General features: G+C 67.0%; 54 protein-coding genes and 1 pseudogene (2 of these 55 cut by a window edge). 22 read left to right on the top strand and 33 right to left on the bottom strand.

The annotated features are described in order from the left end of the window. From KR541_RS24680 to ypfJ, 8 genes are all read right to left on the bottom strand, one after another. Positions 1-619, bottom strand: the 5' portion of a protein-coding gene (locus KR541_RS24680; protein WP_216089859.1) for a porin. It extends 590 nt beyond the left edge of the window; 619 of the gene's 1,209 nt are visible here — the first part of the coding sequence; it begins with the start codon at positions 617-619; its stop codon lies beyond the left edge, outside the window. Between the two features lie 169 nt (positions 620-788). Then, positions 789-1,727, bottom strand: coding sequence for a helix-turn-helix domain-containing protein (locus KR541_RS24675; protein ID WP_050017444.1), 939 nt, complete (start codon positions 1,725-1,727; stop codon positions 789-791). Between the two features lie 70 nt (positions 1,728-1,797). After that, positions 1,798-2,397: a DUF3156 family protein gene (locus KR541_RS24670; protein ID WP_213346460.1), complete on the bottom strand. Its 600-nt coding sequence runs from the start codon at positions 2,395-2,397 to the stop codon at positions 1,798-1,800. After that, entirely contained in the window at positions 2,394-3,896 is a 1,503-nt protein-coding gene (locus KR541_RS24665; protein ID WP_089489526.1) for an APC family permease, read from the bottom strand. Before KR541_RS24665 ends, KR541_RS24670 begins: the two co-directional genes overlap by 4 nt. A gap of 238 nt (positions 3,897-4,134) precedes the next feature. Continuing rightward, positions 4,135-5,475, bottom strand: coding sequence for an aspartate aminotransferase family protein (locus KR541_RS24660; protein ID WP_050017441.1), 1,341 nt, complete (start codon positions 5,473-5,475; stop codon positions 4,135-4,137). A gap of 52 nt (positions 5,476-5,527) precedes the next feature. Next, complete coding sequence (locus KR541_RS24655) at positions 5,528-7,030, bottom strand: aldehyde dehydrogenase family protein (RefSeq protein ID WP_050017440.1); 1,503 nt, start codon at positions 7,028-7,030, stop codon at positions 5,528-5,530. Positions 7,031-7,180: 150 nt separating this feature from the next. Next, entirely contained in the window at positions 7,181-7,909 is a 729-nt protein-coding gene (locus KR541_RS24650; RefSeq protein ID WP_089489527.1) for a helix-turn-helix transcriptional regulator, read from the bottom strand. Between the two features lie 162 nt (positions 7,910-8,071). After that, positions 8,072-8,947, bottom strand: coding sequence for a KPN_02809 family neutral zinc metallopeptidase (ypfJ, locus tag KR541_RS24645; RefSeq protein WP_050017439.1), 876 nt, complete (start codon positions 8,945-8,947; stop codon positions 8,072-8,074). Positions 8,948-9,379: 432 nt separating this feature from the next. On the opposite strand from ypfJ, the gene KR541_RS24640 reads away from it, so the two are divergent. The 5 genes from KR541_RS24640 (at position 9,380) to KR541_RS24620 (ending at position 14,226) form a co-directional block, all read left to right on the top strand. Further along, a complete protein-coding gene (locus KR541_RS24640) occupies positions 9,380-10,171 on the top strand; it encodes an SDR family NAD(P)-dependent oxidoreductase (RefSeq protein WP_050017506.1) in 792 nt (263 codons plus the stop codon). A 100-nt stretch (positions 10,172-10,271) separates the two neighbouring features. Continuing rightward, the gene (locus KR541_RS24635; protein ID WP_050017438.1) at positions 10,272-11,315 is read left to right on the top strand and encodes a LysR family transcriptional regulator; all 1,044 of its coding nucleotides are present in this window, start codon (positions 10,272-10,274) and stop codon (positions 11,313-11,315) included. A 99-nt stretch (positions 11,316-11,414) separates the two neighbouring features. Further along, positions 11,415-12,098, top strand: a complete 684-nt coding sequence (locus KR541_RS24630) for a DUF4286 family protein (protein WP_050017437.1) — start codon at positions 11,415-11,417, stop codon at positions 12,096-12,098. Between the two features lie 57 nt (positions 12,099-12,155). Then, entirely contained in the window at positions 12,156-13,475 is a 1,320-nt protein-coding gene (locus KR541_RS24625; protein WP_124555970.1) for an MFS transporter, read from the top strand. 49 nt (positions 13,476-13,524) lie between these two features. Further along, positions 13,525-14,226 carry a DUF2848 domain-containing protein gene (locus KR541_RS24620; protein ID WP_216089858.1) on the top strand — a complete coding sequence of 234 codons (702 nt, stop codon included), beginning with the start codon at positions 13,525-13,527 and terminating at the stop codon, positions 14,224-14,226. 416 nt (positions 14,227-14,642) lie between these two features. Here the strand turns inward: KR541_RS24620 and KR541_RS24615 are convergent, their stop codons facing one another. Together KR541_RS24615 and KR541_RS24610 are read right to left on the bottom strand one after the other, a co-directional pair. Further along, a complete protein-coding gene (locus KR541_RS24615) occupies positions 14,643-16,034 on the bottom strand; it encodes an RtcB family protein (RefSeq protein WP_050017434.1) in 1,392 nt (463 codons plus the stop codon). Positions 16,035-16,165: 131 nt separating this feature from the next. Then, a complete protein-coding gene (locus KR541_RS24610; RefSeq protein ID WP_050017433.1) occupies positions 16,166-17,143 on the bottom strand; it encodes an NAD-dependent epimerase/dehydratase family protein in 978 nt (325 codons plus the stop codon). Positions 17,144-17,242: 99 nt separating this feature from the next. Here KR541_RS24610 and KR541_RS24605 point away from each other — a divergent pair, with 99 nt between their 5' ends. Continuing rightward, positions 17,243-18,145 (top strand): LysR family transcriptional regulator, encoded by a 903-nt coding sequence (locus KR541_RS24605; RefSeq protein ID WP_050017432.1) that lies wholly within the window; start codon positions 17,243-17,245, stop codon positions 18,143-18,145. A gap of 32 nt (positions 18,146-18,177) precedes the next feature. On the opposite strand, the gene KR541_RS24600 is transcribed toward KR541_RS24605, so the two are convergent. Together KR541_RS24600 and KR541_RS24595 are read right to left on the bottom strand one after the other, a co-directional pair. After that, the gene (locus tag KR541_RS24600) at positions 18,178-18,498 is read right to left on the bottom strand and encodes a DUF7660 family protein (protein WP_050017431.1); all 321 of its coding nucleotides are present in this window, start codon (positions 18,496-18,498) and stop codon (positions 18,178-18,180) included. Positions 18,499-18,558: 60 nt separating this feature from the next. Then, positions 18,559-19,431, bottom strand: a complete 873-nt coding sequence (locus tag KR541_RS24595; RefSeq protein ID WP_050017430.1) for a LysR family transcriptional regulator — start codon at positions 19,429-19,431, stop codon at positions 18,559-18,561. Between the two features lie 147 nt (positions 19,432-19,578). On the opposite strand from KR541_RS24595, the gene KR541_RS24590 reads away from it, so the two are divergent. Next, on the top strand, positions 19,579-21,039 hold the full coding sequence (locus tag KR541_RS24590) for an MFS transporter (protein ID WP_213346465.1): 1,461 nt from the start codon (positions 19,579-19,581) through the stop codon (positions 21,037-21,039). A 90-nt stretch (positions 21,040-21,129) separates the two neighbouring features. Here KR541_RS24590 and KR541_RS24585 read toward each other — a convergent pair whose 3' ends face one another. From KR541_RS24585 to KR541_RS24565, 5 genes are all read right to left on the bottom strand, one after another. Beyond that, positions 21,130-21,327, bottom strand: a complete 198-nt coding sequence (locus tag KR541_RS24585; RefSeq protein ID WP_080334376.1) for an oxidoreductase-like domain-containing protein — start codon at positions 21,325-21,327, stop codon at positions 21,130-21,132. A gap of 129 nt (positions 21,328-21,456) precedes the next feature. After that, positions 21,457-22,845, bottom strand: a complete 1,389-nt coding sequence (gene creD / locus KR541_RS24580) for a cell envelope integrity protein CreD (protein WP_050017428.1) — start codon at positions 22,843-22,845, stop codon at positions 21,457-21,459. 105 nt (positions 22,846-22,950) lie between these two features. Then, a complete protein-coding gene (creC, locus tag KR541_RS24575) occupies positions 22,951-24,411 on the bottom strand; it encodes a two-component system sensor histidine kinase CreC (RefSeq protein ID WP_216089857.1) in 1,461 nt (486 codons plus the stop codon). A 15-nt stretch (positions 24,412-24,426) separates the two neighbouring features. Next, positions 24,427-25,140 (bottom strand): two-component system response regulator CreB, encoded by a 714-nt coding sequence (creB, locus tag KR541_RS24570; RefSeq protein ID WP_216089856.1) that lies wholly within the window; start codon positions 25,138-25,140, stop codon positions 24,427-24,429. A gap of 89 nt (positions 25,141-25,229) precedes the next feature. Next, positions 25,230-25,943, bottom strand: a complete 714-nt coding sequence (locus KR541_RS24565) for an SDR family NAD(P)-dependent oxidoreductase (RefSeq protein WP_050017425.1) — start codon at positions 25,941-25,943, stop codon at positions 25,230-25,232. 379 nt (positions 25,944-26,322) lie between these two features. On the opposite strand from KR541_RS24565, the gene KR541_RS24560 reads away from it, so the two are divergent. After that, positions 26,323-27,015 (top strand): dihydrodipicolinate reductase C-terminal domain-containing protein, encoded by a 693-nt coding sequence (locus KR541_RS24560; RefSeq protein WP_050017424.1) that lies wholly within the window; start codon positions 26,323-26,325, stop codon positions 27,013-27,015. Between the two features lie 146 nt (positions 27,016-27,161). Here the strand turns inward: KR541_RS24560 and KR541_RS24555 are convergent, their stop codons facing one another. Together KR541_RS24555 and KR541_RS24550 are read right to left on the bottom strand one after the other, a co-directional pair. Further along, complete coding sequence (locus KR541_RS24555) at positions 27,162-27,971, bottom strand: SDR family oxidoreductase (protein WP_216089855.1); 810 nt, start codon at positions 27,969-27,971, stop codon at positions 27,162-27,164. Further along, positions 27,968-28,801 (bottom strand): molybdenum cofactor biosynthesis F family protein, encoded by an 834-nt coding sequence (locus tag KR541_RS24550; RefSeq protein ID WP_216090010.1) that lies wholly within the window; start codon positions 28,799-28,801, stop codon positions 27,968-27,970. Before KR541_RS24550 ends, KR541_RS24555 begins: the two co-directional genes overlap by 4 nt. Before the next feature lie 170 nt (positions 28,802-28,971). Here KR541_RS24550 and KR541_RS24545 point away from each other — a divergent pair, with 170 nt between their 5' ends. The 3 genes from KR541_RS24545 to KR541_RS24535 all read left to right on the top strand — a co-directional run bounded on the left by KR541_RS24545 (position 28,972) and on the right by KR541_RS24535 (position 31,631). Continuing rightward, positions 28,972-29,766, top strand: coding sequence for an AraC family transcriptional regulator (locus tag KR541_RS24545; RefSeq protein WP_216089854.1), 795 nt, complete (start codon positions 28,972-28,974; stop codon positions 29,764-29,766). Between the two features lie 182 nt (positions 29,767-29,948). After that, complete coding sequence (locus KR541_RS24540; protein WP_089489764.1) at positions 29,949-30,881, top strand: DMT family transporter; 933 nt, start codon at positions 29,949-29,951, stop codon at positions 30,879-30,881. Between the two features lie 201 nt (positions 30,882-31,082). Continuing rightward, complete coding sequence (locus KR541_RS24535; RefSeq protein ID WP_050017419.1) at positions 31,083-31,631, top strand: hypothetical protein; 549 nt, start codon at positions 31,083-31,085, stop codon at positions 31,629-31,631. A 94-nt stretch (positions 31,632-31,725) separates the two neighbouring features. On the opposite strand, the gene KR541_RS24530 is transcribed toward KR541_RS24535, so the two are convergent. Then, complete coding sequence (locus KR541_RS24530) at positions 31,726-31,860, bottom strand: entericidin A/B family lipoprotein (protein WP_050017418.1); 135 nt, start codon at positions 31,858-31,860, stop codon at positions 31,726-31,728. Positions 31,861-32,083: 223 nt separating this feature from the next. Between KR541_RS24530 and KR541_RS24525 the strand changes: the two genes are divergently transcribed. Further along, positions 32,084-33,379, top strand: coding sequence for an aspartate carbamoyltransferase (locus KR541_RS24525; protein ID WP_050017417.1), 1,296 nt, complete (start codon positions 32,084-32,086; stop codon positions 33,377-33,379). Between the two features lie 139 nt (positions 33,380-33,518). Here the strand turns inward: KR541_RS24525 and KR541_RS24520 are convergent, their stop codons facing one another. Then, positions 33,519-33,938, bottom strand: coding sequence for a type II toxin-antitoxin system VapC family toxin (locus KR541_RS24520; protein WP_050017416.1), 420 nt, complete (start codon positions 33,936-33,938; stop codon positions 33,519-33,521). After that, a complete protein-coding gene (locus tag KR541_RS24515) occupies positions 33,935-34,174 on the bottom strand; it encodes a FitA-like ribbon-helix-helix domain-containing protein (protein WP_060733370.1) in 240 nt (79 codons plus the stop codon). The genes KR541_RS24520 and KR541_RS24515 overlap by 4 nt, the downstream gene beginning before the upstream one ends. Positions 34,175-34,495: 321 nt before the next feature. Here KR541_RS24515 and KR541_RS24510 point away from each other — a divergent pair, with 321 nt between their 5' ends. Genes KR541_RS24510 through KR541_RS24500 form a run of 3 tightly spaced genes read left to right on the top strand, consistent with a single transcriptional unit; the run spans position 34,496 to position 38,169 of the window. Continuing rightward, positions 34,496-36,730, top strand: a complete 2,235-nt coding sequence (locus KR541_RS24510) for a TonB-dependent receptor (RefSeq protein WP_050017415.1) — start codon at positions 34,496-34,498, stop codon at positions 36,728-36,730. 3 nt (positions 36,731-36,733) lie between these two features. Continuing rightward, positions 36,734-37,489 carry a tetratricopeptide repeat protein gene (locus KR541_RS24505; protein ID WP_050017414.1) on the top strand — a complete coding sequence of 252 codons (756 nt, stop codon included), beginning with the start codon at positions 36,734-36,736 and terminating at the stop codon, positions 37,487-37,489. Beyond that, the gene (locus tag KR541_RS24500; protein WP_050017413.1) at positions 37,486-38,169 is read left to right on the top strand and encodes a Fe2+-dependent dioxygenase; all 684 of its coding nucleotides are present in this window, start codon (positions 37,486-37,488) and stop codon (positions 38,167-38,169) included. The genes KR541_RS24505 and KR541_RS24500 overlap by 4 nt, the downstream gene beginning before the upstream one ends. A 58-nt stretch (positions 38,170-38,227) precedes the next feature. Here KR541_RS24500 and KR541_RS24495 read toward each other — a convergent pair whose 3' ends face one another. After that, entirely contained in the window at positions 38,228-39,733 is a 1,506-nt protein-coding gene (locus KR541_RS24495; protein WP_176015819.1) for an alpha/beta hydrolase domain-containing protein, read from the bottom strand. Positions 39,734-39,759: 26 nt separating this feature from the next. Here KR541_RS24495 and KR541_RS24490 point away from each other — a divergent pair, with 26 nt between their 5' ends. Beyond that, entirely contained in the window at positions 39,760-41,547 is a 1,788-nt protein-coding gene (locus KR541_RS24490) for an alginate export family protein (RefSeq protein ID WP_235356303.1), read from the top strand. A 271-nt stretch (positions 41,548-41,818) separates the two neighbouring features. After that, positions 41,819-42,772 carry a helix-turn-helix domain-containing protein gene (locus tag KR541_RS24485; RefSeq protein ID WP_176015820.1) on the top strand — a complete coding sequence of 318 codons (954 nt, stop codon included), beginning with the start codon at positions 41,819-41,821 and terminating at the stop codon, positions 42,770-42,772. A 208-nt stretch (positions 42,773-42,980) separates the two neighbouring features. Here the strand turns inward: KR541_RS24485 and KR541_RS24480 are convergent, their stop codons facing one another. The 4 genes from KR541_RS24480 to KR541_RS24465 form a co-directional block, all read right to left on the bottom strand. Beyond that, the gene (locus KR541_RS24480) at positions 42,981-44,234 is read right to left on the bottom strand and encodes an NAD(P)/FAD-dependent oxidoreductase (protein WP_050017410.1); all 1,254 of its coding nucleotides are present in this window, start codon (positions 44,232-44,234) and stop codon (positions 42,981-42,983) included. Between the two features lie 309 nt (positions 44,235-44,543). Then, positions 44,544-44,897 (bottom strand): 2Fe-2S iron-sulfur cluster-binding protein, encoded by a 354-nt coding sequence (locus KR541_RS24475; RefSeq protein WP_235356302.1) that lies wholly within the window; start codon positions 44,895-44,897, stop codon positions 44,544-44,546. Positions 44,898-44,959: 62 nt separating this feature from the next. Further along, complete coding sequence (locus tag KR541_RS24470) at positions 44,960-45,961, bottom strand: sterol desaturase family protein (protein ID WP_050017408.1); 1,002 nt, start codon at positions 45,959-45,961, stop codon at positions 44,960-44,962. 400 nt (positions 45,962-46,361) lie between these two features. Next, positions 46,362-47,648, bottom strand: a complete 1,287-nt coding sequence (locus KR541_RS24465; RefSeq protein WP_150123368.1) for a helix-turn-helix domain-containing protein — start codon at positions 47,646-47,648, stop codon at positions 46,362-46,364. A gap of 376 nt (positions 47,649-48,024) precedes the next feature. Between KR541_RS24465 and KR541_RS24460 the strand changes: the two genes are divergently transcribed. From KR541_RS24460 to KR541_RS24440, 5 genes and pseudogenes are all read left to right on the top strand, one after another. After that, positions 48,025-48,264, top strand: coding sequence for a type II toxin-antitoxin system Phd/YefM family antitoxin (locus KR541_RS24460; protein ID WP_021158157.1), 240 nt, complete (start codon positions 48,025-48,027; stop codon positions 48,262-48,264). After that, complete coding sequence (locus KR541_RS24455; RefSeq protein WP_050015092.1) at positions 48,261-48,656, top strand: type II toxin-antitoxin system VapC family toxin; 396 nt, start codon at positions 48,261-48,263, stop codon at positions 48,654-48,656. The genes KR541_RS24460 and KR541_RS24455 overlap by 4 nt, the downstream gene beginning before the upstream one ends. A 518-nt stretch (positions 48,657-49,174) precedes the next feature. Next, positions 49,175-49,480 (top strand): annotated as a pseudogene (locus KR541_RS36800) (M15 family metallopeptidase); the annotation flags it as partial. A 102-nt stretch (positions 49,481-49,582) separates the two neighbouring features. Next, a complete protein-coding gene (locus tag KR541_RS24445; protein WP_176015821.1) occupies positions 49,583-50,167 on the top strand; it encodes a nucleotidyltransferase family protein in 585 nt (194 codons plus the stop codon). Between the two features lie 172 nt (positions 50,168-50,339). Further along, entirely contained in the window at positions 50,340-50,480 is a 141-nt protein-coding gene (locus KR541_RS24440) for a hypothetical protein (protein ID WP_012339712.1), read from the top strand. A gap of 50 nt (positions 50,481-50,530) precedes the next feature. Here the strand turns inward: KR541_RS24440 and KR541_RS24435 are convergent, their stop codons facing one another. The 6 genes in view from KR541_RS24435 to KR541_RS24410 are tightly spaced (at most 46 nt apart) and all read right to left on the bottom strand, a layout consistent with a single transcriptional unit that may run on beyond the window. Next, complete coding sequence (locus KR541_RS24435) at positions 50,531-51,289, bottom strand: SDR family oxidoreductase (RefSeq protein ID WP_204384372.1); 759 nt, start codon at positions 51,287-51,289, stop codon at positions 50,531-50,533. Beyond that, on the bottom strand, positions 51,286-52,833 hold the full coding sequence (locus tag KR541_RS24430) for an FGGY-family carbohydrate kinase (RefSeq protein WP_124555990.1): 1,548 nt from the start codon (positions 52,831-52,833) through the stop codon (positions 51,286-51,288). Before KR541_RS24430 ends, KR541_RS24435 begins: the two co-directional genes overlap by 4 nt. 29 nt (positions 52,834-52,862) lie before the next feature. Further along, positions 52,863-53,951, bottom strand: a complete 1,089-nt coding sequence (locus KR541_RS24425; RefSeq protein WP_050015079.1) for an alcohol dehydrogenase catalytic domain-containing protein — start codon at positions 53,949-53,951, stop codon at positions 52,863-52,865. Between the two features lie 46 nt (positions 53,952-53,997). Beyond that, positions 53,998-55,011 (bottom strand): ABC transporter permease, encoded by a 1,014-nt coding sequence (locus tag KR541_RS24420; RefSeq protein ID WP_034175227.1) that lies wholly within the window; start codon positions 55,009-55,011, stop codon positions 53,998-54,000. Continuing rightward, positions 54,998-56,662 (bottom strand): sugar ABC transporter ATP-binding protein, encoded by a 1,665-nt coding sequence (locus tag KR541_RS24415; protein WP_414590625.1) that lies wholly within the window; start codon positions 56,660-56,662, stop codon positions 54,998-55,000. The genes KR541_RS24420 and KR541_RS24415 overlap by 14 nt, the downstream gene beginning before the upstream one ends. Then, positions 56,581-56,747, bottom strand: the final stretch of a protein-coding gene (locus tag KR541_RS24410) for a substrate-binding domain-containing protein (protein ID WP_216089853.1). It continues 778 nt past the right edge of the window; only the last 167 of its 945 coding nucleotides appear in the window; its start codon lies beyond the right edge, outside the window — the gene reads right to left on this strand; it ends in the stop codon at positions 56,581-56,583. The genes KR541_RS24415 and KR541_RS24410 overlap by 82 nt, the downstream gene beginning before the upstream one ends.

The raw sequence follows: 56,747 nt of genomic DNA, 5'->3' as shown, positions 1-56,747 counted from the left end.
GCGTGTACGTCGCGGCCACCGCGTAGCCGCGCTTCGCGGAAAAATCGCCGGCCTGCCCGCCGAAGCTGAACGTGCCGCCGAACGTGAGCCCGTTGAAATCGGCGCTGGTGAACTTCACCGCGTTGTTGAAGTTGAATGCGGCATTCAGGTTGTCGACGTCGCCGAGATGCGAGCCGTACGGCGTCGCCCAGTTGTTGCTCGACACATACGCGCCGAGCATGTCGGTGTACGAGTCGTATTGCCGGCCGAGGCCGAGCGTGCCGATCGAATCCTGGCGCAGCCCGACCCATGCCTGCCGGCTGAACGCCGTGCCGCCTTGCAGCGCCTGCCCGTTCGCGGACAGAAACTGCTGCTCGAGCGAGAACACCGCGCTGAGCCCGCCGCCGAGCGGCTCGACGCCCTGGAAGCCGAAGCGGGACGGCACGAGGTTGCCGCCGCCCATCTGCCATGCATGGCCGCCGCCCGTGCTGCCGTCGGCGCGCGTGAACTGCTGGTTCGTCGAATAGATGATGCCGGTATCCACGGTGCCGTACAGCGTCACGCTGCCGGAGGTTTGCGCGTGTGCGTGCATGCAACCCAGCATGGCCGCGGCTGCGGTCAGTCGTCGTCCGTTCTTCATGTCCCGCCCCTCAATGGTCATCGATTCGCAGTGCCAACCGATGGTGTTGTCGATATGGGTGGCAGGACTTTATCCAGCGAAAATTCCGGACCTCTATCCCAAATCAGCAAATGGTGGAGGGTGCGGCTCGCGACGGCGCCCGGGGGGGTGCCGTCACAATGCGCGTACGTCATGCGGGACGCGTCGTCTGGGAAGGCAACTCGCCGAACAGGTCGCGATACTCGCGCGCGAAATAGCCGAGATGCGTGAAACCCCAGCTCGCGGCGGCTTCGCCGACGCCGAGCTGCTGCACCGGCGTCGTGCGCAGCAGGCGACGCACCGCGTTCAGCCGGATCGTGCGCAGGTAGCCGACCGGCGTGACGTCGGCCACGCGCTGGAAGCTCGTTTGCAGCGTGCGGCGGCTGCAGCGCAGCGCACGGCACAGTTCGAGCACGGTGACGGGTTCTTCGGGCCGCTCGCGCAGATGCTTCTCGCAGCGGCTCACGATATCGCTGTAGGTCGCATGCGTGATGTCGCGACGCTCGACGCCGATGCCCTGTTCGAGCGCGTCGAGGAACATGCCGAGCATCGCGTCGCGAAACATCTTGCGGGTCGCCGCATATTCGAGGCAGCCCGGGTTGCGCTGCGCATCGTCGATCAGCGCCGACAGCCGCACGCCGAGCGCGACGCCCTGCGCGTCGGACAGCCGCGTCACGTGCCGCAGCCTGCGCGCGGCGGCCGCGCCGAATTCGGCTTCGCACAGCTCGTCGATCATGTCGGACGCCGCACTGATCCCGACGAGCCCCATCCCTTCCGGCGTGTGGAACTCGAAATCCTCGCCGGCGCGCAGCGCGAGCAGCGCATAGCCGTCGACGGGCTGGCCCTGGAACGTACCCGCGAGCGGCACGGACAGCGGCACCGCGAGCGACGTGCGCCCGACCGGCGCGAGCCCGGTTTGCGCGACGCGGCGGTTGGTCGTCTCGCGGAAGAAGTGGAAATCGTCGTACAGCACCTGCGTGACGGTGCCCTTGAAGCGGCCCGGCGTCATCTGACGGTAGACCTGATGCCAGCCCGCGATCGCGAGCCCGTGATCGTGCACGTCTTCGTGTGAGCGGGACTGGAACAGCATCGGCGTCTCCGGTAAAACCCTGGGGTGCTGGATGCGGCCGCCGGGTTCGCACGGCACGTATCGCCACAGCTTACCCTCGCAAATTCCTGCGTAGTGCGGTTTCGAATGCAAGACAGGCCCCCAACAGCGCGGCGGCCTGCGCGTCGATCAGCCTGACATAGCGGCGAAACGACGGCATCCGGTTCACGACCTCGCTGCCGCCGAACGGCACGATCGCGAGCGTCCAGCGGCCGTCGCGCGCGTCGATCGCGCAGTCGGTGAAGTGCAGCGGCCGCAGCGCGTCGGCCAGCGACGGCTCGGCAAGCAGCGCGGCCAGCGTGTCGATGAATACGGGGTCGCATCCGGACATGGGCGCGGCATCGATGCCCGTGCAGCGCAGCCAGCCGGTCTGCCGCACGCGCGCGCTGCCGTGCGCGGCCGGGCCTCGGGCGGCCGCCGTCACCTTCACGCTGACCGTATGCATCAGGAACTGGCGCTCGACGCGCTCGTCGATGCTGACGCGCACGCCGTTCGGCAGCCGCGCCGTGACGCCGCCGACTCCACCCCCGGCACCACCGGCATCGCGCACGGCCCGCAGATCGGCGAGCACGCGCGCGGCGATCACGCCGGGCCGATGGCCAGGCGGCGGCGCATCGGGCACCGCGCGCCACCGGGCGAGCGCGGCCTTCACGATGCGACGTGCTCGTTGCGCAGCACGTCCTCGACCGGCACCGGCCTGAACGGATGCCGGCGCTGCACGACGAGCGTCCAGAACAGCGCGTACAGCGCGGTGAGCCCCAGCATCGCGCCGAACGGCACGTAGATGTCGCGCGCGTTCATGCCGGGCGGCGTGATGTACCAGATCGCGAGCACGATCCCGACGCTCGACACGATCTGCGGCAGCGGGAACAGCGGCGAACGGTACGGCCGCGGCAAGTCCGGCCGGCGGATGCGCAGCATCACGACCGACGCGGTGACGAGCAGGTACGCGGTGCCCCATGCGCAGGTCGCGGCGAGCACGAGATGCAGGATGCTGTCGAGATTGCCGTTGATCAGCCACGCATGGAAGATCGGCACGATCGCCGACGCGACGATACCGACCACCGGCGTCTTGAAACGCGGATGCAGGTACGCGAAGCAGCGCGGCAGCGCGCCGTCGATCGCCATCCCGTACAGGATGCGCGGCAGCCCGGCCATCAGCGTGTTGATCGTCGCGGCGCCCGCGCACAGGAACGCGATGCCGAACCAGATCCGCCCGAACGGCCCGAGCACCTGCAGCGCGAACGCGGGAATCGCGCCCGGCGTGTCGAGCAAATGCGTGAGGCCGTCGGGGCTCACCGGCACGTTCGGGACCTGGCGGCGGATCGCCGCGCCGTACAGGAACATGCAGATCGCGACGCCGACGAGGCCGAGCGCCATCGCGCGCGGGATCGTGCGGCCCGGCGCCTTCATTTCCGGCGCGAGCGGCGTGACGAACTCGCAGCCGACGAACATGAACATCGCCATCCCGACCAGCGACAGCACGGCCGGGATCGACGTGCCGACTTCCGACCCGCCGAACCAGCCGTCGAGATGCACGGCCGGCGCGGCCGCGAGCCCGAGGATCCCGAAGATCATCAGCGACAGCCACATGCCGGCCGTCAGCACGATCTCGAGCTTGCTGAACACCTTGATGCCGATGATGTTGGTGATCGCGAACGTGACCACGAGGCCGACGCCGACGAGCCACGAACTGTTGTGCTTCTCGAACGCGGCGTTCAGCGATTCGAAGTTCACGAGCGCCATGATCCCGCTCAGGATCGTCTCCGCGGTGCCGGCGAACACGTGCACGAGGAAATACGCGGAAATCGTGCCGGTGATCGCCCAGAAGCGGCCGAGCCCGCACGACAGGTAATCGTAAACCGAGCCGGCCGTCGGCAGCATCGCGGCGGCTTCGGAGAACGTGGTGGCCTGCGCCTGCATCATCACGAACGCGATGATCATCGCGACCGCGAACGCCCAGCCGCCCATCCCGAAGCCCGACGTCGCGGTGAGGATCACCGGGCTCGCCATGATGAGCCCGACCGCGCTCGCCAGCGCGGTCGGAAAACCGACCGCCCCGGCCTTCAATGCGGCGCCGCCGCCTGCTTCAGCCGGCGAGCCGGCGGACGTATCGCCCGCGGCGCCGGTCATTCCCGACCATCCCGACATCGTTGTCTCCTTCGTGGGTTGGCCCGAACCGGCGCTTCGTCGGCGGCCGGGGCCAGATGCTGTGCGGTCGGCCCCGGGCGGTGCTTCAGCGCGTCGATTCCCGGGGCCCCTCGTCGATCACGGCGTGATCCGATGTCGAAAAAATACGCAGGCAAAATAATCCGGTCATAGCGCAAATCGGCAAACCCGCGCTGGCGTTTACCCGCCGCCGCGGGCTGGCCGCCATGCGCTCACGCCGTCACGCGAACGGCACGGCCTCGAAGCCGGCCGCGAGCGCGTCGACGATCCGGTCGAGCTGTTCGCGCTGGATCACGAGCGGCGGCGACAGGATGATCTTCGTGCCGACCGGGCGCACCAGCACGCCGTTCTCGCGCGCGACTTCCGCGACCGCATTCGCATAGCCCGACAGCGGATCGATCGGCTCGCGCGTGTCCTTGTTCGCGACGAGATCGAGCGCGAGCATCAGCCCCTTGCCGCGCACCTCGCCGACCGCCGCGAAGCGTTCCGCGAACGACTGCAGCGCTTCGAGCAGATACGCGCCCTGCTTCGCCGCATTCGCCGGCAGGTCTTCCTTCACGACGATGTCGAGGCTCGCGATCGCGGCCGCGCATGCGACCGGGTGGCCGGCGTACGTGTAGCCGTGCATGATCGCGCCGCCGAAATCGGCATTCGCGGCAAACGCGTCCTCGATCCGCGCGTTCACGACCGTCGCGCCGAGCGGCACGTAGCCCGACGAAATCCCCTTCGCGAGACACATGATGTCCGGGCGCACGCCCCAGCCGCGACTGCCGAACAGACTGCCGCTGCGGCCGAAGCCCGTCACGACTTCGTCGGCGATCAGCAGCACGCCGTAGCGGTCGCACACCTCGCGCACCAGCGGCCAGTAATTGGCCGGCGGCACGATCACGCCGCCTGCGCCCTGGATCGGTTCCGCGATGAACGCGGCGACGGTGTCCGGGCTCTGGAACTGAATCTCGCGTTCGAGCATTTCCGCGCAGATCCGGCCGAGTTCCTCCGGGTCCTGCGTGAACGGGTTGCGGTACAGCCACGGCGTCTCGACGTGGAAGCAGCCGGGCAGGTTCGGCTCGTAGTTGCGGCGGAACACCGTATTGCCGTTCACCGACGCGCCGCCGAAATGCGTGCCGTGATACCCCTGCTTCAGCGAGATGAACTTCGTGCGATCGGCCTGGCCGCGCACCTTCCAGTACTGGCGCGCGATCTTCAGCGCGGTCTCGATCGAGTCCGACCCGCCCGAGCTGTACAGCACGCGGCGCATCCCTTCCGGTTCGAGCATGTCGATCAGCTTCTTCGACAGCTCCTCCGCACGCGGATGCGAAATGCCGTCGAACAGCTGGAAGTATTCGAGCTCGTCGAGCTGACGCACGATCGCGTCCTTCACTTCCTGGCGGTTGTGGCCGACGTTCACGTTCCACAGGCCCGCGACGCCGTCGACGAGCTTGCGCCCCTGTTCGTCGAACACGTAGCAGCCGTCGCCGCGCACGATGCGGATCGGCTTGCGCTGTTTCATTTCGTTCGGGTGCAGCATCGGATGCCAGAATTTCGCTTCGTTGTAGCTCATTGCAATCTCCACTGTCGGATCGGTTTTTGCGGTTTTTGGATGGGCCCGCGCGTCAATGCGCGATGCAGACGGATTTGGTTTCGGTGAAGCCTTCGATCGCGTACTGGCCGAATTCGCGGCCGATGCCCGATTGCTTGTAGCCGCCGAACGGCATCGACGGATCGAGCGGGATATGGCAGTTCACCCACACGGTGCCGGCCTCGATCCGCGGCACGAGGTTCATCACGCGTGTCAGGTCGTTGCTCCAGATGCTCGCGGCGAGGCCGTACGGCGACGCATTCGCGAGGCGTATCGCATCGGCCGCGTCGTCGAACGGCACGACGACGATCACCGGGCCGAACACCTCGTCGTGGACGATCGCGCTGTCCGGGTGCGGATCGGCGATCACGGCCGGCTTCACGTAGTAGCCGGGCAAATCGTCGGCCGGCGTGCCGCCCGCGAGGAACGTGAGGCCCGCCCGGCGCGCGCCCTCGATATGCTGGACGACCTTGTCGCGATGGTGCGCGGATACCAGCGGATTGATCTGCGCGGTCGTATCGAGGCCCGCACCGAGCTTCATCGACTGCGCGACGCCGGCGAGCCCGTCCGCGAGTTGCGCGAACTTGCTGCGATGCACATAGATGCGGGACGCGGCCGCGCACACCTGCCCCTGGTTGAAGAACGCGCCGGCGGCGACGCCATCGAGCGCCTGCGCGACGTCGACGTCGTCGAGCATCACGATCGGGTTCTTGCCGCCGAGTTCGAGCGAGAAGCGCGTCATGTTCTGCACGGCCGCCGCGCCAACCAGCTTGCCGGTCGCGGTCGACCCCGTGAACGAGATCTTCGCGATCGACGGGTGGCTCGCGAGCGCCGAACCGCAGACGCGCCCGCCCGTGACCACGTTGAACACGCCGGGCGGCACGCCGGCTTCGCGGGCCAGTTCGGCGAGCCGCAGCGCGGTGAGCGGCGTTTCCGGCGACGGCTTCAGCACGATCGTGCAGCCGGCCGCGAGCGCGGGAATCAGCTTCCACACCGCGATCATCAGCGGGAAATTCCACGGCACGATCGCGGCGACCACGCCGACGGGCTCCTTGCGCGTATAGGCCGTATAGCGCGCGCCGGGCGGGAACGGGATCGACACGTCGAGCGTCTGGCCGGTGATCTTGGTCGCCCAGCCGGCCATGTAGCGCACGTATTCGACGCTCGCGCCGACTTCGACCGCGCGCGACACGTGAATCGACTTGCCCTGGTTCAGTGTTTCGAGTTGCGCGAGCGTTTCGGCGTCGGCTTCGATCAGGTCCGCGAGTTTCAGCAGGATGCGTTCGCGGTCGGCCGGCCGCAGCCCGCTCCACACGCGCGCGTCGAACGCGTGTTTCGCGCTGGCGACCGCGCGGTCGACGTCGTGTTCATCTGCATCGGCGACGGTCGCGAGCCGCTCGCCCGTGGCGGGGTCGTACACGTCGAGCCGGGCAGCCGCGTGCGCGGGCTGCATGGCACCGTCGATGAAGAGGCCGAAGTCGCGCGCAACGAAGGTGCGCACGGTGTCGCTGACGGCGACGAAGTTCGTGTTGCTCATGGGCGTCTCGTTGATTGTCGTGGCTGGACCGCGGGCCGGTGAGGCACGCAGGTGTCGGACCACTGTATCGACGAGGATTCACGCCCGGTGAGCGCAAATTGGCAGCGCGTGATCGGCAAGACGATCGCGCAGCGTGCCGCGCGATCCCGATTACAGGAACAACGCCCCGACCAGCTCCGTGCGATTCGACACGCCGAGCTTGCGGTACATCCGCATCAGGTGCGTCTTGATCGTCGGCGGCCCGAGCGCGAGATCGCGCGCGATCTCCTTGTTCGAGCGGCCGTCGCGCACGAGCCGCGCGATTTGTTCCTCTCGGTAGGTAAGCCGCTCCTCGCAGGCGATCTGATGAATCCCGCGCCGTGCACGCAGCAGCGGGCTCAGCGCGGCTTCAGCGACCGGCTGCAGCCGCGCGAGCGCGTCGATCTCGCCGGGCGCGAACCGTCGTGCGGTGCCGTTGCCGTTCGCATCGCCGATGCCGAAGCGCAGCAGCGAGAACGCGCCGACCGTCCGGCCCGCGTCCCGCAGCCAGATCTCGACGACGTCGGCCACGTCGTGCCGCCGCAGAAAACGGGTCCAGTACGCGGACGCAGCGCGTCGTTCGTCGGGCAGTTGGGACGCGAGCGTGACGACCACGCATTCGCCCGCCGCGCAGCGCGACGGATGCAGCGGATCGAGCATCCGGTAGCGGGCAATATAGGTGCGGTGCATCGATTCCGGCATCCCGAACAGCTCGAAATCGGCCGGCTCGCCGCTCTGGTCGAGCCGGTAGAACACGATCGCCGACGGGCTCGCGAACGCGTCGAACGCGTCCACGCATGCGCGCAGCGCGCGTCGCCAATCGGCGGGAGCGTGGTCGGTGGGGGCGGACAAGGTAGGCATGGGAATCGGCTGGCGCGCGAATGCATCGAATCTCGACGTCCGGGCCAGCGTACCGACGCCGAAAAGCGCCGGTGAGCACAAATCGGCAATTCGTCCCGGGCCGGCCAGGGCGGCCGGTTCAACCGGGACGATACGGGCGCGCGAAGGGGCGCGCGCCTTGGTTCAGCGCGCGTTCGCGGCGAACGTGTCGCAGGCGCTCACCTCACCCGACTCCATCCCGCGCCGCAGCCAGTACACGCGCTGCTCGCTCGTGCCGTGCGTGAAGCTTTCGGGCACGACGTAGCCTTGCCCTTGCTGCTGCAGCCGGTCGTCGCCGATCGCGGCCGCCGCCTTCAGCCCCTGCTCGAAATCGCCGGGCTCCATCAGCCGCTGGTTCGCGCGCTGCGCGTTGTTCGCCCACACGCCGGCAAAGCAGTCGGCCTGGAGTTCCATCCGTACCGACAGCGCATTCGCACGCGACTGGCTCGACCGCCGGCGCGCGGCGTCGACCTTGTCGGCGATGCCGAGCAGGTTCTGCACGTGGTGGCCGACTTCGTGCGCGATCACGTAGGCCTGCGCGAAATCGCCGCCCGCGCCGAAACGCTTGCGCAGTTCGTCGTAGAAGCCGAGATCGATATACACGTTGCGGTCACCCGGGCAGTAGAACGGCCCCATCGCGGTCTGGCCGGTGCCGCACGCGGTCGGCGTCGAGTTCGTGAACATCACGAGCTTCGGCGGTTGGTACTGTGCGTGCAGTTGCGTGTTGAACACGCCCGTCCACGTGCGTTCGATATTGCCGAGCACCTTGCGCGTAAACACCGCGCCGGGATCGTTCGCCGGCGCGCCCTGATGCTGGGTCGGCGCGGGCTGCGCCTGCTGCTGCCTGCCCTGCAGCGCCGACGCGCCTTCGAGCACGACGCGCGGGTCGATCCCGAAGAAATACGATGCGGCCAGCGCGACCACGATCGTGCCGATGCCGATCGTCGCGCGCCCACCGCCGAACCCGCCGCCGCGTCGATCCTCGACGTTGGCGCTTTCTCTTTCGTCGTCCAGCCTCATTGCCGGCCCCTCCCTGTTCTTGTCGATGGTCCGGCCGCGCCAGCGCGCAACCGGGCGATACGCCGTGGCGACACGAGCCGTCGGCGGACGCGATACCTGCGCTTCGGGCGCCCGGCCGCACCGATCCGGCCTGCCGCGCCATTGCCGGCCGCACCCTTGCTGGCCGCGCCATTCGTACGACGGAATCGACCGCCGACGCGCCGCGCGTCGTTGCACGCGCCCGCTCACGCTATTTTGCCGGGCTTTCGCGGCTTATCGCAAAAATGTGGAGGATAGAGCGATTCGGCGGCGGACATCGTCAGCCTTTGCAAAATGGGCCTCGGCCGGCTGGGCTCGGCCGTCCGGACGGCCCCCGCGTTCATCCTTTCGGCGGATACCGGCGCGCGCCGGCGCCGCCTAAAGTGGCTGGAACGCATCCTCCCGGAGAACGACATGACGCACCCGCCACCCCGCACGATCGCGATTACCGGCGCAGGCACCGGCATCGGCGCCGCGTGCGCGCGCCGCTTTGCCCGCCGTGGCGACCGCGTCGTGCTGATCGGTCGCCGTCCGGCACCGCTCGACGCACTGGCTGCCGAAACGGGCGGGCTCGCGCTGGCCGGCGACGCCGCCAGCCCCGCCGACTGGGCCGGCTTCCTGCCGCGCATCGCCGAACGCTTCGGCCGCGTCGACGCGCTCGTCGCATGCGCGGGCGGCCATGGCATCGGCCGCGCGGGCGAAACCGACGACGCGCAGTGGCGCGACGCGATGCACGCGAACCTCGATACCGCATTCGTCAGCGCACGCGCATGCCTGCCCGACCTGATCGCGCAGCGCGGCAATATCGTGCTGGTCGCGTCGATCGCCGCGCTCGCGGCCGGGCCCGGCGTATGCGGCTACACGGTCGGCAAGCACGCGCTGCTCGGGCTGGCGCGATCGCTCGCACGCGACTACGGCCCGCACGGCGTGCGCGCGAACGCCGTCTGCCCGGGCTGGGTCCGCACGCCGATGGCCGATGCGGAAATGGAACCGCTGATGGCCGCGCACGGCGATTCGCTCGACGATGCGTACGCCCGCGTGAGCGCCGACGTGCCGCTGCGGCGCGCGGCCGATCCCGACGAGATCGCGGCCGTCTGCGCGTTCCTGGCGTCGCCGGACGCGTCGTTCGTGACCGGCGCGACGCTCGTCGCGGACGGCGGCGCGATGGTCGTCGACGTGCCGACGCTCGCGTTCGACCGGCTTTGACGCCACCCGAAGGCGTCACGCGTGCCTGCCCGCTTCCGAATCCATTAACATCGTCCCGATCCGCCGCCTGGCGCGGCACCGCCTCACCGTTCGGGATTCGATGAACATCCGGTTTCTGGAAACCTTCGTCTGGCTCGCGAAGCTCGAAAACTTCCGGCTCACGGCCGAGAAACTGCACACGACGCAGGCCGCCGTGTCGAGCCGCATCGCCTCGCTCGAGGAAGCATTCGACGTGCGCCTGTTCGACCGCAACACGCGCTCGGCCACGCTCACGCCCGCGGGCCGGCGCATGCTGGCCTACGCGGAGCGGATCGTGCGGCTCGACGGCGAAATGCGGCGCGACATCGATGCGGCGAGCGACGCCGGCCTGATCCGGATCGGCGTGATCGAATCGATCGTGCACAGCTGGTTCCCCGCGCTGATGGCGCAACTGCGCGAGCGCTATCCGCGCCTCGACGTCGAGATCACGAGCGACACGACGCTGCACCTGATCCGGCTGCTCAGCACCGACGGCGTCGACCTGATCCTGCAGACCGATCCGGTGCCGGGCCCGGACTTCACGAACCTGCCGCTGGGCGAATTCCCGGTGCGCTGGGCCGCGAGCCCGCGCCTCGGGCTCGGCGGCCAGCCGCTCGACGTCGCGCGCCTGGCCGGGTTTCCGATCATCAGCTTCTCGCGCCACTCGGCGCCGCACGCGACGATCGAGCGGCTGTTCGCGGCGGTCGAACGGCCGGCCAGCATCAACTGCATCACGTCGGTCGCCGCGATGATCCGCCTCGTCGCCGACGGGCTCGGCGTGGCTGCGCTGCCGCCTGCGATCATCGGGCGCGAACTGCACGAAGGCACGCTCGAACTGCTCGACGTCGAACCGGAATTCCCGGCGCTGCCGCTCGTCGCGACGTACCGCAGCCAGGGGCTGCCGGTCGCCGCGCGCATCGCGGAACTCGCGAGCGAAGTCGCGCGTGCGACGGCGGCTGCCGCGAACCTCGCGAAGCCGGCCGCCGCCGATCGCGTCGACGCAACGCCCGCGCGCAGCGCAACCGCGACAAAGACGACTACGCGTGCGAAAACGAAGCCGAAGCGCACGACGAAAGCCGCCTCGTCTGCCGCGCCCGCTGCAAAACGCCCTCCGCGCCGCTCATAAGAAAACCTGTTCACCGCGAATTTGTTTTCTTGTTGGACGGGCGCGGGCCCTCTTCGGGACACTGGGGTTCCTGACATCCCCGTCACGAGGAACCCCGCGATGACCCGCCTTTCCCTTCCGCACGGCCAACTCTGCGTCTGGACGGATATCGACCCCGCGCACGAAGCCGATTTCAACGCGTGGTACGACCGCGAGCACATGCAGGAGCGTGTCGCGATTCCCGGCTTCACGCATGCGCGGCGGTTTCGCGCGACCGACGGCGGTCCGCGCCGATACCTCGCGCTGTATGTGACGGACGCGCTCGACGTGTTCCACGGCGATGCGTACCGGCGCGCATTCACGCAGCAGACCGCGTGGTCGCTCGCGAACTTCGAACGCATGACGGGCACGCAGCGGCGCGTCGGCGAGCTGACGATCGAGGCCGGCGACGGCGAAGGCGCGCATCTCGCGCTGTTCGTGCTGCCGCCGGATCGCATCGACGTGCCGCAACTGCGCGAGCGTTTCGACGCTGCGCTGCAAGAACCGGGCATCCACGCCGCGCGGCTCTTCCGCACGTCACCGGACCTGTCCGCGCCGATCGGCGCCGCGGCAGCCGCCCGTCCGGCCGCCGATGCGCTGGTGCTGATCGAAGGCAGCGACGCAGCCGCCACGCGCCGCGTGGCCGCCACGCTCGCCGCACACGACGACGTGCGCACCTTCGACCTGCTGTGGCGCGCCGCCGCACCGCTGCCCGCCCGGCGACGCGAAACCGAACCGGCCGCCGCTGCCGCGCTGCCAGCCTGAACGCTCGACGCCGACACCCACGCCGGCCCCGCGCTTCACCCCGTCACCCGTCACGACCTGCCCGATACCATGAGCACTCTCGCCCAGCCCGCCGCCCACGCGCCCCGCCGTGTCCGCAACAGCCGACTCGCGACCGCGAGCATGATCGGCACGTCGCTCGAGTGGTACGACTTCACGATCTACAACACGCTCGCCGCGCTCGTTTTCAACCACCTGTTCTTCCCGTCGGTCGATCCGCTGGCCGGCACGATCCTCGCATTCTCGACCTATGCGGTCGGCTACGTGTCGCGCCCGCTCGGCGGCTTCGTGTTCGGCAACCTTGGCGACCGCATCGGCCGCCGCGCGGTGCTGATGCTCACGCTCGTGCTGATGGGCGTGACGACCGCGCTGATGGGCGCGCTACCGACCTATGCGCAGGCCGGCATCCTGAGCCCGATCCTGCTCGTCGCGCTGCGTTTCGTGCAGGGCGTCGCGCTCGGCGGCGAATGGGCCGGCGCGGTGCTGCTGTCGGTCGAGCACGGCGACCAGAAACGACGCGGGCTGTCCGCGTCGTGGACGCAGATCGGCCCGTCGTTCGGCACGCTGCTCGGCACCGGCTGCATCGCGCTCGTCACGCTGTCGACCACGTCCGACAATTTCCTGTCGTGGGGCTGGCGCGTGCCGTTCGCGGCCAGCGCGCTGCTCGTCGCGTTCGGCTTCTGGGTGCGTCGCGGCGTCGACGAAACGCCGCAGTTCGAGCAGCTCGCCGAATCGCACGCGACCGCCGAAGTGCCCGTCGCCGACGTGCTGAAGTACCACTGGAAGCGCCTGCTGATCGCGGGCGGCTCGCGAATCGGTTCGGATGTGCTGTATGCGCTGATCGTCGTGTTCACGCTGACCTACGTGACGACCGTGCTGCACCTGTCGCGCCCCGTCGCGCTGACGGCCGTGATGATCGGCACCGCGTGCAACGCGCTCGCGGTGCCGTTCTTCGGCGCGCTGTCGGATCGTTTCGGCCGCCGGCCCGTGTATCTCGTCGGCGCAATGGCCGGGATCGTGTGGGCGTTCGTGTTTTTCACGCTGCTCGATTCGGCGCGCCCGGCGGCGATCGTCGCGGCCGTCGCGATCGGCCTCGTGATCCATGCGGTGATGTACGGCCCGCAGGGCGCATTCGTGACCGAACAGTTCCCGACGCGCGTGCGCTATGCGGGTTCGTCGCTCGCGTACACGCTCGCCGGCATCGTCGGCGGCGGCTTCGCGCCGCTCATGATCGCCGCGCTGTTCCGGCAGACGGGCACGACGACCGCCGTGTCGCTGTACGTCACCGCCGCGCTCGTCGTCACGTCGATCGCGCTCGTCGCCGCGCGCGAGACCGCGCACCGGCCGCTCGAAGATTGAGCGTCGCCGCCGGCCAAATCGTTCCTTCGCACATCAAACGGATATCCGCATGCCCACCCTGTCGTTCAACGTGATTTCCCTGCAACGCGCGCCGGCCGTCGTCGACGTCGACGTCGAGCGCGTCGTGATCGCCGGCTGGGCCGGCCGCGACCCGGCCGCGGTCCGCGCGCACATCGACGAGCTCGCGGCGCTCGGCGTCGCGCCGCCATCGACCACGCCGTGCTTCTATCGCGTGTCGTCGGCGCTGCTCACGCAGGCGCCGTCGATCGGCGTGCTCGGCGCGCGCTCGGGCGGCGAGATCGAATGCGTGCTGGTCGACAGCCCGGCCGGCACGCTGGTCACGGTCGGCTCCGATCACACGGATCGCGAAGTCGAGGCGTACGGCGTCGCCGTGTCGAAGCAGGTGTGCGCGAAGCCGCTCGGCCGCGACGCGTGGCGCCATGCGGAGGTCGCCGATCACTGGGATGCGCTCGAGATGCGTTCGTGGCTGATTACGCGCGACGGCGAGCGGACGGCGTACCAGCACGGCGCGGTCAGCGGCCTGCTCGCCCCCGACGCGCTGTGGCAGCGGTTCGGCGATCGCCGCGCGATGCCCGCGCGCTGCGCGATGTTTGGCGGCACGGTCGCCGTGCACGGCACGATCGCGACGATGGGTGACGGCGATGCGTTCGAGATGGAGCTGCACGATCCGGTGCTCGGACGCAGTCTCGCGCATCGTTATGCGGTCGAGGCATTGCCGGTCGTGGCTTGACGGCGAGCGGAAAACCGCACGGGACGCGGGCACCACGGCTGTCGGTCGTGACGCCTGTTCCTACCTGTACGACTCAAAGCAGTGATAGTCCGGGAAGTTGAACTGCGAGTTGCCGCAGTACAGCACACCGGCCAGGTTGGTACACCCGCTCAATGTGAACATGATTGCTCCCGCAACCGACGCTTTCCAGCCAACGTGCAACATCTCGCCCCCGTTTCCCGTTGATCGACGTTGACGACATGATGCTCATCGGATGCATGCGGGTATGTGGAAAATTGTTGTCCCGCGGGTGCTTCGATTCTGTCTGACGCCCTCCGGTGTCGGGCATGGCCCGATGCACCGGAAAGCGGTCGAGGTGCATGGCTGCGCCTGGCGCAGAAAATGGCGGCGACGCAACGCGCACGCGCCGCCGCCCGTCACGCCTTGAACGTGATCCACGGTTTCAGCCGGACCGCACTGCGGATCAGCCCGGCCTGCTCCTGCGCGTCGATCACCGGCCCGATCGGCTTGTAGGCGTCCGGCGCCTCCTCGATCCGGCGTTCGTCGCGCAACGTCACGCATCGCCATGTACCGGGCGCCTGCTCGGCACGCATCCTTCGCAACGCCTGACGGCGCACGCTCCGGCCCGCGCCGTGGCTGCATGACCACAGCCAGTCGGGATGGCCGAGCCCGGTGGCCAGAAACGACGCGTCGCCCATCGAGCCGGGAATCAGCGCGAGATCGCCATCGCGCGCGGGTGTCGCGCCCTTGCGGTGGATGTTCATGCCGTTCTCGCGCAGCACGACATTGTGCGGCACATCGACCACGAGCGCCGAACCGGTCGCGCCGGTCAGTTCCGCCAGCTCCTTGCGCACCATTTCCGCGAGGACGACGCGGTTCAGCCATGCATAGCGCGCGGCCGTGCCCATCGCGACGAGGTATTCGCGCGCCAGTTCGCCGGACAGACCGTACAGGCCGCTCTCCGGATGCCTGACGCCGGCCGGCCATGCGGCACGCGCGCGATCCATCCAGCGCCGCCCGACGTAGAAGCCGACATCGCGCGAGCCGCTGTGAATCATCACGACGACATCGTCCTTCGCGATCCCGGCGCGGTACGCCACATGCCGGTCGAACACCGCGTCGACGATCTGGAGTTCGACGAAATGGTTGCCCGAGCCCGGCGTGCCCAGGCTCGGGTCGCGAAACATGTCGCGCGAGCCGACGTGCGCGTCCGGCGCATACTTCGCGCTGCCGTCGAACCCGGCGAGACCGATGCACGACGACAGTTCAGCGGCCAGCCGGTCGCGGTCGACCTGCTGCCACAGCCCCTGCCGCGCCACGCGGTCGATGAATGCCGCCGGGCCCGCGTCGAACAGCGCGCGAAATGCGTCGCCACCGACCGGCACGTCCCGGCGATCCGCGAGAATCGCACGGGTCAGCCGCTCGACGAGCGCCGCTTCGAATGGTGCGAGGGCCGAGCGCTTGAGACCCGTCGTGACGAGGCGCATCCCGCAGTTGATGTCGGTGCCGATCGCGGCCGGAATCACGAACGCGTCGTCGGTCGCGACGATCGAGCCGACCGGCGCGACGCCGCCCGGATGGAAATCGGGCGTCGCGCATGCCTTGCAGACGCCGTGGTGGCCATCAGGCGACCTGACCGCGGCGAACGCGAGCAGTTGCTGCACGGCCTTCTCCTCGAGCGGGAGCGAATCGGGCAGCAGCACGGAAGCCTGCGACTGTTCATTGCGCAAATGGTAGATGCCGGCCTGATGGTCGACATGGATGCCTTGCCGCTGCAAGGCTTTTTTCAGACGAGGGAAAGTAGACATCGCTGCTGGAAATGAAAAAGGTACGACGCGACCTCCGGCATTCCGGCGGTCGTGGGTACCTTCCTGCAGCAGCGTCGAGGAAGGAAGCGCGGATCATAGCAGAGCCGCGCGACATCCGCGACGACCGTTGCTCACCCGAGACACCCGAGCCCCGCCAGCGTCGCCTCCACCGCCGTCTCGAGCGGCGTCACCGGCTCGCGGCCGAGCACCGCGGTCACACGCGCGTTGTCCATCCGGATCGGTTCGCGCCACAGGTAACGCATCTCGAGCAATTCGCGCATCGTCGTGACGAACGGCGCGGCCACCCACACGAGCCACCACGGGAAATCGCGCAGCGCCGGCCGCATGCCGTGCCGTTGCGCGATGCGTTGCACGGCCTGCGCCATCTGCATGCCGTCTTCATCCCAATGCCCGCCCAGATGAAAACGCGCGAACGGCTCCAGCGTCTGGCGGCGCTCGATCAGCTCGAGCATCGTGCGGGCCACGTCCGGCACATACGACCATTGATGGCCGACGCCGCGGCTCGGCACGCTGATGGCCGAAACGGGCCGCCCCGGCTTGATCAGCCCCTGCGAGAACCAGCTGTTGCCTAGCTGCGGTCCGAAGAAATCACCGGCACGCACGACGATAGAACGCACGCCGTGCACGCTGGCGTCCTGCAGCCGGCGCTCCAGTTCGACGCGGATCGCGCCCTTGCGCGTCGCCGGATGCTGCGGCGCATCTTCCCGCAGCACCGGAAACGCATCGACGCCGAAGTTGTAGACCGTGCCCGGCAGCACGACGGTGGCCTGCACGGTCCGGGCCGCCGCGATCGTGTTGTCGATCATCGGCAGCACCTGCGTCGCCCAGTTCCGGTATCCGGGCGGGTTCACCGCATGCACGATCACGCTGCAGCCGCGCGCGGCGCGCACCACCGCAGCGCGATCCAGCGCGTCGCCGCGCACCCATGCGATGCCGTCGCGCTCCACGACCTCGGCATCGAGCCCGCGCTTGAGCGCGCGCACCTGCCAGCCCGCATCGCGCAACTGCCGCGCGACTTCCCCGCCGATCCCGCCGCTCGCGCCCAGCACGAGTGCCTGCCGTTGCGTCCCGCCTGCATTTGACAACATTGCCGCTCTCCTTGAATGGCGCCATCACGACACGCATTCTGGCGCGCCGGTCGCTATCAAGGAATTGCCGAACCTGTCGGATCAGCTATACATTTATGCATGACCACCGATCTGAACTGGGAACGCTACCGCACCTTCCTCGCGGTGCTGACGGAAGGCTCGCTGTCCGGCGCGGCGCGCGCGCTCGGCATTACGCAGCCGACGGCCGGCCGCCATGTCGCGGCGCTCGAAGCCGCGTTCGGCCAGACGCTGTTCACGCGTTCGCCGTCGGGCCTGCTGCCGACCGAGGCCGCGCTCGCGCTGCGCGGCCATGCGGAGGCACTGCGCAGCGCGGCGGCGGCGTTCGAGCGCGCGGCGGCCAGCCACGGCGCCGGCGTGCGCGGCATCGTGCGGATCTCGGCCAGCGACGTGATCGCCGTCGAGGTGCTGCCGCCGATGCTCGCGCAGCTCCGGCGCGACCATCCGGGGCTCGTGATCGAACTGGTGCCGACGGACCGCATCCAGGACGTGCTGAAACGCGAGGCCGACATCGCGGTCCGAATGGCGCCGCCCACGCAGGACGCACTCGTCGCGCGGCGCGTCGGCGACATCGAGGTCGGGCTGTATGCGCGCGACGATTACCTCGCGCACCACGGCGCGCCGGCGACGATCGACGCGCTCGCGCATCACGCGCTGATCGGCTTCGATACGGTCACGCCGTTCATCCGCTCGGCGGCGCGTGGCATGCCGCTCTGGAAGCGCGAAGCGTTCGCGCTGCGCACCGACAGCAATCTCGCGCAGCTCGCGATGATCCGCGCCGGCTACGGGATCGGCTTCTGCCAGACGGCGCTCGCGAAACGCGACGCGCGGCTCGTGCGCGTGCTGCCCGACGGGCCCGCGATGCGGCTGGAAACCTGGGTCGTGATGCACGAAGACCTGCGGACGAGCCCGCGCTGCCGCGCCGTGTTCGATGCACTGGCGAACGGGCTGCGTGCGTATGCGGACGGTGAGGTCACCGAGTAGAAAGCCGTGGGCACGAATAGCGCGGCCGCGCGCTATTCGTAGATTTTCCCGGCGAACAGGATATCGGCGATGCGCCGCCAAGGATTGTCGGGCACGTCATAGAAGCGCAGCCCCTCTTCCGACGCCTCGGCCCAGTCGATCATCGCTTCCAGGTATTCGCCGATCGAACGGTTTTCCCAGCCGAGCACCGCGTGCGCGTACGGCGACAGCGGCGAGTCGGCCTCGAGCTGCCGCTCCGTATGCCAGTCATGGCCGAGCACGCGCAGGAAGTGGATCAGCGAACGCTCGTCGACCACGCGCTCCAGCGCATCCTGCAGCTTCGCGGCCATCTCGCGCTTCAGTTCGTCGTTCATGCCTGTGCCCCCCTGGCGCGTCTCTCGATGACGCGCCGCCGCGTGTCGCGCGGCATGGTTTTACATCAGCAGTTGACGCGACAGCACCTCGCGCGCCTGGGTGACGGTCTCGCGCTCGCCCGGCAGCGGCGGCGTCAGCGAAAACACCGCGTCCGGCAGCGGCGGCAGCCGGTATTTGGTGCCGAGCCGCATCAGGCCGTCGCCGATCGCCGACGCGCACAGGCAGCCGACCCCAAGCCCCGCCGCGAGCATCGACTGCAACCCCGCGACACCCGACGCGCTGTGCACGAGCACGTACGGCGTGTGCTGCTCGTCGAGCGAGCGCACCGCGACCTGATGCATCATGCAGTCGTCCGGCAGCAGCACCAGCGGCAGCGGCTCGGGCAATTGCTCGGCGAGCGCCGGCGACGCGACCCACGACAGCGGTTCGCGCCGCAGCACCCAGCGCGTGTCGGCCGACACCGGCCGGAACGGCCCGCTCGACATGTTCATCACCACGCCGAGATCGATCTGCCCGCGTGCGTGCGCCGCTTCGATCTCCGCGCTCTTCATCGCGCTCACGTGCAGGCTCAACTGCGGGTAGCACTCGCGCAGCCGCGCCAGCATGCCCGCCACTTCATTCGTGCGGTAGTAGTCGGTGATCGCGACGCGCAACTCACCCTTGATCGCCTGCCCGCGCAGCTCGTCGAACGCGGCCTCGTTCAGCGCGACGATGCGCCGCGCGTGCTGCAGCAGCCGCGAGCCGGCCGGCGTCGGCTCGACGCCGCGCTTGCTGCGCACGAACAACGGCACGCCGGCGCGCGATTCGAGCTTGCGCACCTGCTCGCTGACCGTCGATTGCGACAGGTGCAGCAGCGGCGCGGCGGCCGTCAGGCTGCCGGCGTCCGCGACCGCCGCGAAAGTGCGCAATTGGTCCAGGTCGAAACCGCGCATCGCCACCCCTCATCCATCGAATAACCCGATGGATTCTACCACTCTTTCCCGCTTTTCCGAATCATGGGCGATGGCCAGAATAAGGAGTCAACGGCCTGCTTGCGTCGATCGCCTATCGGGCCCTCATTCTTTGGATCTGCTTTCATCATGACGAACCACACCCTCGCCCCCTGCGCGCCGGCCGGCGCGGCTGCCGCGACGACGCCGCGCAGCCATCACGGCTGGGCGCTCGTGGTCCTGCTGGTCGGCGCCATTCTGCCGCCGCTCGACTACTTCATCGTGAACCTCGCGCTGCCGGCCATTCGCGACGGCATTGGCGCGCGCCAGGCCGAGTTGCAGCTCGTCGTGTCAGCCTATGCGTGCGCGAACGCGGTCGTGCAGATCACCGGCGGACGCCTCGGCGACCTGTACGGTCGCAAGCGCATGTTCATGATCGGCATGGCCGGCTTCGTGCTCGCGTCGACGCTGTGCGGGCTCGCCGGCAACGGCACGGTACTGGTCGGCGGCCGCGTGCTGCAGGGCCTGTTCGCCGCGATCCTCGCGCCGCAGGTGCTCGCGACGATCCGCAGCGTATTCAGCCCGCAGGAACAGGTGCGCGTGATGGGCTTCTACGGGTTCGCGTTCGGCCTCGCGGCCGTGATCGGCCAGCTCGGCGGCGGCGCGCTGATCAGCCTGCATCCGTTCGGGCTCGGCTGGCGCGCGATCTTTCTCGTCAATCTGCCGATCGGCGTCCTGGCGCTGATCGGCAGCTGGCGCTTCATCCCGGAAAACCGCGCGCCGCGCGGCCAGCGCATCGACGTGCCGGGCACGGTGCTGATGTCGCTGTTCCTGCTGATGATCGTGTACCCGCTCACGCACGGTCGGGAAGCCGGCTGGCCGCTGTGGATGATCGCGTGCGGCATCGGCGCGCTGCCGATGCTCGGCGCGCTGCTGGCGGTCGAAGCGCGCCGGCTCGCGCGCGGCCACGATCCGCTGCTCGACGTGCGGCTGTTCCGCAACCCGGTCGTCGCGCTGGGGCTCCTGCTCGCGTTCCTGTTCTACATGCTGAGCGCGTTCTTCCTGAGCTACGGGATCTATCTGCAGGGCTGCCTGAACTGGTCGCCGCTCGCGTCCGGCTTCGCGATCCTGCCGCTCGGGCTCGGCTTCCTCGCGAGCCCGCTGCTGACGACGCGCCTCGTCGCCCGCTTCGGCGGGTATCGCGTGCTCACGCTCGGCTTCGCGATGCTCGCGGCCGGCGTCGCGAGCGCCGCCGCGCTGGCCCGCGACGGCGCGCCGGGGCCCGGCTTCTATGCCGGCATCGCGGCGATCGGCATCGGGCAAGGGCTCGTGCTGCCGTCGGTCGTGCGGATCGTGCTCGCGGAAGTCGACGCGGCCCGCGCGGGCGTCGCGTCGGGGATGGTCAGCGCGATGCTGCAGATCGGCGCGGCGGTCGGCGCCGCGACGATCGGCGGCGTGTTCTTCGCGCGGCTCGGCGTGCATCCGGCCGCGCTCGACTACGTGCAGGGGTTCAGAGCGTCGATGTTCACGCTGACGATCGTGTTGGTGGGCTGCATTGCATTGTCGATGGCGCTCGGGCCGATGCATCGGCGGCTGCATGCGGATGCGTGACGCCTGACGCGCGACGGAATTGGCCTCGTCAGTCCGACGTCGGCGACAGATGCGGTGCATGCAACGCATGGCCGCTCGCCGGCGTCCGGTTTATTTGCGATGCTCGCGCTGTGCCTGCCGCGCCTCCCATTCGGCCAGTTCGACGCGATAGCGCGCGAGCGCTTCGTCGTACAGGTCGAAGACGCACGGCGAGCAGCCGCTGTTGCAGCAGTCTTCCAGTTCGGGTTGGATGGGCGGGGTCGGACGGGGATCGTCGATGGACGGATCTCCTGAAACTGGGTTCGGCACGGCGTGGTCCGGTAATGTGGAGTGGTCAGTATAGGGCGATCCGGGCCGCCGCCGCTTTCGGCAGGCCGGGCCGGCCGACGATGAACGCCTCCGTCACTGCGCGATCGCCGAGCCCGCCCGCTTGCTCGCCTACTTCACCGGCGCGCCCGGCTTCACCGCCGCCGGCTTGTCGGCCAGCGGCTGCCACGCGGCGCCGAGCGAATACCAGTCGACGCGGCGCGTGAGCGTCATGATGCCGGCGAGGATCGCGAACAGCAGCAGCGAACCGAGCATCAGCGCATTGTCTTCCGACAGCAGCAGCCCGTAGAGCGCCGCGTACAGCATCGCGAGCAGCGCCGTAAACGTCGCGCCGCGCTTCACGCTGTGCAGCACGAACGACAGGTAGAAGCCCAGCAGCCCGATGCATGCGCCGCTCGCCGCGAGATACGCATAGCCGAACGCAATATGCTCGGACAGGCTCAGCAGCAGCAGGAAGAACAGCGCGAGCGACAGGCCGACCAGCGTGTACTGGATCGGGTGAATGCGCAGCCGCTTCACGAGCTCGTACATGAAGAAGCTCGCGAACGTGAGCATCACGAACAACGCGCCGTATTTCGTCGCGCGCTCGGCCTGCAGATAGACGTTCACGGGCTCGATCACCGATACCGACGCCATCTCGATCTCGCCGTCGCCGGTGCCGGACGCCACTTGCTCGCGCGCCTTCGTGTTGAACGACGTCACGTGCCAGTTGCTGACGAAGCCGCGCGCGTCGATCGTGCGGTCGGCCGGCAGGAATTCGCCGCCGAAGCTCGGATGCGGCCACGTCGATTTCAGCGAGAAGTCGTTCTGGTCGCCCACCGGCGCGAACGCGACCGATTCGGCGCCCGCGAGCGGCAGGCCGATGCTGAACGGCACGACCGTCGCGCCTGCGTTTGCGTCCGCCAGCGCCGCGAGATCGAGGTTCGCATGCACGCCCTGGCGCAGGCTCTCGAGCCGCGTGCCCTGCTCCACGTCGATCCGCTTGCCGCCGATGCGCAGGTCGGGCTGCGCCTTCAAGCCGCGAAGGTCGCCGATGCCGAGTGCGACATACGCACCGTCGATCTTGAAGCTCACGTGCCCGTCGGCCTGCGGCAGCTTCTTCAGGTCCGGCAGCGGCAGCGTGCCCGTCATCCGGCTGTCGAGCCCGTACACGAGCGCCTTGTGGATGCCGCGATAGCGCACGCTGACCGACAGCGTGCCGTCGACGTTCAGCGTCTTCGGAAACACGAGCAGCCGTTTCGTCTCGCTTTTCAGGCTGGTTTTCGCCTTGCCGCCGGCGCGCACGTCGTCGCTCACGCGCGTGACTTCCGTGTAACGGACGACGAGCACCGGTCCCGTCACCGTCTGCGGCCCCGCGTAGCTCGCCCAGATGCTCTGCAGCGCGTTCTGCCGATAGTCGGCGCGTTCCCGCACGATGCTCTGGACCATCTGCAGCGGGATCAGGATCGCCAGCGCGAGAAACGCGGTGATCATGGACTTGAACAACAGGACTCGATTCATTGCTGGCAGGTACCGGAGTGGAAGGTACGGTCAGCATGCGCGGCCCCGGTGAAGGGCGATTGAAGCCGGCGTGAAGCGAATGTGTGGCGAACGTGAAGCGCGCGGTCAGCCCGCCGACGGCAGCGTGAGCGTCGCGCACGCGCCGCCTTCGGCACGGTTCGCGAGCGCGACCTGGCCGTGGTGCAGCATCGCGACCTCGCGGACGAAACACAGCCCGAGGCCCGTGCTGCGATCCTGCCCATCGGGACGCGGCAGCGAATAGAAGCGTTCGAACACGCGCGACAGCGCATAGTCGGGCACGCCGGGGCCGTCGTCGGCGACGCGCACGACCGCGACGTGCGCCCTGCCCGCCGGCTGCCGCTCGAGCGCGATCCGGATCGTGCTGCCCTGCGGCGCGAAATCCAGCGCGTTGTCGAGCAGGTTGCCGAGCGCCTGCCGCAGCAGGAACGGATCGCCGTCGACGACCGGCGCATCGGCCCCATCAGCCGCATCGTTCGCGTCGATCCGCAGGCTCACGCCGCGCTGCCGCGCGCGCGGTTCGATATCGTCGACGAGTTGGTCGAGCACCGGCCGCAGCGCGACCGGCTCGTGCACCGACAGCCGCTGCTTCTGCTCGACCTCGGCCAGCGCGAGCAGCTTGCGGATCATCTGTTCGAGGCGGCCGGCCTGGCGGCGGATGTTCTCGGTGAAGCGGCGGCGGTTCGCGACCGGCATGTCTTCCTGCAACAGCTCGGCCGCGCCGCTGATCGCGGCCAGCGGGCTCTTCATCTCGTGCGTGAGCGTGTGGATGTAGGTTTCGACGTACTGCCGGTCTTCCAGCCGCTGATGCATGCTTTCGACCGCGCGCCCGAGTTCGGCCAGCTCGTTCGCGCCCTGCAGCGGCATCGACGCGCGCTCGCCGGCCGCGATCGCGCGCGCATAGCGCTGCAGGCGCCGCAGCCCGAGCACCAGCCACCACGTGCACGCGGCGCCGATCAGGATCGCGCCGCCCATCAGCAACGCGCCGTACAGCATGATCTTGCGCTGGCTGCGCGCGATGAACGGCGCGACCGTCTGGTTCGGCTTCGCGATCGTCAGCACGCCGATGATCTCGTTGCCGCGCCGGATCGGCGCCGCCACGTGCATCACGGTGCTGCTGTCGTCGTTCGGATCGCTGCGCGTGCTGCGCGCGCCGTATTCGCCGCGCAGCGTCCGGTACACGTCGTTCCAGCGCGAATAGTCCTGCCCGACCGCGCTGCCGGACGAGTCGTAGCGGACGATGCCGTGCGCGTCGGTGATGTAGAGGCGGTAGCCGATCGCGTTCTTCTGGATGCCCCACACGTTGGCGTTAACCGGGCGCTCGTGCAGTTTCCCGAGCTGCCGTGCGAATGTGCCGTCGGCGATATGGCCGTTCGCCATGTCGTCGGCCGCCAGCGTCGCCAGCACCTGCGCGGTATCGACGAGCGTGTCCTCCATCGCTTCGCGCACGCCGGGCTTCACCTCCTGCACGAATACGCGCAGCGTGATCAGCGCGGCCAGGCCGACGATCAGGAAAAAGCCGAAGAAGATGCGCAGGCCGATATGCATGGGCGGTGCCGGTCGTTACGGTTGCAGCGAATAACCCATTCCGCGATGCGTGCGGATCGGGTCGCGCTCGGGATCGATCGCGCGCAGCTTGGCGCGCAGCGTCTTGATGTGCGTGTCGATCGTGCGGTCGGCCGAATCGAGCGCCCCGTGCCACACGAGATCCATCAATTGTTCGCGCGAGTAGATGCGGCCCGGATGCCGGACCAGCAACGCGAGCAGTCCGAATTCGTAGCGCGTGAGGTCCAGCGCGTGGCCGAGCCACGCCACGCGCGCGCCGTCGGCATCGAGCGTGAAGCCGGCGGCGACCGGTGCAGGCGCGTCGGCCAGCGCGGGTGCGGGCGCCGGCTCCGGTGTGGCCGCCCGGCGGAAGCGGCGCAGGATCACGCGCACCCGTGCGGCCAGCTCGCGCGGCGAAAACGGCTTGACGACGTAATCGTCGGCGCCGATCTCGAGCCCGACGATCCGGTCGATCTCGTCGTGCCGCGCGGTCAGGAAAATCACCGGAATATCGGTGAACGTGCGCAGCCGCCGGCATACCTCGAAGCCGCTGAGGTCCGGCAAGCCGACGTCGAGCACCACGAGATCCACACGCGTGTCGCGCAGGCGGTCGAGCGCCGCCTGCCCGAGCGTGCAGTGGACGGTCTGCATGCCGTCGGTGCCGAGGGCATAGACGATCGTGTCCGCGATCGCCTGTTCGTCTTCGACGATCAGGATGGTGGGCTGAGTCATGGTGTCGGGTTCGGTCTCGGGTCCGGGTCGCGCAATCCGGTGCGACATTGTACGCACGGCCGGCCCCGGCGAGCCCTGCCCGCGGCGCACTACGCGACGCGGCCGCTCACCGGAATCGACGCACCGGTGATCGCCTGCGCGTCGGCCGACAGCAGGAATCCGATCGTCGCCGCGAGTTGTTCGGGCCGGACCCAGCGCGAGAAGTCGGCGTCGGGCATGTCCTTGCGGTTCGGCGGCGTGTCGATGATGCTCGGCAGCAGCGCGTTCACGGTCACGCCGCGATCGAGCAGTTCCGCCGCCAACGCCTCGGTGAGCCGCGCGACGCCCGCCTTCGCGGCCGCATACGCGCCCATTCCCGCGCCGGCCTTGAACGCCGCGCCCGCGCCGATGTTGACGATGCGGCCGGCCGGGCTCGCGACCAGGTACGGCAGTGCGGCCTTCGACGCGTTCAGCGCTGTCTTCACGTTCAGTTCATACATGCGGTCCCACGTGGCGGCATCGCCGTCGGCGATCGTCTGCCACACGAATGCGCCCGCGATGTTCAGCAGCGCGTCGACCCGGCCGAATTCGCGGTTGACCGCGTCGAGCGCCTGCACGGCGGCCTGCGGATCGACGAGATCGATGCCGCCGATGCGCAGCGCATCGGCCGGCACGCCGGGCAGCGCCTGCGCCGCCGGGGCCGCGCCGCGGCCGATCAGCGCGACGCGTGCGCCGCGCTCGCCGAGCCACGCGGCCGTCGCGAAGCCCAGATGACCGAAGCCGCCGGTAATCGCGACTGCCTTGCCTTTCAGGTCGTGTTCCATCGATGTGTTCTCCTGGATCGAGGGTAATGGGATGAAATGCCGACAGCGTAGCGCCGTTCACGCGTTCGTGCGCACGGGATGAGGGTGCGGTCGCGCGGTTCGTCCGTCGGTGGACCGCGGCTGGCCGGGAGGGAGGGAACTCGGCGAAAGGTCGACGGGAAGCTGGCGGCCATTCGGCGGCGGCATCGCGAAACAGATCGCGACCTATCCGTCGCGAGACGGTGCGATGCCTGCGCGAGTCGACGAGCACGCGGTCGGACGGCCGGGCATAATGCGCGATGCCCGGCACCCATGGCGCGCGGCAAGGCGGCCGGGCTGGCCTGCCCGAAGACCCGCGTCCATCACCGTCTCGCATCCCGAACCTCAACCCGTCCATCCCATGCAAGTACTCGTCATCGGAACCGGCAAGCTCGCCAACGAGTTGCTCGGCTCGCACAAGCTCGACCCGGCCAGCTGTCGCGTGATGCCGTGGTCGGACGCCACGCGAACCGACGCGCGGCGTAGCGACGCCCGCTCGATCGTCGTCCATGCCGGTTCCGGCCGCGAACTCGCCGCGGCGATCGCGTTCTGCCAGGCCACCGCGTCGCCGCTCGTCGAGTTGTCGACCGGCTCCGACCTCGAAACCGGGACGTACGGCTTTCCGGTCGTGCTGTGTCCGAACACGAACATCCTGATGCTCAAGTTCATGAGCATGCTGGAAACCAGCGGCCACCTGTTCCGCGACTGCGAGATCAGCGTGACCGAGTCGCATCAGGCCGGCAAGACGTCCGTCCCCGGCACGGCCGTCGGCATCGCCCGGTCGCTCGGCGTGCGGCCGGAAACCATTCGCTCCGTGCGCGACCCGGCGGCGCAGCGCAGCGAATTCGGCATCCCGGACGATCAGCTCGGCCGCCATGCGGTTCACCGGATACGCATCGACGATGGCGCATGCAGCCTCCAGTTCGAATCGCGCGTATCCGGCGATACGCCTTATGCGGATGGCGTATCGCGGATCGTCGAGGCCGTGCGGCAGCACGATCTCGAGCATCGTCGCTATTCGATCGTCGAATTCATCCGCAACGGCTGGTTGTAGTCGCGGCGCTGGCGTGCGGCACGGCCCCGTGGCGTGGGCCGGCCTATGCCCGCAAATGCCCTCCTATGCCCTCCTATGCCCTCCTATGCCCGCCTATGCCCGCACGGCCCGCGGCCGCCGCCACGGCCGGCCTCGCTAGCTCACCGCTACCCGTCTCCCAGCACCGCCCCGCTCTCCGGCAACGTCGCGCCACCGTCGACGACGATCGTCTGCCCGGTGATGTACGCCGCGTCGGCCGACGCGAGAAACAGCATCGCGTTCGCGATATCCTCCGGCTCGCCCATCCGTGCCAGCGGAATGTCGCGCGCGATCTGCGCCGCGACCGACGCGTCGCCGAGATTGCCGGCCGCCGGCGTGCGGATCATCCCCGGTTCGACGCCGTTGACCGTCACGTTGCGGCGCGCGAGCTCCAGCGCCGCCGCCCGAATGAAGCCGTTCACGCCGGCCTTCGACGCCGCGTAATGCGCGAGCCCCGGATACGCGACGCGCGGCCCCGTCACCGACGACGTGACGAGCAGCCGCCCGGCCCCCGCGCGCTCGAATGCCGGCAACGCGGCCTGCGCAAGCCAGAACAGCGCCGACAGGTTGACCGACAGCGTCCGCTCGAGCGTCGGCTCGTCGATCTGCGCGAATGGCGTCAACGGAAAATACGCGGCATTGTGGATGACGACATCGAGCCGGCCGCCGTCGCGCTCGACTGCGGCGACGAGCGCATCCAGTTCGGCCCGACTCGCGGCATCGACCCGGTACGCGCGTGCGTCGCCGCCCGCGCCGGCCAGCGCGTCGGCCTGCACGGCGGCCGCATCACCGTTCAGGTCGGCGACCGCGACGAACGCATCGGATTCCGCGAAACGGCGCGCGATCGCCGCGCCGATCCCTTGCGCGGCGCCCGTGACGAGCACGACGCGACCGCTGAAATCCGCACGCAAGCGGCCGCTGCCGAGCACGGCAGTCATCGCCGCGCCTCGTCGCCGAGCGGATGCACGGTTTCGTTCAGCACCTGCGCGTATGCGCCGATCTGGAAATTCGACAACGTGCCGAAATCGCTGCCCTGATAGCCGAAGATCTTGCCGTCGGTCTTGCGCTGCGCGAAGTCGATCAGCACGACGCCGAGCGTCGGCACCACCTTCTCACGCCACACGAACAAGTAAAGCTCGTCTGCAATCCTGAAGTAATGACAGCGGTCGACATCGGCCAGCCCGCCTTCGACGCCCTGCAGGCACTGCCACGCGTAGAAATTCTCGTTCAGGTAGATGTGCTCGTAGCATTCGGTCGGGCTGTAGCGGTACATCGTCCGCTTGCCGATCAACTCGCGCGTGGGCGCATGCAGCGGCCCCGGCCGGGCGTGGCCGCCCAGCGTACCGTGTCGGAATTGCGCATCGACGGCCGTCAGCGGCAGCCCGTGCGCGACGCGCGTGAATGCATCGATGCGCGTGTCCGCTTCCGTCGGCAGCGTACCGACGACCGCCGTCCACACACCGGCGTCGAGATCGATCACGAGGCTCACCGACGTCGCCCGAGCGGTCGCATCGATGTAGTCGACGAAGTACAGCCCGTCGCGCAGCCGCGTCACGCGGCACGCCGCGCGGCCGTTCGTACCGGTCGCCGCATCGCGCCACTGCAGCGCGCCCGGCTCGAACGTATAGATACGCCACGCGCCCGATGCGTCGTCGAGCGTCAGCGTCCGCCCGACGAGTGCGTCGACGGGGGCGAGGACGTTCGCGTCCGGCGCGAAGCCGTCCGCGAGCGCGCCCACCTGAATGAATACCGGATCCTGTCGTTCCACCTGCCCTCTCCCGCGCAGCTTCAGGCCCGGCGGGCCGTGTACGCTGCTCATGTGCACATGGTGCGGGCTGCGCGCGCCGCGCGGTATCCGCCAAACGGATGAAGGGCGCGCGGCGCCGGAACGCGCTAAAGTGCCCGTGATCCGCGCCGCCACCGGCGCGAGGAGCGCACATGCACCGTGTCACCCACTACCGACGCACCGGCGAAGGCATCGAGACGATCAGCCTCGAATCCGATCGCGCATTTCCGCGCCACGCGCACGACGAATTCGGGGTCGGCGTGATCGTCAGCGGTGCGCACCGGTCGTGGAGCGGCCGCGGGCAGGTCAACGCGCTGGCCGGCGACACGATCATGGTCAACCCGGGCGAGATGCACGACGGTTCGCCGCTCGAGGCCGGCACCGGCCGGCGCTGGCGGATGCTGTACCTCGCGCCCGCGCTGGTCGCGGGCGTCGCGGCGGAAGAAGGCGTCGGCGGCGTCGAGCTCGCGCATCCGGCCGTGCGCGACGCGCGCCTCGCGGCCGCCGTCGGCCGGCTGCATGCACGCATCGTCGCAGGCGAAACCCAGCCGCTGGCCCGCGACGAAGCGCTCGTGATGCTCGTCGCCGGTTTGCTTGCCCGGCACGCAAACCGCACGCTGCCGGCGGCCGGCGTCGCACCGGCGGTCCGCGTCGCCCGCGAGCGGCTCGACGCGGCGCCGGCCGCACCCGTGTCGCTCGCCGAGCTGGCCGACCTGAGCGGCGTCAGCCGCTTCCAGTTGCTGCGCGGCTTCGCGCGCGAGCTCGGCATCACGCCGCATGCCTATCTGGTTCAGTCGCGCACGCGGCTCGCGCGCGCGTTGCTGGCCAGCGGTTTGCCGATCGCCGATGCCGCGGCTGAAGCCGGCTTCGCCGATCAGAGCCACCTGACGCGCGCGTTCGCGCGCCAGTTCGGGATCACGCCGGGGCGGTTCACGCAGGCGGGTTAAGTCGCGCTGTCGCCCGCGCCGCGCGAGGCCGCCGGGCGCACTTCATTCGAAATGCGGTTGCCACCTCGACGGCAGCCGCGCCCCATTGCGTCCGGACATGTCGACGGCGCACCGTATTCAACGCCCCCTCTGCTGCAATTTCGTTCAAGACGCCCCGTGCCCGGTACGCGACGATGCGGCGCATGAAGACACGACTGATTGGTTATCTCTATCTCGCCGCCGCGATGGCGGGCGTCGGCAGCACCGTCATCGCGAGCCGTCTCGCGGCCGGCGGCCTGTCGCCATTCGCGGCCACCGCGCTGCGCTTCCTGATCGCGACCCCGCTGCTGTTCGCGCTGATGCGCGCGCAGCGCATGCGCTGGCCCCGCATTTGCGCACGCGACGCCGTGCTGCTCGTCATCCAGGCGGCGGCGGGCGGCGTCGGCTATACGGTGCTGCTGATCAGCGGGACGAAGCTGTCGTCGCCGCTCGATGCGGGCGTGATGCTCGGCACGCTGCCGGCCATGTCGACGTTGATCGCGGCCGTCGTGCTGCGCGAGCGGCAGACGCCGCGCGACTGGCTGGCCGCCGCGCTCGCCACCGCCGGTGTGCTGTTCGTCACGTTCGCGCCAGGCCATGCGATGCCGTCGCTGCAGACGCTTGCCGGCGATGCGCTGGTACTGGCGGCCGTCGCATGCGAAGCGGTTTTCATCCTGCTCAACCGGCGGCTTGCCGCGCCGTTGCCGCCGCTTGCGCTTTCCACCGCGATGTCGGGCCTCGGCTTCGTGCTCGCACTCGTGCCGGCCGCGTTCGAATGGCGCGCGGTGGCGAGCGGCTGGACCGTCGGCGCCGTGTCGGCGATCGCGTACTACGCGCTGATCCCGACCGTGCTCGGCTACCTGTGCTGGTATGCGGGTTCGGCGCGCACGAGCGGCACCGAGGCCGCCCTGTTCACCGCGGTCGCGCCGGTTTCGGCCGTGCTGTTCGCGGTCGCGCTGTTCGGCGAAGCGCTGACCGGCACGCGTGTCGCCGGCATCGCGCTCGTCGTCGCCGGCATGCTGGTCGGCGCGACGCGACGGCGCGAGCCGCCCGCCGAATCACGCACGACGATCGCTGCGCGGACCGCCATCGACTGACTCGCGCTCATCGCGTCCCGGCGGAAACGGCGGCGGCGCCCTGCCGTCGCATCGCCTGCCGCTCCCCGCCTTCGCCACGATGCAGCCGGCGACTGTAGGAATGTGTCCGCGCACCGCAAAACCGTTGCGCACGGCTGCGCGAGATGCAATATTCGCGTGGCCGGCCCCTTTGACCACCCTCGAACAACAATCCGCCAAACAATGAACAGGAAGGAAGCCAAAACAAGCATCGCGGTGCTGCTGTCCGCGGGAACGAGGAAAGCCGACGCGCTGGCCGAACTGTCCGGACAGGGGCTCAAGGATCGCGTGCTCGCGCATCTGATCGCGTCGCGCCCGGACCCCGAACGCTGCCGCAAGAACAAGGTGCACGTCCGGATCCTGATCGCCCTCGGCATCGCCCAACTGGTCATCAGCCTGATGCTTGCGTACTACTTCTTCGCATCCGGCGCCGGCACCGTCCTCGTCACCGTATTCCTCGCGTTGACCGTGCCGCTGTCGCTGCTGTTCATCTGGGGCTTTGCGACCCAACGTGTCGGCGCGTATCACGCGTTCATCCTGCTGTCGCTGCTGCAGATGCCGAAGACCGTCGCCGACCTCGGGCGCGATCCGGCGGCCGCGCTGCCGAGCCTCGCGATCACGGTCGTGCTGGTCGGTTACGTGTGGTTCGTCCGCAACCGGTTGTTCCCCGACTACGGCTGGTTCACGCCGCGCAAGGTCGAAGGCCGTTACGCGTTCGTGGAACACGCCTGACGCCGCCGGCATCGACCCGCGCACGAAAAAGGCGCCGGGCCGCCCCGCCATCGCGGGAAGGCCCGGCGCCTTCTGCATGCCTGAACCGGTCGGCTTACTTGGCCTTTTCAGCCGAATCGCTGATCGCCTGGCCGCCCTTCGAAATATCCTGGCCCACGCCGGCGACCGTATTGCAACCGGCGAGCGCGGCGGTCAGCACCAGCAGCATTGCAGCAATCGTACGCGTCATTCTCATTCTCCTTGGAATCAACAAGCCCGACCGGGCGAATCGTGTGAATCGTGTGTGGCGTGGCGCCCGGCACGCTGCCGGACACGGGGCCTGACCTGATTATACGGAGAGCCACGCCGCGCGCCAGTACGGCCCGGCCGCGCGTGCGCACAGATTTTTCTTGACTTCATTGCGCGAGGAACTAATATACGCACCGCGTATATTTTTCGCCCAGGAGCCGCCGATGACCGTTCCCCAGCAAGCCTTCCTCCGCGACGCGATGCGCCGCCTCAACATGACCCGCGAGGCATTCGCGAATCGCATCGGCGTCAGCCGGCGCGCGCTGGATACCTGGCTGCTTCCGGACGATTCCCAGGAATCGCGCGGGATGCCCGAGATCGTCGAGCGCTTCGTGTCGGAAATCGTCGAACGCCCAGCGCCGGACGGCGAGAACTATACGCAAAGCGTAGATAAACAAGGGCTCGCGAAGCAGTTCCTGTTCGAAGGCAAGCCGCAATTGATCTCGGTCGAGCAGTTCTCGCGGGATTCGGTCGAGGCGCTGTTCCGCGTGGCCGACGTCATGCAGCCGATCGCGCGACGCCACAAGATTTCGCGCGTGCTCGAAGGCGCGGTGCTCGGCAACCTGTTCTTCGAGGCCAGCACGCGCACGCGCGTGTCGTTCGGCGCGGCCTTCTGCCGGCTCGGCGGCTCGGTGTGCGACACGACGGGCTTCACGTTCTCGTCGATGGCCAAGGGCGAATCGATCTACGACACGAGCCGCGTGATGGCCGGCTACGTCGACGCGCTCGTGATCCGCCATCCGGAAAAAGGCTCGGTGGCCGAATTCGCACGCGCGACGAACCTGCCGGTGATCAACGGCGGCGACGGCCCCGGCGAGCACCCGAGCCAGGCGCTGCTCGACCTGTATACGATCCAGCGCGAATTCTCGCGGCTCGGCAAGATCGTCGACGGCGCGCACATCGCGCTGGTCGGCGACCTGAAATACGGCCGCACCGTGCACTCGCTCGTCAAGCTGCTCGCGCTGTACCGCGGGCTGAAGTTCACGCTCGTATCGCCGCCGACGCTCGAGATGCCGGCGTACATCGTCGACCAGATTTCGACGAACGGCCATGTGGTCGAGCAGACGAACGACCTCGCGGCCGGGCTGCGCGGCGCGGATGTCGTCTACGCGACGCGGATTCAGAAAGAGCGCTTCACCGACGAGTCGTTCGAAGGCTATACGCCGGATTTCCAGATCAACCAGGCGCTCGTCGATTCGGTATGCAAGCCCGACACGCTGATCATGCACCCGCTGCCGCGCGATAGCCGGCCGGGCGCGAACGACCTGTCGGTCGACCTGAACCGCGACCCGCGTCTCGCGATCTTCCGGCAGACCGACAACGGCATTCCGGTGCGAATGGCGATCTTCGCGGTGCTGCTGGGTGTCGAGAATCTCGTCCAGCACTCGATGCGCGATGCGACGTGGCGTCCGCCGGCGTACCTCGGCCCGGAGGATGCGGTGTTTCACGGAATCGACTGACCTGCAGCCGGTGTCGCGCGGCTGAACCGAGATTGCCCCGGTTCAAGGGCCGCGCGCAGCCGGCACGCACCCAACGCGCCGGCTTGCACGGCGCGCTGTCATTTTCGACGCCGGTAACGTGACGGCGGCCGAGCCGGCGTCAGCTGGCCCAGGGATCGATCACACGCAAGCCCGCTGCCTCGAACGGCGCGACGTCGCGCGTGGCCACGATCAAACCGTTCGCGGCGGCGGTTGCCGCGATGAAGCCATCGGCAGACGCCATCGCGTTGCCCGTACCACGCGCCTTGGCGCGAAGGCTCGCATACGCCTTGCTGGCCGCATCGTCGAACGGCAGGATCCGGCCGCGAAACAACGGCACGACGCGCTGCTCGATGCTTTGCTCGAGCCAGTCCCGCCTGCGCCCCACCGGCAACACGGCCACGCCGAACCGAATCTCCGCCAGACTGATTGCGGCTACAAACAACGTGTCGACGTTCTGCGCGTCGAGCCATTCGATCACGGCTGCGCTCGGCTCGCGCCGCAGCGGCTCGGAAATGACGTTGGTATCGACCAGGATCATTCGAAGCTCATGGGATCGGTTGGCGTCTTATCACGCTGAACTTCGAAATCGATGCCGCCAGCCTCTCGCCCGATTTCAGCGAGCAACGTTCCCAGTCTCAGCCGCCCTCCCGGCCGAACGGCTTGCTCGAGGATGTCTCGCACCTCGGCCTCGGTACTGCGGCCATGTTGCGCAGCCCGGATTCGAAGCGCGCGATGCACTTCGTCGGGCAAATTTCGAACGGTGATCATGGGCATGATGCGCCTCACTACATTTGCTTGCAATGCAGTCATACTAACACCTTGCAGTCATTTGAGTCGAAGGAAGATTCGGCCACTGTAAGCCGCCCGCCACGCCTCTCCCATTCGGCCGTTCGGCCATCCTCCCGCCCCGCAATCCCCCACAAACCCTCTGCAACATTCGTCAACAATCCCCGCACAAACGCGAACAAGAACGCTTCTCATTCAACAAGAAATTACATAGAATGCCGCCTGAAAACAAATCGTAATAATTCCCGGCGGCATGCACGTTTCCGCAACGCACCGCCCCGGGGCCACACCGCGAGGTCGAAGCGCACCATGAAGTCCCGTCCCGACGAGCTGAAGCTCGGTAAATTCACCACCCTGTGCAGCGTGCTCGCCGCGAGCCCCGCGTTCGCCGACGGCACGGCGCCCGTCAGCACCGAGGGCCACCTTGCACCAATCGAGATCCAGGGCAAGACCGAGCACAGCTTCAAGGCCGACTTTTCCGCTTCCGCGAAATTCACCGCGCCGCTCGTCGACACGCCGAAATCCGTCACCGTGATCCCGCAGGAACTGATCCAGAGCAGCGGCGCGGCGACGCTGACCGAAGCGCTGCGCACGGTGCCCGGCATCACGTTCGGCGCCGGCGAAGGCGGCAACCCGCTCGGCGACCGTCCGTTCATCCGCGGCTACGACACGCAGGGCAGCATGTTCGTCGACGGCATGCGCGACACGGGCGCCACCACGCGCGAGATCTTCAACACCGAGCGCGTCGAGATCACGAAAGGCTCCGACGGCGCGTACGGCGGCCGCGGCGGTGCCGGCGGCAGCATCAACCTGATCACGAAGGCCCCGCATCTCGGCACGACGGCCGCCGCGAGCGCGGGCCTGGGCACCGACCGCTATCGCCGCTTCACCGCCGACGGCAACTGGCAGTTCGCCGATCACGCCGCGTTCCGCCTGAACCTGATGAGTCACAACAACGACGTCGCCGGCCGCGACGCCGTCAACAACGAGCGCTGGGGCGTCGCGCCGTCGATCGCGTTCGGCCTCGGCACGCCGACGCGCGTGACCGCGAGCTACTACCACCTGTCGACCGACGACATGCCCGACGGCGGGATCCCGTACTTCTACACGACGTCGAACAAGCCCGCGAACGTCGGCACGATCTATCCGGCGCCCGTTGATCGCCACAATTTCTACGGCCTGATCGACCGCGACTTCCGCAAGACCACGTCGGACATCAGCACGATCAAGATCGAGCACGACATCACGCCGAACCTGACGGTGCGCAACACCACGCGCTACACGGAATCGACGCAGGACTACATCTGGACGCAGCCGGACGACAGCCAGGGCAACGTGGTGAACGGCAAGGTCTGGCGCCGCAACAACAACCGCGACAGCTCGATCAACAGCCTCGCGAACCTGACCGAGCTGTTCGGCGAATTCCGCACGGGCCCGTTCAAGCACAGCTTCACGACCGGCATCGAGCTGTCCCGCGAATGGGGCAAGCGCGATTCGTACACGGTGGCAACCGACAAGGGCACGATCTGCCAGAAAGGCATCGGTGCGCCGTCGGGCTACAACTGCACGAGCCTGTGGTCGCCGAACCCGAACGATCCGTGGGCCGGTTCGATCACGCGCAACAACGACTATGCGCATGCGCGCACCACGACGAAGTCGATCTACGGCTTCGACACGATCGAGCTCACGCCGCGCTGGCAGGTGAACGCCGGCGTGCGCGTCGACGACTATTCGACCCGCTTCACCGACACCAAGGCCAACGGCGGCAAGACCTACACGCGCGACGATACCCTCTTCAACTGGCAGGCCGGCCTCGTGTTCAAGCCCGCGCAAAACGGCAGCATCTACGCGTCGTATGCGACGTCGTCGACGCCGGCCGGCATGCTGCTCGGCGAAGGCAGCGAAACTCAGTCGCTGACGCCGGGCCGCGGCGGCGTCGGCCCGAACGCCGACCAGATGGCGCCCGAGAAGAACCGCAGCATCGAACTCGGCACGAAATGGAACGTGCTGAACGACCAGCTGTCGCTGACGGCCGCGCTGTTCCAGATCGATACGACGAACGCGCGCGTGACGCTGCCGAACAACCAGTACGCGATGGTCGGCAACAAGCGCGTGCAGGGCCTCGAGCTCGGCCTCGCCGGCCAGATCACGAAGCAATGGCAGGTGTTCGGCGGCTACACGTACATGAAGAGCGCGTTGCGCGACAACGGCAAGGACGCCGCGAACAACGGCAACCGCTTCCCGAACACGCCGAAGCACAGCCTCACGATGTGGTCGAACTACGACGTCACGCCGAAGTTCACGGTCGGCGGCGGCGCGTTCTACATGTCGGAAGTGTTCGGCGATCCCGCGAACCTGCGCGCCGTGCCGTCGTACTGGCGCTTCGACGCGATGGCGCAGTACCGGATCAACAAGAAGCTCGACCTGCAACTGAACGTGAACAACCTGTTCAACCGCACGTACTTCGATCAGGCGTATCCGGCGCACTATGCGTCGATCGCGCCGGGCCGCTCGGCGTTCGTCACGCTGAACGCGCGCTACTGATCAATGGAGGCCGTATCGCTGAAGGCGCTCGCGTCGGTCTCGCCGCGCGAGTTCGCCGACATCCTGGCCGGGCCGCCCGAGCGCGCCGCCGCGTGGGTCGCGGCGGCGGCCGACCACGGTATCGTCGACGCGCAGGCCGTGTACGGACAATACCTGCTCGACGGGCACGGCGTCGCGCGCGATCCGGCGGCCGCGTTCAACTGGTTCCGGCACGCGGCGCGGGCCAGCCACCCGATGGCGATGAACATGCTCGGGCGCTGCTACGAGTTCGGCTGGGGCACGGCCGCGTGCGCGCCGGTCGCCGTGTACTGGTATCGGCTCGCCGCGCAGGCAGGCCTCGATTGGGGCATGTACAACTACGCGACCGCACTTGCCCTCGGCAACGGCGTCGACGAGAACCGCGTCGACGCGCTCGACTGGTTCCGCCGCGCGGCCGCGCTCGGTCACGCGAAATCGATCAACCTGATCGGCGGCTTCTACGAGGACGGCTGGGTCGTATCGGTCGATATCGACGCCGCGTTCGACCACTATCGCCGTGCGGCCGACGCCGGCGATTTTCGTGGCCAGTTCAACTATGCGCGGCTGCTCGCCGAGCGCGGGCGCGTCGACGAAGCGCTCGTCTGGCTCGCGCGCGTGCCGGCTACCGCGACACCCGCGTTCATCGCGAAGATGCGCGCGTATCTCGCGTCGTCGCCGCTCGACGCGTTTCGTTCGGCGGCCATGCAGCTGGCGCCGCACGCCATGGAATCCGCATCATGATGCTTCATATCCCCGGCGTACTGACCCGAGCGCAAGTCGCGCAATGCCGCGACCTGCTCGATGCCGCCGAATGGGTCGATGGCAACGCAACCTCCGGCGCGCAGTCGGCGCTCGCGAAACGCAATCGGCAATTGCCGGAAGGTTCACCGGTCGCGCGCACCATCGGCGATGCGATCCAGGACGCACTCGCCCGCCATCCGCTGTTCTTTTCGGCGGCGCTGCCGCTCAAGGTGTTTCCGCCGCTGTTCAATCGCTATGAAGGCGGCGAGACGTTCGGCACGCACGTCGACAACGCGATCCGGCTGCTGCGCGGCACGGATTTTCGTGTGCGCAGCGATCTGTCGGCGACGCTGTTCCTCGAGGAACCCCACGCATACGACGGCGGCGAACTATGCGTCGAGGATACCTACGGCGTGCATCGCGCGAAGCTGCCGGCAGGCGATCTCGTGCTGTATCCGGCATCGAGCCTGCATCACGTGACGCCTGTGACGCGGGGCGAGCGCGTGGCGTCGTTCTTCTGGATTCAGAGCATGGTGCGCGACGACGGCGACCGCACGCTGCTGTTCCAGCTCGATACGCAGATTCAGGCGCTTTCCGCGGAAAAAGGGGCGAAGGACCCGGTGGTTATTTCGCTGACGGGGATTTATCACAACCTGTTGAGGAAGTGGGCGGATGCGTAGGCGATGAAATCGACGATCTGGTCGGCACCTGCCCTCACCCCGTTCGGCCTCGACCTGGCTAGAAATCCCCGGGTTTCGCAATCGGCCGAAGCACGGCCGCGTCGTCCGGCAGGAGGTAGCGTTCCTTGATCGACTTTTCTTTCGCCGCCTCGAATGCCTGCTCGTAGTTCTGGTAACTACCGTACAACTTTCTCATCCTGCTTTTCGAGTACGGAATCTTCGTGTCGTAGATCAGACCGCAACCCGTTTCCTGGTCGGTCATGTAGGTTGCGGACGGCACCTGAATCCAGGGCGGACGGACGCCTCCCTCCATGTTTCCAGTCGCCGGATCGCGCACCACGGCCTTTCCGTTGCGGACGACCCTTGGCGCCTTCGGCATGATCTCGCCGTTGCGCACCCATCTATCCATTCCGTCAAGGATTGCCGACACGACGTCCTCCACCGGCTCGTCATAGAGCGTTCGGCAACGCGGGTCATTACCCTTGCCGATATCGGCGGCCACCCGCTCCTTCTCGCCCGTGCCAAGATCGGCCTTCCGCAAGTGCGGCATGCCTGTCACTTCGTAATAACGAAGTTTGGGGCTGTCGGTGTCCGGCGGCAGCGGAATACCGGCGAGCACGTCGTGCATCAATTCGGATTCGCTGAAGACCGTCACGAACGGCGCGTCGTCCGGCATCTTGCGCGGAACGCGAATGGACTCGCCTCCCACCTCGCCATAGGCCATGCGCCCACCCATGTATGCGTCGATCAAAGGACGACCGTCCGGCATCCGCCATTGCTGGTGACGCCCCTGGTCGAGATAGTCCATCCATACTTGCGCCGTCACGGCCCAACTATCGACATAGACGCGCCGAACCTTCAGCGGCTCGAGCGGATTTTGCGGCGTATCGGACTTCAGCACCAGCGCCAACTGCGCGCCGATGCCTTGCGACTGCGGAATGAAGGGATCCGGCACGTTGCCCAGCATGAAATGCTCCGGATCGTAATACACGCCCAGCGGCGCATAACGCGCATAGTCGAATCGACGCATGAAGTCGAAATTGACGATGTTTCCATACAACGCGATCTGGTCTGCCTGCTCCTTCGGCGTGTCCGATATGAACTTCGGATCGACCGCCGGCTTGTTGCTGTTGAGCGTGTATCCCACGTAGGCGTACCCGCGACTCAGCAGATATTTCCGGGTAAGGATCCAGCCGGCGCCGCGCTCTCCGAACCAGCTGAACGGCTCGATGATCACGGTCCCGTTGAAGCGGGCCGGATCCGTCGGCGCGCGGACGAGCATCCGTGTCAGGTACGGCGCCTGGAACATCGTCTTTCCCGTCGCGGTAATCACCGGGGCAACCCCAGATAGGTAGTATTCCTTTTCGGTGTACCCGTATTTGGCCAAATCGATATATTCGGTTCCAGGGCGGGAAGCCGACGACAGAGGCAGCTTACCGGAGGGCGGGACTTCGACGACGGTGGGCATCGGCGGGACCTCCGCGCGAACCGGTGCGGCCGCGCCCGACCCGATCATGATCCCCATCAGGACGACGTACCGGGCTTTTTCTATCAGACGGTGCATGTGAATGTTTCCGCTGTTGAGGAGTCTTGTCACTGCGCGAAGCCCGTGATGCACGACGTCGCTTCACGAATGTCTTTCGGGCGTTTCTTCGGTCGGCGTGGAGCTACCGCGACTTCAGTCCGATCCGGTTGCCATCTCGTCGCAATGTCGATCGAGGAAGCGCACGCTGGCTACGCGACGCAAGAATTAAACAGCGTCTCCAAGCAGCCGTATATCCAGAAATGGCAACTCCATACCGAACCGGGGGAATACCCTCGCGAAAGGAAACCGCCGACGGCAACGGCTCGACCGCGTTGTCACGTGCCGCATCGCCCCATGCACCCGTCCGCGTACTTTGTGCTGATTTGGGCTACCACCTCACGGCATCGCAACTGAACACTCGAACCGCAATTCGCAGTGCTCGCCACGACGTCGATGACGCGCGCTCTCCCGTCGACGGTGCACTGTGCGCACGGCACCGCGAGTGCAGAAAAATTCCAACCGATCGCACATTTCAGGGCAATCCCATGTATTCCGTTATCCGAATGGTCTTTCCAGCGTTGCTCGTCATCGGCACATTTTCATCGCCTGCAAGCGCATACGAGTTCTACAACGATGGGGTCACGAACCTTAACGCGAACTTGACCGCAGGCTACGGGTTTTTCAGCGTCCAGCGCAGTTATATCGACCGCCCGGGCGCTACCCGATGGCAGGAAGGCTATCTGAAGTATGGCTTGAGCGGCAGCACGGTGCTCCCCGGCGCAGGGTCGATCTACGGTGCCGTGAGTCTTCTCGGCTCGGGCACGTGGGGCAACGGCGATCCCGGCGGCTTTACGACCGGTCGCGAGCGCCGCAACGCGCTCGAGGACGCCTACCTCGGCTGGAAATCCGGCGACCTGATTCCGGCATTGGGAAAGGACGGCATCGACATTTCCGCCGGCAGCCAGTACGTCAACGTGGGTTCCGGTTTCCTGATCAAAGGGGACAAAGTCAGTGCCGGCAGGGCTTTGGACGACGGCCGCTACGATCGCGGCGGCGCTTACTATCTGGCATCGCGCGTGGCTTTCTCGCGAACCGCGGTGCTGCGACTAGGCGGCGACACCGGATGGCACGGAAGCGCAATCTGGCTCAAATCGAACAATCATCTGCAAGCCGATACCGAGTTGGCCGTAGGCACCCTGGACTATACGGCCCAGCCGGGAACGCTCGGGCTCACCTTTGTCCATGGCATCAGCATCGACAAGCGATATGTCAGCACACCGAGCCGCCTCGATCGCCCCGGGATGAACACGTACAGCATTCGAGGCGACGGCGACGCGGGGGTCCCCAATACGCACTTCGCGTTCGAATATGCGTACCAAACGAAGCGATCCGGCAACGACAACGGGTGGTATGCCGAAGCCGGATATACGTTCCAGAATGTCGCGTGGCAGCCGTCGTTGAGCTATCGCTACACACGTTACTCGAAGGATTTCGACTCGCTGTTCCAGGGTGGATTTGGCGATCGCTACCAGGGCGAAATCGCATCCAACTATTCGTTTTCATATAACTTCAATACGCGCATCGAGGACGTCGGGCTCACGGTCCACCCGTCCCAAAAATTGACCGTGACCCTGATGTATTTCAACTTCCGGACGTTGTCCAATCGCTCGACCCTCGATCTCGATGCGTCCGAGCTGACGCTCTATCTGGATTGGGCGATCACCAGGAATCTCCAGTTTTCCCCGAACTTCGGTGTCTACAAGCCGCGCAGATACGCCGCAAACGGCGGAAACCAGACCGGCAGCGCGGCCGCGAACTTCTATGTCAACCTGATGATCGTCGCGAACTTCTAGCGCGATCCTCGATCACCCTGCCGTACATCGCATCAGCGACATCGGACTCCGTAGCAGTCGCATCCGCGTACGGCACGTCGACACGTCGACACGTCGACACGTCGAACTCGACGGAACCACCGCCCCGGCGGAGGCGCCCGCGCGTCCAGGCTCGGCATCCGCGGGTTTCCCCCGCTGGGATAACGCACGATTTGTTTGCAGAATTTCTTCTGCCCAAAAACGATCAATCGCCCTGCGCACGCCCGCCGCCGCCCCGCCGAGGTTTCCTGTCATGAAGAGCATCGACCGATTTGATGACGTGAATGCCCACGCAGCGTCGATCAAGCACTGGAATCAAACCTACAGCCAGATATCGGCGGGGTCACTCGAAAGTTCCCTGATGCAACTTGCGAGCGTGCGCTGCCACCTGTTTCGGGAACGGATAAACCAGCGCGTCGTTCAACACGGCGAAGCTCCATCGGGAAAGATCTGCTTCGCCATACCGATTTCCGCGCCCGGCCCGGTCATCATGCAGGGCCGCAAAGCGGACTGCAACAGCGTTCTCTTTCTGCGTGGCGGCGAAGAATTCATGTTTCATATGCCAACGGGCATGGACATGCTCTCGATCAACTTCGATCGCGACATGTTCGAATCGGCACTATCGACCCTCACGAACGCCCACGAGATCAAGACTCTCCTCAAGCAACCCGTCATCAGGTTGCCAAAACAGCGCCTGAACGCGTGCCGCCATCGCCTGCTTGCGATATTTTCCCAGGCGTTCGTCGACGACGAAGGCAGCACCATCCAGCATGGTGAAGGCGTGTTCGAACAATTCGTTCTTCACGAAATGATTCGACTGATCAGCAGTCCGGATTGCAATCTACGTCAACGAAACGGCAGCTCCACCCAAAGTTTCATCGTCGAGAAATGCCATCACCTGGCCATGTCGGAAAGAATCAAGGTTCCCAGCGTGATGGAGTTGTGCCAGCAACTGCAGATCAGTCGGCGCACGGTGCAAAACAGCTTTCGATCCGTGACCGGAACGACCCCGTTAAATTATCTTCGGTCCGTGCGGCTCAATGGCGTGCGTCGAAGCCTGATGTCGACGCATCCGTCCAAACTCCTGATCGGCGATGCCGCCGCCCGATGGGGATTCTTCCACCTGAGCCATTTCGCCGAAGACTATCTGGCACTCTTCGGCGAGCTGCCTTCGCATACCAGGAGACCGGTTCGGAACGACGGATAGAAGATGGAAACGAGCCGGCATGGTTCATTCGCCGAGCCCGGCGGCGACGCCGGGCGCCGTGCATTCATTCCGACGGCTGCGGCCACCCCCCTGCTCTTCATTTTCCGCGACCGAAGCCACTGCCGGAGCACGCGCAGACGCACGTGATGGCCGATGTACGAGCGGCGATCCGCGCGCGAGGCGCCCCGCGTACACCGAAGACGACAAGTCAATTCATCTGCCCGGCATCGCTCACGGAGCGCAGATCCGCTGTCGGGTCGGCCAGCGTCGCAGCAGCAATGCGCGATCGCTGCGCGATCAGCTTGCGCGCCAGAACGTGGTCCGACGGCCGGTTGACGGAATGCGCGGCCGCCACCACATCATCCCGAAGGTAGAACACCGTAAAGCGATCGCTGGCGGGTGTTCCGCGCAACACCACCTGGTCTCCGGATGCGGGCAGCCCGGCCATCTGGAATCTCAGGTCGTGCTGCTCGCTCCAGAACAACGGTACCGCCGAAAGCGGTCGAGGCCGGCCGACCAGCACCGAGGCCGCGGCGTGCGCCCCGTCGCTGGCGGCCTGGATGGATTCGAAGCGCATTCTTGCCGGACTACCCGGAAAAGACGGCTGCACCATGTTGGCCACGTCGCCGACGGCCAGTACGTTTCGCACCGAGGTCCGGCCCAGCGCATCGACGAGGATGCCGTCGTCGCAGGCGACGCCGGCGGCATCGGCAAGCTCCGTGTTCGGCAACACGCCGATACCGACCACGACCAGGTCGCAGTCCACCGTGCGGCCATCGTCGAGCTGGACGGCCTCGACTCTACCCTGACGGCCGAGCAGCGCTCGCACACTGCGGCCCAATTCCAGCGAAACGCCGCGCTGACGGTGCGCCTGCGCCACATAGTCCGACATGAACGCCGGGAACGCGCGTGCGAGGAGGCGCGTCTGGCTTTCGACCACGGTAACCCGGGTTCCGGCCGAGACCAGCGCGGCCGCGACCTCCAGGCCGATAAACCCGCCGCCGACGATGCACGCGCTCGAGCAACGGCCAAGCCTGCGCTGCACCGCCAGCGCATCGTCCAGCGTGCGCAGTTGATGCACGCCCTGAAGCTCGGCGCCGGGAACCGGAAGCGGGCGGCAGCGCGCTCCCGTGGCGAGTGCAAGCCAGCCGTATTCAAGACTGTCGCCGTCCGCCAGCCGCACGCGGCGCGCGGCCAGATCCAGCGCCGTCGCGCGCTGACCCACACGCAAGTCGATGCCTTGTTCGGTGTAGAAATCCGGACCGCGCAGCGCGAGCTGGCCCATGCCTGTCTTGCCGGTGAGCAGGCCCTTCGAAAGAGGCGGCCGCTGGTAGGGTGCGTGCGGCTCGTCTCCGATCAGGACGATAGGCCCATCGAATCCGTGTTCGCGCGCAGCCGCGGCGAGATGGGTTCCGGCATACGAGGCGCCGACGATAACGAGCGGTTCTTTTTTTGAGGACATCGAAGTTGTCTCCCGAGGAAACACCCTGGCGATCCATGGGCTCGAACCGGATCGGCGCGCAACTTGCGCGCCGCAAGCGGCCTTCGCGGACGACGTTCGCCGGGCAAGCCGTCGCATCAACAACCGCACAGCCGGACCGATGTTCGACGAGGTGGATCATTTGCCGGGCAGCGCGGACTGCAAGTGCGTTAAAGAGGATGACAAGCCTGTCGGGCACGAAACACGAAGATCCGTGTTTCGTGCCCGGGTTCGTCGCCGTCGTACTCCGTCGGAATACATACGCGGAGCCGTCAGGAACAGGTTCGGGATCTAGCCTTGCTTCTCCGGCATTCTCAGCACCAGGCCGTGCAGCTCTCGTGTCAACTTGATCTGACAAGCCAGCCTGCTGTTCTCCCGCGTTGCCCCCAATGGCTCGAGAAGAGCAAGCTCGATCGCCGGATCGGCTTTGCCGATCGCGCCAAGCCAGGGTTCGTCGACATAGACATGGCAAGTCGCACATGAGGCCTGGCCGCCGCAAAAGCCGTCGATACCAGGCACACCGTTTTCCAGTGCGGTCTCCATTGCATTGGCGCCGTCCAGCGCAAGCACGACGTGCTCGTCGCCATTCGATTCGATATAGGTAACTTTTGGCATATTCAAGAAAGATATTTTTTCAACGAGCACGCACGACGCTGTTCGATATCGAGTCGTGCGTGCGACCTGGGTATCCGCCCGCCGGCGAAAACTCACTCGTGGGTCGACGCCACGGTGTCCTGGCGAGCGCCGATTTGACGCAAACCCTGCCAGAATGAAACGAATGGCTCGAGATAGAAACCTCTCAGGGTTTTGTGGGGATTCTTTTCCCCAAACTCCACTTCGTTCAGCCCCCAGCGCCATGTTTCGTTCTTTTTCGGCAAATAGAGCGTCCCGAACATCCAGTCCCACATCGTCAAGATAACTCCGTAATTTTTATCTCGATGCGGCAGCTCGATGCTGTGATGGAGGTTATGCATGACGGGTGCGAGGACGATACGATTCACCCAGTTACCGTACGAAACGTGCACGTGGACGTGAGACATCGTGTCGACGACAAAAAAGGAAACGTACACCTGGATTCCGATTATCGTCACGGTTCCCGGATTGACAGCGGTTCCCGTGGCGTAAAGCAGCAATCCCAGCATCACGCCGGCAAAGAACGAGGGAATCGTGTTAAGAAAAAAGAATTCAACCGGATGTTGACGAAAGAGCGTCCATGGCGTCAGCGTTTCGGCTGTATGGTGCGGCTTGTGCAGCGGCCACAGGACGGCAACCTCGTGGCACCAACGGTGCACCCAGTAGCCGGCAAAATCCAAAGTCAGAAAATATACGATGAATTGCACCGCGACCATTTTCCAGTCCGTGTGCATCAGAGATGCTTTCGCCCCGAAATGCGTCGCCAGAAAACCCGCCAGATTGTCCGCGACCGATATCGCATTGATTGCGACGAAGACGGAAAGTGGAAAACCGATCGCCAGAAGAATAATGCCGTTCCATCGATCCACACGAGCCGATGCATGATCGTACTGATCCTTCGGAAACACGGACTGCACCACCGCTCGCAACGTCACGGGGCCTCTTTCCTTTTTTGCCAGGATTCCGACCCATGCAACCACTACAAAATAAATCGGAAGACCCCATGCCCACTGCCTCAGCATTCCGATGGTCGGGTCATAGAAATCAGCAATCGAGCTCCATATCTCATTTATCATCTTCGTCTCCGGAATTGCATATTGTCACGAGCCAGGACAGGGCCGCGCGTCGCGCACGCCGCTCTTGTCAGGTGCCGTCTATACCGGGCGGCCTGCTCGACGCAGAAGACGACGTGGCCGCCGGGATAGTGCGTCCATGGTGGTCTGCCGGCCCGCTGCAGGCCAGTAACGTACGGTGGATGAACGGTTAACGAACGGTTTTCTGGCGCTTTCGGGTGACCGAGCAGCTTCGATCGGGCGCTAAATCCGGCCCCGTCGCACTGCGGATGCACGCGTATCGCCGGGATATCGATTCCGACATGCATGGCATCCGCGCTCCTGCCCCGCTTGCGCACCACGATCTCGAACCCGGGCCGGCTCCATGGGTCATCGTACGCAGCGCCATTTTCTATTTCGTTTTTTACTGGTTGGCCGGCCCCGTTTTTTTGGGACCAAGCTCGCTTTCTCTTACAGGCCACATCTGGCCCACCTTGAGATGACGCACAATGACCAGCTTGTTGCCGACATTCGACGGCCCGAATGTACGGACCTCGTACAGCGCTTCAAATGCGTTGTCAGCGCCGAGGCTCGTTTTCAGCTTATCCAGTTCGGATTTATTCGACGCAACATGTATCGCCTCCATAAGCGCAGGATCCCTGGTTCCTGCAATAACGACGATATGATTTCCCGATGAGCCGGGAAAGCTGGCTATATATGCATAGTCACGACGCATGATCCCCTCGGTCGAAGGGTTGTCCCAATCGGATTGAAACTGATTCCCACTCGCCCGATCGACAAGCGTGTCGCCATCGTCCGACAGAGAGAAACCCGAAATATCGCAAAGCGGTTCTTTCAGATCCGCCAGACTCCTGAACAAGCCAACGTAGACGAGATCGTGAGTCCGCAACATATTGTTGGTAAAGCGCGACATCGCGATGGATTGCAGAGACGGCAGTTCGCCGGCTCGCGCGGTCGCAATGATGGGAGTAATGGCAGCCATGGCCGGCGCCACACCCTCAGGAAGGGTATAGGTATTCAGGTCGATATATTTTTGATTCGCGCCCGGGGTCCGCGATTTGTACTGACCCAGCTCATCGGCAGAGTGAATTCGGGGGTCGAGTATCAGGCGGGAAACCTCGTTGCTGGAATCCAGCTCGCCGAAAACGTAGTCACCACCGTAAACGACAAGAGTCGGAATATGACTCCCCGCCAGCGCACTCCAGAGATTGGTATCGAGGCGAGCATCTCCGGCGGGCTTGCTCGCGAACCAGTTCCAGCAAATCAGATTGAGCCCGACGAGAAGCATGGCGCCCCCTGCAACCCACACCCTGGCGGCGTGCGGCAGGCGGCGGGGCGGCACGGCACGATCGCCTGCCTCGGTCGCAACCGGCGGAATGACGACGAGCCGATATTCCCCACGCGGAAGGGCCAGGCGTTCGCCATGCTCGTCCGGAGGCAGTTCCTCGAGTTTCTTTCGTAGCCGGTGCGCGTGCACCCTCACGGTCGCATCGGCGGCAAGATCCACGCCGATGGATTTGCCGAAGACCGTTTGCGCAATCTCGATTTCCTTCGGTGCGGCGTCGGCCAGCGAGCGTTCGAGCAGCAATTCGAAAAAACGATTGATCTGCGACGATTTTCCGAGCACGCCACTTTTTTTAACGCGTTCTCCGTGAGCAACGAGCCGGCTTGTGTCTTTGTCCTCTAGCACGCTGGGCCTCCCTGGCTTGTGCGGGAACAGGCCCGTCGGCCGTGCGCCCATACCCGCCAAGGCCGCACGCAAACGGCCATCCCTGCAACCGGCGCCGACGATCGCGCCGCTGATTCGTTACGACCGACCGCATCTCGATCCTGGCGAGCTCCGATAATATGAACTCGCGCCCGGGAGGCCATAGCCCAAAACGGCAACCATGGCGGGCGCTAGGGAACTCCCTAGACTCCAGTCACAACCTGGCCCGGAAAGCACGCCGACGCACACTGTGACGCCGATGCCCCCTCTTTCGGTCGCGCGCCTGCCGCCCCGGGTGCTTGCGCCGCATCGGAATGCGGGTCTAAAATGACCATAGTCCGATGACCATGAACATATCATGATGCCGCACGCTCCCGTATCGAAATCCGAATTCAAGGCTCGCGCACTCGAATACTTCCGGCTCGTCGAGGCGTCGGGCGAAAGCCTGATCGTCACCGATCACGGCAAACCGACGCTCGAGATCCGCCCGTATCGCTCGCGCGAAGCTCAGCCGTTGGACATATTGCGCGGTTCGGTCATGCGCTACGACAATCCTCTCGATCCGATTGCGGAAGATGATTGGGAGGCGTCGCGGTGATCGTGCTGGATACACATGCATTGGTATGGTGGGTAGCGGGCGACCCTGCGCTCGGCAAGAAAGCGCGAAGCGCGATCGATCGTGCACGGAGCGAAGGCGCGCTCGCGGCATCCGCGATCTCCGCGTGGGAAATCGCGATGCTGGTGCGCAACGACCGCCTCGCCCTGACGATGGATGTCGACGCGTGGCTCGCCGCCGTCGCGCAAATCGACGGCATGCGCTTCGTGCCCGTCGATGCCGACATCGCCGCGAAATCCGCCGACCTGCCCGGCACGTTCCACAAGGATCCGGCCGATCGCATGATCGTCGCGACCGCGCGGCGGCTCGGCGCGCCGCTCGTCACCCGCGACGAAAAAATCCGCGCATACGCACACGTCAAGACGCTTTGGTAAACGTCGTTCGCGCTCGCAGGTCAAACCGCGCCGCGCCTTCCACCCGACTCCGGCATATTGGCGATTGGTCCGACCAAAACGACCGCACCCCTAATCGACATCGGCCAGCGGCCCGCAACCGTCCTCGCCACCTGCCCGCTACCGTGATTCCGCTCTCCGATCCCGCCGTCCGGTCGATCGCCCGGCAGGAGTCGCACCAAGGGGGCGTCGATCTCGCTACCTTCCACGACCGCATCGCCGTCGACTTGAGCCGCGCCCGCGTCGACAACGCGAGCCCGCATGTCCTGAAGGTGCGCCGCGGCGTCGCCGAACGGCTGGCCAACGCCCGCCTCGCACACGCTCCCGGCCGGCCTGCGCCTGGACGTGAAGGAAGGCCATCGCCCGCTGGCGCTGCAACGCGACTCTTTCACCGCCCACGTCGCGCATCTGCGTCGCACGCTCCGCCACCGTCCGACGAAGCCCTGTACGAACTCGCGAACCACTAGGTCGCGCCGCCGGAAGTCGCCGCCCATCCGACTGGCGCCGCCATCGACCTCACGCTGATATCGGCAGACGGCATCGAAGCCGATTTGGGCACCATCGTGAACGCCAGCGATCGGGAATCGCCCGGCGCCTGCTACACGCGCACCCCGTTCATCAGCCGCGCGGCCGCGCGAAACCGCCAGATCCTGATCGACGCGCCGATCCGCGCCGGCTTCACGAATTACCCGTCCGAATGGTGGCATTGGTCGTTCGGCGACCGCTATTGGGCCGCCATTCAGAACGAATCGCACGCAATTTACGGTCCTGTCGAGGAAAGCCTGCTCGACGAAGCGTCGCGATGACGGTTTTCCCGATCCGGCTTACGTGACTCGGTAACATCGTCACTTGCCGATCCCCGTGTGCTCCCGCACAATCGCAGCACCTGTCTCATTCCCCCCGCGCCGATGTCCTATGCGTCACTCGCCACCGGCGTCCTGCTCGCCGGCGGCCTTGGTCAACGCTTCGACCCGAGCGGCCTGCACAGCAAGCTGCTCGCTCGGCTTCCCGACGGCACGCCGGTCGCAGTCGCCGCCGCCCGCCGTCTCGCGGCCGCCACCGCCGACGTGATCGCCATCGTGCGGCCCGGCGCCGAAAAGCTCGCGATCCTGCTGAACGAAGCCGGCTGTCAGGTCGTCTATGCCCCCGACGCGTTGCGCGGCATGGGCGCGAGCCTCGCGGCCGGCGTTCGCACCGCGCCCGATGCGAGCGGCTGGCTCGTCGCGCTCGGCGACATGCCGTGGATCGCGGCTTCCACTTACGAAACGGTCACACGCGCGCTCGACGCCGACGGCGCGTCGATCGTCGCACCCGCGCATCGCGGCGTGCGCGGCCATCCGGTCGGTTTCGCCGCGCACCACTTCGAGGCGCTCGCCACTCTCGACGGCGACGCGGGCGCTCGCGCACTGTTCGCCAGCGCGCCGGTGGCCCTGCTCGACGTCGACGATCCCGGCATCCTGCGCGACGTCGATACACCGGCGGATTTGCGCTGACATTGATTGCGCGGGCCCGCACGTTCCCGCACGAACCCTGCCAATAGGCGGATTTCTCCGACGATCGACAAGCCATCGCAAGAATCCCGCTGCAAACGCGCGACCGATTGGCTATAACGAAGACGAGGCACGTCCGCCGCGCCACCGCCGTCACGCACTGCACGAGTTCTCCATGAGCGACCACACGACCCCGACGCCCGAACCACCGGCCGACCCGAACCGCGATCCGGAAGACGATCCGTTCTCGTCGCCGCCCGGCCATCACGACAACCCGCAGCAGCCGGACGGACCGCCGAGCAAGGATCCGGTCTAGCCGCGCGCCGGCCGCGCCGCGCACTCGACCCGCGACTGCCGTGACGCGGTCTAGCGTGCGGTATACCCGCCGTCGATCGGCAACGACACGCCGCTGATCATCGACGCCGCGTCGCTCAGCAAAAACAGGATCGGCTCGACGACTTCGTCCGGCTGCGCGAACCGGCCGAGCGGAATCGCGGCCAGCATCGGCGCGCGCTTTTCCGGTGCGCTCCACGCGAACTGCGCCATCGGCGTGAGCGTGACGGTCGGGTTCACGCTGTTCACACGAATGCCGTACGGCCCGAGTTCGATGCACAGCACGCGCGTGATCGCGTCCATCGCCGCCTTCGACGCGCAATAGCTCAGATGCGCGGGCAGGCCGACGAGCGCCGCCTGACTCGACACGTTGACGATGCTGCCCCGTGCGTTCGCCGCGCCGCGTCCGTCGCGCTCGATCATCTTGCGCGCCACCGCCCGCGCGACGAGCGCCGCGCCGCGCGCATTGACGGCCATCACGCGATCGAAATGCGCGGCGTCGACATCGAGCGCCGGTTCGAGCGACGCGATTCCCGCGCAATTGACGAGGCCGTCGAATGCATCGTACTCATCGAGCGCGGCATCGATCGCGTGTTGGTCGCCGCCGACATCCATGCGCAACGTATCGCACGCAATCTCGCCGGCGAGCGCGTCGAGCGCGGCCATGTCTCGCGCTGCAGCGATGACGCGCGCGCCTGCGTGCGCCAGCGCGATCGCGCACGCGCGGCCGATGCCGCTCGATGCGCCCGTGACGAGCACCGTTGACCCGCTGAAATCGAATCGTGTGTTCATGATGACGTGCCCAGCTTGTGCATGATCGGCTTGAGCGCCGGATACAGCGCCGTGTAGAGCGCAAAACGCGCGTCATACGTTTTCGCGCGCTCGGCATCGGGCCGCGCGCGCTCGACGAGCGTGACCCAGCCGCCCTGCGCGTCATCGCGCGACACCAGCCCCACACCCACACCCGCCAGCAACGCGGCGCCCATCGCGGCTTCGACGTCCTGCTCGATCGTCCACACCGGAAAACCCGTCACGTCCGCGATGATCTGCATCCACAGCGCCGAATGCGCGGCCCCGCCGACGACGATCAGTCGATCGTCCAGCGCCACCGCGCCACGACGGCCGGCCTCGATGTTGTGACGCAACGCGAACGCGACGCCTTCGAGCACCGCACGATAAAGATGCGCACGCGTGTGCGCGAGGCTCAGCCCGACGAACGCGCCGCTCGCCTTCGCATCCCACACCGGGCTGCGCTCGCCCATCAGATACGGCAGGAACAGCACGCCGTCCGCGCCGGCCGGCACGCGCTCGGCCGCCTCCTCGAGCAGCGCGTGCGGATCGCCGTGCGGCAGCAGCCGCGCCGCATCGATTTCCGCGTGACAGAACTGGTCGCGAAACCACGCGACCGACGCGCCGGCCGTGATCGCGCCGCCGAACACGTACAGGTCGCGCTGCCCGTCGAACACGTGCGGCATGCTGACGAGGCCGTGCCGCGCATCGACGTGCCGGTTCACGTAGCCCCAGCACATGCTGGTGCCGATCATCGCGACGTGCTGCCCGGTACGCGTCGCGCCGGCCGCGAAGGTCGCGACCGCCGCATCGACGCCGCCCGCGACGACGGGCGTGCCGGCCGGCAGCCCGAGTGGCGCGGTCCATTGCGACAGCAACCCGCCGACGACGTCCGTCGAATCGACCAGCCGTTCCGGCATCATCGTCGCCGGAATGCCGAGCATGTCGAGCGCATCGTCGGACCACTCGCGGCGCGCGACGTCGTACACGCCGCCGATATTGCCGGCCGAACTGTGATCGACCGCGACTTCGCCGGTCAGCAGGTAGATCACGTACGCGTTCGGCGGCAGGAAATAGCGCACGTTCGCCCAAACGTCCGGCCGCCGGTCGCGCAGCCACAGCATCTTGGTGAAGCCGTAGTAACTGTCGACGCCGTTGCCGGTGATCACGCGCAGCCGCTCGACGTTCACGTGTGCGTTGACCCAGTCGACTTCCGCGGTCGCGCGCCGGTCCATCCAGATCAGGCACGGATGCAGCGGCCGCATGTCGATGTCGACCGGGATGCCCGAGCCGCCGTACAGGCTGCTCACGCACACCGCCCGGATCGCATCGGCCGGCACGCCCTGCACGCGCGCATCGCTCACGCAGCCGGCGATGCAGTCGCGCACCGCGTCGAACCACACCTGCGGCCACTGCTCGGCCCACAGCGGGCGCGGCGTATCGGGCTGGTAGCCGGCCGAGCGCCGCGCGACGATCGTGCCGTGCCGGTCGACCAACAGCGCCTTGGTGCTCTGCGTGCCGATGTCGACGCCTATCACGTATTCCATGATGTCTCCGGTGAGGCGCACGCCGGCCGTCAGCGGGCCGGCTTCAGCAGCACCTTGATCGATTCGGGCGATTTCGCGACGCGGATCGCGTCGTCCCAGTCCTCGAGCGCGAAACCGTGCGTGACGATGCCCTTCGATGTGACGAGCCCGCGCGCGAGCAGGTCGATCGCGACCGGATAGCAGTAGGGCCCGAGGTGCGCGCCGCGTACGTCGAGTTCCTTGCGGTCCCCGATGATCGACCAGTCGACGGTCGCATCCTCGCCGAACACGCTGAATTCGACGAAGCGGCCGAGCTTGCGGATCAGGTCGAGCCCCTGGTTCACGCCGACCGGCGCGCCGGTCGTCTCGATGTACACGTCGCAGCCGTAGCCGTCGGTCAGCGCGCGGACGATCTCGCGCGCGTCGTCGCGCTGCGGGTTGATCGTCACGTCGGCGCCGTACTGGCGCGCGAGTTCGAGCCGTTCGTCGATCAGGTCGATCACGACGAGCTTCTTCGGCGTCTTCAGGTGCGCGACCTGCGTCATCATCAGCCCGAGTGGGCCCGCGCCGGCGATCACGACGACGTCGTCGAGCTGGACGTCCCCGCGGTTCACCGTATGAATCGCGCACGACAGCGGCTCGATGATCGCCGCGTCCTCGAGCGATACGCCAAGCGGAATCTTGTGGACGATCGCGGTCGGCGGAATGCGCATGTACTCGGCCATCCCGCCGTCGGCGACCTCGCGCTGGAAGCCGAAGATGTTGTGCACCTCGCACATCCAGTACTGGCCCGACTTGCAATAGCGGCACTTGCCGCACGGCACGATCTGCTCGGCGATCACGCGGTCGCCCAACGCGACGCCGAAATGCTCGGCCGCGCCGTCGCCGAGCGCCTCGACATAGCCGAAGAATTCATGGCCGGGAATCACCGGCGCCTTCACCCACGGGCTCGGTCCGCCCCAGAACATCTTGGCGCCGGTGTAGCACTTGCAGTCGCTCGCGCAGATCCCGCACGCGGCGATGCGGATCACGAGCTCGTTCGTACCGGCGCGCGGCATCGCGACCTGTTCGACGCGATAGTCCTCGGGGCCGTGGCAGACGACCGCGGTCATGCGCGGCTGGGCTTCGGGTGTCGTCATGGGTTGTCTCTTTTATGAGTGATTCGGATACCGGATTAATCAATAGTTACCGCGATCGCTCGCGGCTGATGTAGATCGCGAGCAGAATGATTCCGCCCTTGATCACGTTCTGCACGTACGGGTTCACGCCGATCATGTTCAGCCCGTTGTTGAGCACGCCGAGCAGCAGCGCGCCGACCAGCGTGCCGAGGATCGCGCCGCGCCCGCCGGAGATCGACGTGCCGCCCATCACGACGGCCGCGATCGCGTCGAGCTCGAAGCCCACGCCCGCGTTCGGCTGCCCGCTCATCAAGCGCCCGGTCAGCACGATCGCGGCGAGCGCCGACGTGAGCCCGGCCAGCGTGTAGACGATCAGCTTCACGCGTGCGACCCGCACGCCGGTGAGCCGCGTCGCCTGCTCGTTGCCGCCGATCGCGTACACGTAGCGGCCGAACGGCATCCGGTCGAGCAGCAGCCATGCGATCGCATAGACCACCAGCATGATCAGCACCGGCGCCTGGATGCCGAGCACCTTGCCGCTGCCGAAGAACGCGACCCAGTCGGGCAGCCCGTCGATCGGATAGCCGCCCGTATAGATCAGCGCGAGGCCGCGCGCGATGCCCATCGTCGCAAGCGTGACGATGATCGGCGGCATCCCCGCGAACGCGACGAACACGCCGTTCAGGAAGCCGAAGCCGAGCCCGACCGCGATGCCGATCGCGAGCGCGGCGACCGCGTTGACGCCCGCGACCATCAGCCCGGCCGCGAGCGTGCCCGACAGCGCCATCACCGAGCCGACCGACAGGTCGATCCCCCCCGTCAGGATCACGCAGGTCATGCCGACCGCGATGATCGCGTTGATCGACACCTGGCGCAGCACGTTCTCGAGGTTCGCGGCCGACAGGAAGCTCGGGCTCGCGATCATCATCGCGATGCATACGACGATCAGGCCGACGAGCGGATAGAACAGCGTCGAGCGGCGTAGCTGCGCCCACATCGCGCGGGGCGGCGGCGCATCGCCGTTTCCGGCGGTGGCCGCGAGCGTCGTCGAACGCGTGGAAGAAGAATCAGGCAGGTTCATGGGTCGCTCCTCGCGTGCCGGTCGTGGCATAGGTCATGACCGTGTCGGGATCGATCTCGTCGCCGGCGAGCGTCGCTTCGATGCGGCCCTGCCGGAACACGGCGACGCGATCGCACATGCCGACGATTTCCGGCAATTCGGACGAGATCATGATGATGGCGTAGCCGCGCGCGGTGAGTTCGCGCATCAGCCCGTAGATTTCGGCTTTCGCGCCGACGTCGATGCCGCGCGTCGGCTCGTCGAAGATCAGCACCGACGTGTGATGGTTCAGCCAGCGCGCGATCACGACCTTCTGCTGGTTGCCGCCGGACAGCGTCGCGACCTCGGTGTGGATCGACGGCGCCTTCACGCCGACGCGCCGCATCACGTCGTGCGTGGTGCGCGCCTCGCCGCGCCGGTCGATCAGCCAGCGCATCGACCGGTACTTGCCGAGGTTGTTCAGCGAGATGTTGTCGCGAATCGAGAACGACGTGACGAGCCCTTCCGTCTTGCGGCTTTCCGGCAGGATGCCGATGCCCGCACGCAGTGCGTCGGCCGGATCGGCGAGCTTCGCCGCCGCGCCGCGCACGCGCAGTGCCTTGCGATGCGCACGCGTCGCGCCGATCACCGCGAGCGCGGTTTCCGTGCGGCCCGAGCCGACCAGGCCCGCGAAACCCAGGATCTCGCCTTCACGCAACGCAAAGCGGTTCACCGGGCCGTCGCGCTCGATCTGCAGCGCATCGACTTCGAGCACGGCCGGCGCGTCGGCCGGCAAGACCGGCTTCGGCGGAAAGCTGCTCTCGATCCGGCGGCCGACCATCATGCGCACCAGTTGCTCGACGTCGGTGTGCGCGACCTCGGTCGTCGCGACGTACTGGCCGTCGCGCAGCACCGTGATCCGGTCGCACACCGCGAAGATCTCGTCGAGGTGATGCGAGATGAAGATCATCGCGACGCCCTGCCGCTTCAGCTCGCGCATGATCGCGAACAGGTGCTCGGCCTCGGCCGGCGTGAGCGTCGCGGTCGGTTCGTCGAGGATCAGGATGCGCGCGTCGAGCGACAGCGCCTTGCCGATCTCGACGAACTGCTGCTGCGCGACCGACAGCGTGCGGATCGGCGCATCGAGATCGATCGCCACGCCGAGCCGCGCGAAGATGCTCGCCGCCGCGGCGCGCATCCGCTTGCGGTCGCGCGCGCCCCAGCGGTTGCGCAGCTCGCGGCCGAGGAACAGGTTGTCGACGGCATCGAGGTGCGGAATCAGGCTGAACTCCTGGAACACGATGCCGACGCCGGCCGCGACTGCGTCGTGATAGTCCGCGAAATGGCGCGCGGCGCCGTCGATCTCGATCGTGCCGGCATCCGGCGGGTGGATGCCGCACAGGATCTTCATCAACGTCGACTTGCCCGCGCCGTTCTCGCCGAGCAGCGCATGGATCTCGCCGCGCGCGATCTCCAGATGAATGTCGGACAGCGCCTTCACGCCGGGAAAGCTTTTCGTGATGTGGCTGAGCCTGAGTATCGTGTCCATCGGCTTCTCCGTGCGAAGGGCGTCGGCCGCGCCGCCGCCCTTCGCGTCGCGTCGCACGTCGTTCACCAGCTGAAACCCTTCGCGTTGCCGCGATCGACGACCCTCACGTCGACGGGGATCGCCTTCGGCACCGTCGCGCCCCACTTGCGCGCGATCGCGATGCCGAGCGCGATGCGCACCTGGTCGGCCGGGAACTGCGCGGTCGTCTCGATGAACTTCGAGTTCGGCT

The sequence above is a fragment of the Burkholderia sola genome (assembly GCF_905400185.1).
In the GTDB taxonomy this organism is placed as follows: Bacteria; Pseudomonadota; Gammaproteobacteria; order Burkholderiales; family Burkholderiaceae; genus Burkholderia; species Burkholderia sola.
This window is presented reverse-complemented; position numbering and strand designations above follow the sequence as displayed.

Bases quoted from the DNA above. Each gene is read 5' to 3' on its own strand.
- KR541_RS24675 (WP_050017444.1), bottom strand. From the start codon at position 1,727: ATGCTGTTCCAGTCCCGCTCACACGAAGACGTGCACGATCACGGGCTC.
- KR541_RS24665 (WP_089489526.1), bottom strand. From the start codon at position 3,896: ATGTCGGGATGGTCGGGAATGACCGGCGCCGCGGGCGATACGTCCGCC.
- KR541_RS24660 (WP_050017441.1), bottom strand. From the start codon at position 5,475: ATGAGCTACAACGAAGCGAAATTCTGGCATCCGATGCTGCACCCGAAC.
- KR541_RS24655 (WP_050017440.1), bottom strand. From the start codon at position 7,030: ATGAGCAACACGAACTTCGTCGCCGTCAGCGACACCGTGCGCACCTTC.
- KR541_RS24650 (WP_089489527.1), bottom strand. From the start codon at position 7,909: ATGCCTACCTTGTCCGCCCCCACCGACCACGCTCCCGCCGATTGGCGA.
- ypfJ (WP_050017439.1), bottom strand. From the start codon at position 8,947: ATGAGGCTGGACGACGAAAGAGAAAGCGCCAACGTCGAGGATCGACGC.
- KR541_RS24640 (WP_050017506.1), top strand. From the start codon at position 9,380: ATGACGCACCCGCCACCCCGCACGATCGCGATTACCGGCGCAGGCACC.
- KR541_RS24635 (WP_050017438.1), top strand. From the start codon at position 10,272: ATGAACATCCGGTTTCTGGAAACCTTCGTCTGGCTCGCGAAGCTCGAA.
- KR541_RS24630 (WP_050017437.1), top strand. From the start codon at position 11,415: ATGACCCGCCTTTCCCTTCCGCACGGCCAACTCTGCGTCTGGACGGAT.
- KR541_RS24620 (WP_216089858.1), top strand. From the start codon at position 13,525: ATGCCCACCCTGTCGTTCAACGTGATTTCCCTGCAACGCGCGCCGGCC.
- KR541_RS24615 (WP_050017434.1), bottom strand. From the start codon at position 16,034: ATGTCTACTTTCCCTCGTCTGAAAAAAGCCTTGCAGCGGCAAGGCATC.
- KR541_RS24610 (WP_050017433.1), bottom strand. From the start codon at position 17,143: ATGTTGTCAAATGCAGGCGGGACGCAACGGCAGGCACTCGTGCTGGGC.
- KR541_RS24605 (WP_050017432.1), top strand. From the start codon at position 17,243: ATGACCACCGATCTGAACTGGGAACGCTACCGCACCTTCCTCGCGGTG.
- KR541_RS24600 (WP_050017431.1), bottom strand. From the start codon at position 18,498: ATGAACGACGAACTGAAGCGCGAGATGGCCGCGAAGCTGCAGGATGCG.
- KR541_RS24595 (WP_050017430.1), bottom strand. From the start codon at position 19,431: ATGCGCGGTTTCGACCTGGACCAATTGCGCACTTTCGCGGCGGTCGCG.
- KR541_RS24590 (WP_213346465.1), top strand. From the start codon at position 19,579: ATGACGAACCACACCCTCGCCCCCTGCGCGCCGGCCGGCGCGGCTGCC.
- creD (WP_050017428.1), bottom strand. From the start codon at position 22,845: ATGAATCGAGTCCTGTTGTTCAAGTCCATGATCACCGCGTTTCTCGCG.
- creC (WP_216089857.1), bottom strand. From the start codon at position 24,411: ATGCATATCGGCCTGCGCATCTTCTTCGGCTTTTTCCTGATCGTCGGC.
- creB (WP_216089856.1), bottom strand. From the start codon at position 25,140: ATGACTCAGCCCACCATCCTGATCGTCGAAGACGAACAGGCGATCGCG.
- KR541_RS24565 (WP_050017425.1), bottom strand. From the start codon at position 25,943: ATGGAACACGACCTGAAAGGCAAGGCAGTCGCGATTACCGGCGGCTTC.
- KR541_RS24560 (WP_050017424.1), top strand. From the start codon at position 26,323: ATGCAAGTACTCGTCATCGGAACCGGCAAGCTCGCCAACGAGTTGCTC.
- KR541_RS24555 (WP_216089855.1), bottom strand. From the start codon at position 27,971: ATGACTGCCGTGCTCGGCAGCGGCCGCTTGCGTGCGGATTTCAGCGGT.
- KR541_RS24545 (WP_216089854.1), top strand. From the start codon at position 28,972: ATGCACCGTGTCACCCACTACCGACGCACCGGCGAAGGCATCGAGACG.
- KR541_RS24540 (WP_089489764.1), top strand. From the start codon at position 29,949: ATGAAGACACGACTGATTGGTTATCTCTATCTCGCCGCCGCGATGGCG.
- KR541_RS24535 (WP_050017419.1), top strand. From the start codon at position 31,083: ATGAACAGGAAGGAAGCCAAAACAAGCATCGCGGTGCTGCTGTCCGCG.
- KR541_RS24530 (WP_050017418.1), bottom strand. From the start codon at position 31,860: ATGACGCGTACGATTGCTGCAATGCTGCTGGTGCTGACCGCCGCGCTC.
- KR541_RS24525 (WP_050017417.1), top strand. From the start codon at position 32,084: ATGACCGTTCCCCAGCAAGCCTTCCTCCGCGACGCGATGCGCCGCCTC.
- KR541_RS24520 (WP_050017416.1), bottom strand. From the start codon at position 33,938: ATGATCCTGGTCGATACCAACGTCATTTCCGAGCCGCTGCGGCGCGAG.
- KR541_RS24515 (WP_060733370.1), bottom strand. From the start codon at position 34,174: ATGCCCATGATCACCGTTCGAAATTTGCCCGACGAAGTGCATCGCGCG.
- KR541_RS24510 (WP_050017415.1), top strand. From the start codon at position 34,496: ATGAAGTCCCGTCCCGACGAGCTGAAGCTCGGTAAATTCACCACCCTG.
- KR541_RS24505 (WP_050017414.1), top strand. From the start codon at position 36,734: ATGGAGGCCGTATCGCTGAAGGCGCTCGCGTCGGTCTCGCCGCGCGAG.
- KR541_RS24500 (WP_050017413.1), top strand. From the start codon at position 37,486: ATGATGCTTCATATCCCCGGCGTACTGACCCGAGCGCAAGTCGCGCAA.
- KR541_RS24495 (WP_176015819.1), bottom strand. From the start codon at position 39,733: ATGCACCGTCTGATAGAAAAAGCCCGGTACGTCGTCCTGATGGGGATC.
- KR541_RS24485 (WP_176015820.1), top strand. From the start codon at position 41,819: ATGAAGAGCATCGACCGATTTGATGACGTGAATGCCCACGCAGCGTCG.
- KR541_RS24480 (WP_050017410.1), bottom strand. From the start codon at position 44,234: ATGTCCTCAAAAAAAGAACCGCTCGTTATCGTCGGCGCCTCGTATGCC.
- KR541_RS24470 (WP_050017408.1), bottom strand. From the start codon at position 45,961: ATGATAAATGAGATATGGAGCTCGATTGCTGATTTCTATGACCCGACC.
- KR541_RS24460 (WP_021158157.1), top strand. From the start codon at position 48,025: ATGATGCCGCACGCTCCCGTATCGAAATCCGAATTCAAGGCTCGCGCA.
- KR541_RS24445 (WP_176015821.1), top strand. From the start codon at position 49,583: ATGTCCTATGCGTCACTCGCCACCGGCGTCCTGCTCGCCGGCGGCCTT.
- KR541_RS24440 (WP_012339712.1), top strand. From the start codon at position 50,340: ATGAGCGACCACACGACCCCGACGCCCGAACCACCGGCCGACCCGAAC.
- KR541_RS24435 (WP_204384372.1), bottom strand. From the start codon at position 51,289: ATGAACACACGATTCGATTTCAGCGGGTCAACGGTGCTCGTCACGGGC.
- KR541_RS24430 (WP_124555990.1), bottom strand. From the start codon at position 52,833: ATGGAATACGTGATAGGCGTCGACATCGGCACGCAGAGCACCAAGGCG.
- KR541_RS24425 (WP_050015079.1), bottom strand. From the start codon at position 53,951: ATGACGACACCCGAAGCCCAGCCGCGCATGACCGCGGTCGTCTGCCAC.
- KR541_RS24420 (WP_034175227.1), bottom strand. From the start codon at position 55,011: ATGAACCTGCCTGATTCTTCTTCCACGCGTTCGACGACGCTCGCGGCC.